This is a genomic window from Burkholderia sp. BCC1985 (genome assembly GCF_905339915.1).
Taxonomy (GTDB): Bacteria; Pseudomonadota; Gammaproteobacteria; order Burkholderiales; family Burkholderiaceae; genus Burkholderia.
In genome coordinates, this window is sequence record NZ_CAJPGY010000005.1 from 228983 (window position 1) to 280501 (window position 51519).

At 69.6% G+C, this 51519-nt stretch carries 49 protein-coding genes and 1 pseudogene (1 of these 50 running past the window's edge); 24 read left to right on the top strand and 26 right to left on the bottom strand.

The genetic code is table 11. The features are described from left to right. Window positions 1-360, top strand: the 3' portion of a protein-coding gene (locus U4Z31_RS07175; protein ID WP_321809835.1) for an ABC transporter substrate-binding protein. Its footprint begins 1302 nt before the window's first position; 360 of the gene's 1662 nt are visible here — the last part of the coding sequence; the start codon falls outside the window, past its left edge; the stop codon is at window positions 358-360. A 42-nt stretch (window positions 361-402) separates the two neighbouring features. Here U4Z31_RS07175 and U4Z31_RS07180 read toward each other — a convergent pair whose 3' ends face one another. From U4Z31_RS07180 to U4Z31_RS07205, 6 genes are all read right to left on the bottom strand, one after another. Further along, a complete protein-coding gene (locus tag U4Z31_RS07180) occupies window positions 403-1350 on the bottom strand; it encodes a TauD/TfdA dioxygenase family protein (protein WP_044843860.1) in 948 nt (315 codons plus the stop codon). A 169-nt stretch (window positions 1351-1519) separates the two neighbouring features. Next, entirely contained in the window at window positions 1520-2476 is a 957-nt protein-coding gene (locus tag U4Z31_RS07185; protein WP_044843861.1) for a TauD/TfdA dioxygenase family protein, read from the bottom strand. Window positions 2477-2646: 170 nt separating this feature from the next. Further along, complete coding sequence (locus U4Z31_RS07190) at window positions 2647-3498, bottom strand: ABC transporter ATP-binding protein (RefSeq protein ID WP_321809836.1); 852 nt, start codon at window positions 3496-3498, stop codon at window positions 2647-2649. Window positions 3499-3533: 35 nt separating this feature from the next. Continuing rightward, window positions 3534-4358: an ABC transporter permease gene (locus U4Z31_RS07195; protein WP_124521166.1), complete on the bottom strand. Its 825-nt coding sequence runs from the start codon at window positions 4356-4358 to the stop codon at window positions 3534-3536. Between the two features lie 24 nt (window positions 4359-4382). Beyond that, on the bottom strand, window positions 4383-5222 hold the full coding sequence (locus tag U4Z31_RS07200) for an ABC transporter permease (protein WP_321809837.1): 840 nt from the start codon (window positions 5220-5222) through the stop codon (window positions 4383-4385). 15 nt (window positions 5223-5237) lie between these two features. After that, window positions 5238-6320 carry an ABC transporter substrate-binding protein gene (locus U4Z31_RS07205; RefSeq protein WP_124488394.1) on the bottom strand — a complete coding sequence of 361 codons (1083 nt, stop codon included), beginning with the start codon at window positions 6318-6320 and terminating at the stop codon, window positions 5238-5240. 810 nt (window positions 6321-7130) lie between these two features. Between U4Z31_RS07205 and U4Z31_RS07210 the strand changes: the two genes are divergently transcribed. The 12 genes from U4Z31_RS07210 to U4Z31_RS07265 all read left to right on the top strand — a co-directional run bounded on the left by U4Z31_RS07210 (window position 7131) and on the right by U4Z31_RS07265 (window position 17642). Next, window positions 7131-7313, top strand: a complete 183-nt coding sequence (locus U4Z31_RS07210; protein WP_044843866.1) for a Flp family type IVb pilin — start codon at window positions 7131-7133, stop codon at window positions 7311-7313. Window positions 7314-7401: 88 nt separating this feature from the next. Further along, a complete protein-coding gene (locus U4Z31_RS07215) occupies window positions 7402-7881 on the top strand; it encodes a prepilin peptidase (protein WP_124488396.1) in 480 nt (159 codons plus the stop codon). A 19-nt stretch (window positions 7882-7900) separates the two neighbouring features. Then, window positions 7901-8929, top strand: a complete 1029-nt coding sequence (gene cpaB, locus U4Z31_RS07220; RefSeq protein WP_321809838.1) for a Flp pilus assembly protein CpaB — start codon at window positions 7901-7903, stop codon at window positions 8927-8929. Between the two features lie 53 nt (window positions 8930-8982). Beyond that, a complete protein-coding gene (locus U4Z31_RS07225; RefSeq protein WP_321809839.1) occupies window positions 8983-10362 on the top strand; it encodes a type II and III secretion system protein family protein in 1380 nt (459 codons plus the stop codon). 14 nt (window positions 10363-10376) lie between these two features. After that, window positions 10377-10760 carry a CpaD family pilus assembly lipoprotein gene (locus U4Z31_RS07230; protein WP_321809840.1) on the top strand — a complete coding sequence of 128 codons (384 nt, stop codon included), beginning with the start codon at window positions 10377-10379 and terminating at the stop codon, window positions 10758-10760. 22 nt (window positions 10761-10782) lie between these two features. Further along, complete coding sequence (locus tag U4Z31_RS07235) at window positions 10783-12006, top strand: AAA family ATPase (RefSeq protein ID WP_321809841.1); 1224 nt, start codon at window positions 10783-10785, stop codon at window positions 12004-12006. Then, window positions 12003-13415, top strand: a complete 1413-nt coding sequence (locus U4Z31_RS07240) for a CpaF family protein (RefSeq protein WP_321809842.1) — start codon at window positions 12003-12005, stop codon at window positions 13413-13415. The genes U4Z31_RS07235 and U4Z31_RS07240 overlap by 4 nt, the downstream gene beginning before the upstream one ends. After that, window positions 13412-14389 carry a type II secretion system F family protein gene (locus U4Z31_RS07245; protein ID WP_044843872.1) on the top strand — a complete coding sequence of 326 codons (978 nt, stop codon included), beginning with the start codon at window positions 13412-13414 and terminating at the stop codon, window positions 14387-14389. The genes U4Z31_RS07240 and U4Z31_RS07245 overlap by 4 nt, the downstream gene beginning before the upstream one ends. Then, entirely contained in the window at window positions 14386-15330 is a 945-nt protein-coding gene (locus U4Z31_RS07250; RefSeq protein WP_124488402.1) for a type II secretion system F family protein, read from the top strand. Before U4Z31_RS07245 ends, U4Z31_RS07250 begins: the two co-directional genes overlap by 4 nt. Continuing rightward, window positions 15327-16184, top strand: a complete 858-nt coding sequence (locus U4Z31_RS07255) for a tetratricopeptide repeat protein (RefSeq protein WP_321809843.1) — start codon at window positions 15327-15329, stop codon at window positions 16182-16184. Before U4Z31_RS07250 ends, U4Z31_RS07255 begins: the two co-directional genes overlap by 4 nt. Next, window positions 16181-16609: a TadE/TadG family type IV pilus assembly protein gene (locus U4Z31_RS07260; protein WP_044843875.1), complete on the top strand. Its 429-nt coding sequence runs from the start codon at window positions 16181-16183 to the stop codon at window positions 16607-16609. Before U4Z31_RS07255 ends, U4Z31_RS07260 begins: the two co-directional genes overlap by 4 nt. Continuing rightward, window positions 16602-17642 (top strand): TadG family pilus assembly protein, encoded by a 1041-nt coding sequence (locus U4Z31_RS07265; protein WP_124668360.1) that lies wholly within the window; start codon window positions 16602-16604, stop codon window positions 17640-17642. Before U4Z31_RS07260 ends, U4Z31_RS07265 begins: the two co-directional genes overlap by 8 nt. On the opposite strand, the gene U4Z31_RS07270 is transcribed toward U4Z31_RS07265, so the two are convergent. After that, window positions 17606-18868: a glycosyltransferase family 87 protein gene (locus U4Z31_RS07270; RefSeq protein WP_321809844.1), complete on the bottom strand. Its 1263-nt coding sequence runs from the start codon at window positions 18866-18868 to the stop codon at window positions 17606-17608. The two genes, U4Z31_RS07265 and U4Z31_RS07270, sit on opposite strands and share 37 nt — an antisense overlap. A gap of 16 nt (window positions 18869-18884) precedes the next feature. Beyond that, entirely contained in the window at window positions 18885-19961 is a 1077-nt protein-coding gene (locus U4Z31_RS07275) for a glycosyltransferase family 2 protein (RefSeq protein ID WP_321809845.1), read from the bottom strand. Window positions 19962-20250: 289 nt separating this feature from the next. On the opposite strand from U4Z31_RS07275, the gene U4Z31_RS07280 reads away from it, so the two are divergent. Further along, window positions 20251-20625, top strand: coding sequence for a phage protein NinX family protein (locus U4Z31_RS07280; RefSeq protein ID WP_321809846.1), 375 nt, complete (start codon window positions 20251-20253; stop codon window positions 20623-20625). A 30-nt stretch (window positions 20626-20655) separates the two neighbouring features. Here the strand turns inward: U4Z31_RS07280 and U4Z31_RS07285 are convergent, their stop codons facing one another. Both U4Z31_RS07285 and U4Z31_RS07290 read right to left on the bottom strand, forming a co-directional pair. After that, a complete protein-coding gene (locus U4Z31_RS07285) occupies window positions 20656-21645 on the bottom strand; it encodes an ABC transporter substrate-binding protein (protein ID WP_321809847.1) in 990 nt (329 codons plus the stop codon). Window positions 21646-21776: 131 nt separating this feature from the next. Then, a complete protein-coding gene (locus tag U4Z31_RS07290; protein WP_321809848.1) occupies window positions 21777-22655 on the bottom strand; it encodes a LysR family transcriptional regulator in 879 nt (292 codons plus the stop codon). 100 nt (window positions 22656-22755) lie between these two features. Here U4Z31_RS07290 and U4Z31_RS07295 point away from each other — a divergent pair, with 100 nt between their 5' ends. Continuing rightward, on the top strand, window positions 22756-24324 hold the full coding sequence (locus U4Z31_RS07295; protein ID WP_321809849.1) for an MFS transporter: 1569 nt from the start codon (window positions 22756-22758) through the stop codon (window positions 24322-24324). A gap of 90 nt (window positions 24325-24414) precedes the next feature. On the opposite strand, the gene U4Z31_RS07300 is transcribed toward U4Z31_RS07295, so the two are convergent. Genes U4Z31_RS07300 through U4Z31_RS07310 form a run of 3 tightly spaced genes read right to left on the bottom strand, consistent with a single transcriptional unit; the run spans window position 24415 to window position 27895 of the window. Then, entirely contained in the window at window positions 24415-25587 is a 1173-nt protein-coding gene (locus U4Z31_RS07300; RefSeq protein ID WP_321809850.1) for a LysR family transcriptional regulator, read from the bottom strand. 24 nt (window positions 25588-25611) lie between these two features. After that, window positions 25612-26340, bottom strand: a complete 729-nt coding sequence (locus U4Z31_RS07305) for an aspartate/glutamate racemase family protein (RefSeq protein WP_044843884.1) — start codon at window positions 26338-26340, stop codon at window positions 25612-25614. Between the two features lie 22 nt (window positions 26341-26362). Beyond that, window positions 26363-27895, bottom strand: a complete 1533-nt coding sequence (locus tag U4Z31_RS07310) for an NCS1 family nucleobase:cation symporter-1 (protein ID WP_321809851.1) — start codon at window positions 27893-27895, stop codon at window positions 26363-26365. 256 nt (window positions 27896-28151) lie between these two features. Between U4Z31_RS07310 and U4Z31_RS07315 the strand changes: the two genes are divergently transcribed. After that, window positions 28152-28424: a hypothetical protein gene (locus U4Z31_RS07315; RefSeq protein WP_124551202.1), complete on the top strand. Its 273-nt coding sequence runs from the start codon at window positions 28152-28154 to the stop codon at window positions 28422-28424. A 193-nt stretch (window positions 28425-28617) separates the two neighbouring features. Further along, entirely contained in the window at window positions 28618-29184 is a 567-nt protein-coding gene (locus U4Z31_RS07320) for a DUF3005 domain-containing protein (protein WP_321809852.1), read from the top strand. Between the two features lie 60 nt (window positions 29185-29244). Here U4Z31_RS07320 and U4Z31_RS07325 read toward each other — a convergent pair whose 3' ends face one another. Then, on the bottom strand, window positions 29245-30009 hold the full coding sequence (locus U4Z31_RS07325; RefSeq protein ID WP_044843886.1) for a DUF4397 domain-containing protein: 765 nt from the start codon (window positions 30007-30009) through the stop codon (window positions 29245-29247). Between the two features lie 454 nt (window positions 30010-30463). Continuing rightward, a complete protein-coding gene (locus U4Z31_RS07330; RefSeq protein WP_321809853.1) occupies window positions 30464-31771 on the bottom strand; it encodes an MFS transporter in 1308 nt (435 codons plus the stop codon). 536 nt (window positions 31772-32307) lie between these two features. Between U4Z31_RS07330 and U4Z31_RS07335 the strand changes: the two genes are divergently transcribed. Continuing rightward, window positions 32308-32754, top strand: coding sequence for a MarR family winged helix-turn-helix transcriptional regulator (locus tag U4Z31_RS07335; RefSeq protein WP_044843888.1), 447 nt, complete (start codon window positions 32308-32310; stop codon window positions 32752-32754). Window positions 32755-32790: 36 nt separating this feature from the next. Here the strand turns inward: U4Z31_RS07335 and U4Z31_RS07340 are convergent, their stop codons facing one another. The 5 genes from U4Z31_RS07340 to U4Z31_RS07360 all read right to left on the bottom strand — a co-directional run bounded on the left by U4Z31_RS07340 (window position 32791) and on the right by U4Z31_RS07360 (window position 38657). Further along, window positions 32791-35073, bottom strand: coding sequence for a xanthine dehydrogenase family protein molybdopterin-binding subunit (locus U4Z31_RS07340; RefSeq protein WP_321809854.1), 2283 nt, complete (start codon window positions 35071-35073; stop codon window positions 32791-32793). A gap of 224 nt (window positions 35074-35297) precedes the next feature. Then, window positions 35298-35945, bottom strand: a complete 648-nt coding sequence (locus U4Z31_RS07345; protein WP_044843890.1) for an isochorismatase family protein — start codon at window positions 35943-35945, stop codon at window positions 35298-35300. 19 nt (window positions 35946-35964) lie between these two features. Then, the gene (locus U4Z31_RS07350; RefSeq protein ID WP_321809855.1) at window positions 35965-37005 is read right to left on the bottom strand and encodes a 2,5-dihydroxypyridine 5,6-dioxygenase; all 1041 of its coding nucleotides are present in this window, start codon (window positions 37003-37005) and stop codon (window positions 35965-35967) included. 42 nt (window positions 37006-37047) lie between these two features. Next, entirely contained in the window at window positions 37048-37878 is an 831-nt protein-coding gene (locus tag U4Z31_RS07355; protein ID WP_321809856.1) for an alpha/beta hydrolase, read from the bottom strand. 26 nt (window positions 37879-37904) lie between these two features. Continuing rightward, a complete protein-coding gene (locus U4Z31_RS07360; protein ID WP_044843893.1) occupies window positions 37905-38657 on the bottom strand; it encodes an Asp/Glu racemase in 753 nt (250 codons plus the stop codon). Window positions 38658-38954: 297 nt separating this feature from the next. Here U4Z31_RS07360 and U4Z31_RS07365 point away from each other — a divergent pair, with 297 nt between their 5' ends. The 4 genes from U4Z31_RS07365 to U4Z31_RS07380 all read left to right on the top strand — a co-directional run bounded on the left by U4Z31_RS07365 (window position 38955) and on the right by U4Z31_RS07380 (window position 43853). Beyond that, a complete protein-coding gene (locus tag U4Z31_RS07365) occupies window positions 38955-40118 on the top strand; it encodes an FAD-dependent monooxygenase (protein ID WP_321809857.1) in 1164 nt (387 codons plus the stop codon). 185 nt (window positions 40119-40303) lie between these two features. Next, window positions 40304-40810, top strand: coding sequence for a (2Fe-2S)-binding protein (locus U4Z31_RS07370; protein WP_044843895.1), 507 nt, complete (start codon window positions 40304-40306; stop codon window positions 40808-40810). Next, entirely contained in the window at window positions 40800-43280 is a 2481-nt protein-coding gene (locus U4Z31_RS07375; protein WP_415750273.1) for a c-type cytochrome, read from the top strand. Before U4Z31_RS07370 ends, U4Z31_RS07375 begins: the two co-directional genes overlap by 11 nt. A 240-nt stretch (window positions 43281-43520) precedes the next feature. After that, a complete protein-coding gene (locus tag U4Z31_RS07380; protein WP_044843897.1) occupies window positions 43521-43853 on the top strand; it encodes a hypothetical protein in 333 nt (110 codons plus the stop codon). A gap of 106 nt (window positions 43854-43959) precedes the next feature. On the opposite strand, the gene mmsB is transcribed toward U4Z31_RS07380, so the two are convergent. The 3 genes from mmsB to U4Z31_RS07395 form a co-directional block, all read right to left on the bottom strand. After that, window positions 43960-44850: a 3-hydroxyisobutyrate dehydrogenase gene (gene mmsB, locus U4Z31_RS07385; protein ID WP_321809858.1), complete on the bottom strand. Its 891-nt coding sequence runs from the start codon at window positions 44848-44850 to the stop codon at window positions 43960-43962. A gap of 16 nt (window positions 44851-44866) precedes the next feature. Next, complete coding sequence (locus U4Z31_RS07390) at window positions 44867-46393, bottom strand: CoA-acylating methylmalonate-semialdehyde dehydrogenase (RefSeq protein WP_321809859.1); 1527 nt, start codon at window positions 46391-46393, stop codon at window positions 44867-44869. A 122-nt stretch (window positions 46394-46515) separates the two neighbouring features. Beyond that, window positions 46516-47835 (bottom strand): MFS transporter, encoded by a 1320-nt coding sequence (locus U4Z31_RS07395; protein WP_044843900.1) that lies wholly within the window; start codon window positions 47833-47835, stop codon window positions 46516-46518. Between the two features lie 157 nt (window positions 47836-47992). On the opposite strand from U4Z31_RS07395, the gene U4Z31_RS07400 reads away from it, so the two are divergent. Further along, entirely contained in the window at window positions 47993-48952 is a 960-nt protein-coding gene (locus tag U4Z31_RS07400; protein ID WP_124521113.1) for a LysR family transcriptional regulator, read from the top strand. 146 nt (window positions 48953-49098) lie between these two features. Here the strand turns inward: U4Z31_RS07400 and U4Z31_RS07405 are convergent, their stop codons facing one another. Together U4Z31_RS07405 and U4Z31_RS07410 are read right to left on the bottom strand one after the other, a co-directional pair. After that, the gene (locus tag U4Z31_RS07405) at window positions 49099-50007 is read right to left on the bottom strand and encodes a hypothetical protein (protein WP_257774963.1); all 909 of its coding nucleotides are present in this window, start codon (window positions 50005-50007) and stop codon (window positions 49099-49101) included. A 47-nt stretch (window positions 50008-50054) separates the two neighbouring features. Then, on the bottom strand, window positions 50055-50777 hold the full coding sequence (locus U4Z31_RS07410; protein WP_044843903.1) for a haloacid dehalogenase type II: 723 nt from the start codon (window positions 50775-50777) through the stop codon (window positions 50055-50057). Window positions 50778-51089: 312 nt separating this feature from the next. Between U4Z31_RS07410 and U4Z31_RS07415 the strand changes: the two genes are divergently transcribed. Then, window positions 51090-51317 (top strand): hypothetical protein, encoded by a 228-nt coding sequence (locus U4Z31_RS07415; protein WP_321802325.1) that lies wholly within the window; start codon window positions 51090-51092, stop codon window positions 51315-51317. Between the two features lie 123 nt (window positions 51318-51440). Here U4Z31_RS07415 and U4Z31_RS07420 read toward each other — a convergent pair. Further along, window positions 51441-51519, bottom strand: a pseudogene (locus tag U4Z31_RS07420) (hydrolase); the annotation flags it as partial.

The following is a 51519-nucleotide window of genomic DNA, read 5'->3' on the forward strand; positions in this document are numbered from 1 at the left end:
TACAATCGCCGCGCGAAACGCGACGGGCAGCACGACGCGATCCTGTACGGCTGGTCGGGCGACAACGGCGACCCCGACAACTGGCTCGGCACGCTGCTCGGCTGCGAGGCGGTGCACGGCAGCAATCTCGCGAAATGGTGCAACGCGGATTTCGAGCGGCTCGTCAGCGCGGCGCGCACGAACTCGGACGTCGCGAAACGCACGTCGCTCTACGAGCAGGCACAGGTCGTCTTCAAGGATCAGGTGCCGTTCACGCCGATCGCGACGTCGATCGTGTCGCTGCCGATCTCGAAGCGCGTGCACGGGCTGACGTTCTCGCCGCTCGGCGGGCACCGGTTCGACGGCGTGTGGCTGGATTGAGGCAGGAAGCCGGCGCGGGTGCGCCGGCTGTCGACACGGCGGTCAGTTCAGTGCGACCGCGGCCGCTGCCTCGACCGGCGAGCCCTCGAGCGCGACGGACGCCCGGCCGTCGGGGCCGACCGGCACGTCGCCGATGAGCGTCGTGCGGTAGAGCTGGCGATCGAAGTCGAGATCGAAGATGTCGACCGGCGCGAGATGCGCGGTCGCGCGGTTGTCCCAGAACGCGATGCTGCGCGGCTCCCACTTGAAGCGGATCGTGAATTCCGGCCGCGTCACGTGTTCCCACAGCAGTTCGAGCAGGGCCTGGCTCTCGCGCGGCGTCAGCCCGACGATCGACTTCAGGAAACTCGGGCTCACGTACAGCGCGCGTTCGCCGGTCTCCGGATGCACGCGCACCAGCGGATGCTCGGTCACGAGCGGGCGGCGCTCGACGGCTTCGTCGAATGCGCCGGTCGCGCGCGCACCGGGCGGCGGCGTGAAGCGATGGATGCCGCGCAAGCCGTCGACGAAGTCGCGCAGCGGTGCGGACAGCGTTTCATAGGCGCGCACGAGGTTGGTCCAGTGCGTGTCGCCGCCGTACGGCGGAATCGTCACGCCGCGCAGGATCGACGCCCACGGCGGATTGACGGCGGCCGTCACGTCGGTGTGCCAGCCCGTCCACGGCCGGCGTACCGGCTCGCCTTCGAAGCGCGTCGCCTTGCGATGCTTCGCGATCGAATAGACGGCCGGATGACCGTCGACGTGGCCGAACACCGGGTGGCCGACGGTCGGCTCGCCGAACTGCGCGGAGAACGCGACGTGCTGCTCGTGCGTGAGGAACTGCTCGCGGAAGAAGATCACGCGCCATTTCAGCAGCGCGGCGCGAATCGCGGCGATCTGCGGCGTGGTCAACGGCTGGGTGAGGTCGATGCCGCGGATCTCGGCGCCGATGTGGGCGGACAGCGGGATCACGTCGACCGGCTCGGCGGCGGGTACGGGTAGGGCGCTCATGCGACGCTCCTGGCGGAAGTGAACGGGGCGGACGGACGGCGACATCGTTGCGCATGCAAGCGTCGGCCCGGTGGCGGGAAGGTCATGGTCGGATCCTCCGGTCGGGAAGGCGGGAATGCAGGGTGGCGCCGGCACGGTGGCGACCGAAGCCGCCACCGTGCGGCGAACGTCATTGCAGCGTCGCGCCCGGCCCCTTCAGCACGACGCTGCGGCGGCCGTCGATGCCGACCGGCACGTCGCCGTGAACGGTCGCGCGACGCACGACGCGGCGCGCATCGCCGTAGTCGTTGATCGCGTAGTGCTGCGTCGCGCGGTTGTCCCAGATCGCGACGTCGCCTTGCTGCCAGTTCCAGCGCACGGTGTTCTCGAGGCGCGTCACGTGTTCGTGCAGCACCTGCAGCAGATGGGCGGAATCCTGCGACGACAGCCCCTTGATCTTCTGCACGAAGTGTCCGAGCACGAGCGTGCGCTCGCCGGTCTCCGGATGCACGCGCACGACCGGATGTTCGGTTTCGTAGACGGTCGACGTGAATACTTCGCGGTAGCGCTTCAGTTGCGTGTCGTCGGCATGCACGTGCGTCGACGCGTAGTCGTACGCGTTCGTGTGCACCGCCCACAGCGTGTCGGCGAGCGCGCGCAGCGACTCGGGAAGATGCGTGTATGCGGCCGCCGTGTTGGCCCACACGGTGTCGCCGCCGAACGGCGGAATCACGACCGCGCGCAGGATCGACACCTTCGGGTACGCGTCGACGAACGTCACGTCGGTGTGCCACGAATTGGCGCGCGCACCGTGCGCGGAATCGAGTTCGAGCAAGTGCGCGCTGCCGTCGACGGAGGGCACGGTCGGGTGGGCGACCGTCTCGCCGAAGCGGCGCGCGAAGGCTTCCTGCGCGGTGTCGTCGAGATGGCCCTGGTTGCGGAAGAACAGCACCTTGTGGCGCAGCAGCGCGGCCTGGATCGCGTCGAACGTCGCGTCGTCGAGCGTGCCGGACAGCCGGACTCCGGCGATTTCGGCGCCGATCCGGCCGGCGACCTGGCGAAGCTGAAGCGGGACAGCGGCCGTGCGCGGCGCGGCGGCGTGCGAAGCATGCGATGACGGGTGAGCGGCGTGCTGGACTTCGGACATCGGGAGTCTCCTGGGTCGGGTCGATCGAGTCTCCATTCAAGCAGGGACCGCGCGGAACCGGAACCGATGAATCGTCACAACCTTAGTGCGCGCCGTGATGATCGATATGTGTCGGCATGCTGAGCGTTTCGGGCACGGCATCGGGCCCGCCGCGTGAGCGCGTGAGCGCATCACCACGCGAGCCGCCATGCGCCGATCCGGTGCGCATCGAGCGCCTCGTCACGGTTTGCCCGGCTGCCGCTGCCGCCGTTGCCGGGCGGTTCGAGATCGTCGAAATCGGCGAGCACCGCGTCGCGCAGCCGCGCGAATTCCGGCGAGTCGCGCCGGCGCGGCCGCGGCAACGCGACGTCGAGGATGCGCTCGATGCGCCCGGGGCGCGGCGCCATCGTGACGACGCGATCGCCGAGATACACGGCTTCGTCGACGTCGTGCGTGACCAGCACCATCGTGATGCGTTCCTGTTCCCAGATGCGCAGCAGTTCGTTCTGCATCCGCGCGCGCGTCTGTGCATCGAGTGCGCCGAACGGTTCGTCGAGCAGCAGCACGCGCGGGCGATTCACGAGGCCGCGCGCGATCGCGACGCGTTGCGCCATGCCGCCCGACAGCTGGTTCGGGTACGCATGCTCGAAGCCGTTCAGCCCGACGAGCGCGATGTGCTCGGCTACCGCGCGCCGTTTGGCCGGTGCGTCGAGCGGCGCATTGCGCAGTGCTGCCTCGATGTTCTGAGCAACCGTCAGCCACGGGAACAGCCGGTGATCCTGGAACACGATCCCGCGCTGCAGCGACGTGTCGCGCACCGTTTCGTCGCCGGCGCGGATTTCGCCCGCGTAGTCGGTATCGAGCCCGGCGATCAGGCGCAGCAAAGTCGACTTGCCGCAGCCGCTCGCGCCGACGATCGTGACGAACTCGCCGGCACGCACGTGCAGCGACACGTCGTCGAGCACGGCGAGCGATGCGCCGCGTTGCGCATAGCGTTTGCTCACGTGGAGGATATCGAGCGAATCGGAAGCGAGAGTCGTCATGGCGGAAAGGGAAGCAACGGGAAGGAAGAGGGCGATCAGCGGCGCAGCTCGCCGCGCCGGGCCAGCACCTTGCGCTCGATCGCGCGCGCGACCGCGTTCAGCGCCCAGCCGGTCACGCCGACGACGATGATCCCGAACAGCACGAGATCCATCCGGAACTGCTCGCTGCCGTCGATCAGCGTGTTGCCGATCCCGGCGCCCGCGACGAGCAGGTACTCGGCGCCGAGCGTCGCGAGCCACGAGTAGATGAGGCCGAGATACAGCCCGGTGAAGATCGACGGCAGCGCGGCGGGCAGGATCACGTGGCGCACCAGCTGAAGCCGCGAATAACGCAGCGCGCGGGCCACGTCGACGTACGTGCGCGGTACCGCATGAATGCCGTCGCACGTATGCGCGGCGACCGGCAGCAGCGCGGCGAGCGACAGGAACACGACCTTGGCGACGTCGCCGAGGCCGAACCAGACGGAAATCAGCGGAATCCACGCGAACAGCGAGATCTGCTTGAACGTGTCGAAGCTCGGGCCGACCATGCGCGCGGCGACGCGCGACAGCCCGAGCGCGGTGCCGAGCAGCAGGCCGCCGGTCGCGCCGATCGCGAAGCCGCACGCTTCGCGCGCGAGCGATGCCGACAACGCACGCGCCAGCGCGCCGCTGGTTGTCTGGGTCCACGCGGTGTGCAGCACGTCGGCCGGGCCGACCAGCAACCCGCTCTTGACGAGGTGCGCGGACGAGACGGCCCACCAGAGCGCGAGCGTGGCAAGCGGCAGGACGAAACCGCGCCAGTCGGGCACGGGAAAGCGACGGGCGATCCTGACGGCGGGCGATGGGGCGTCCGATGCGGACGTGGCGTCAAGCGGCATGGGAGGAGAATCCTTGAATCGGGTTCAACCGCGGAATGCGGACGGCACGCCGCGGCGCAGCCGTGCTTCGAGCGCGTCGAGCAGCCGGTTGATCGCGAGGCCGACCGCGCCGACCACGATCACCGCCGCCATCACGAGATCGAGCTGGAACAGCTGGCGCCCGTACACGATCAGGTAGCCGAGCCCTTCCGACGACGCGACGAGTTCGACGACGACGAGCGCGAGCCACGATTTCGTGAATGCGAGCCGCACGCCGGTCGCGAGCGTCGGAATCGCGGCCGGCAGCACGACGTGGACGATGCGCTGGCGGCGCGTATAGCCGAACACGCGCGCGGCTTCATCGAGCGCGGGCGGCGCCTGGCGGAACCCCTGCAGCGTGCTCATCGTCACGGGGACGAGCGCCGCATGCGCGATCAGCAGGTACTTCAGCGGCTCGCCGACGCCGACGAGCAGCAGCAGGAACGGCAGCCAGCCGAGCACGGGAATCTGCACGAGCGCGTTGAAGCCGGGCAGCACGTAGGCTTCGAGTGTGCGCGACAGGCCGAGCGCCGCGCCGGTCGCGAAACCGAGCAGCGTGCCGGCCGCGAAGCCGACCAGCACGCGCTGCAGGCTGATCAGCGTGTGGCGCGCGAGATCGCCGCTGGCCGCGAGTTCGGCGAGCGAGTCGGCGACGTGCGCGGGCGGCGGCAGGATCTGCGGTGCGATCCAGCCGCGCGCGCTGCCGACGGTCCACAACACGAACAGCAGCGCGGGCAGCGCCCACGGCGCGAGCAGCCACGCCACGCGTTTCGCGGCCGCCGCGCGGGACGGCGCGGCGTGTGCGCGCGGGTCGGACGACGGAATCGGGATCGCGGTGTCGCTCATCGGGGCGGGTCCGGGTCAGGAGAGGGGCTTGCCGGCCGCGTCGTAGCGCGGCCAGTAGTGCTCGAGGTGCTGCGCGCGCAACGCGTTGTCGAGATACTTCGGCTCGAACCAGCCGTCGACGTCGACCGGCTGGCGGATCAGTTTCAGCTTCAGCGCGTCCTGCGCGACGGCCTTGTAGCGCGCGACGAGGAACGGATCGATCAGCGGCGACAGGCGGTCCTTCAGGCGCTGGTTCGCGTAGTCGGCCTGCCACGACGCATACGGCACGCCGCTTTTTTCCCACAGCCTGAACAGCGCATCGCGGTTCGCTTCGTCGGACGACCATTGCGCACCCTTGACCAGCGCGTTGACGACGCGTTGCACGATGTCCGGATGCGCGTGCTCGAAGTCGTCGAGCACGAGCAGGTGGGTCTGCCGCGTGTATTGCGGGCCGTCGTTCTGCGATTCGTAGATGATTTTCGCGAGGCCCGCGTCGCGCAGTTTGTACAACTGATAGTCGCCCACCGACGCGTCGATGCCCTTCGACGCGAGCGCGGCGAGCGAACTCGCGGAGTCGAGGTTGATCACGCGCAGGTCGCGTTCGCCGAGGCCGTTCTTCGCGAGCGCGTTGTCGGCGACGAGCTGCAGGTTCGTGCCGCGGAAGATCGACACGCGGCGGTCCTTCAGATCGGTGATCGAACGGATACCGGAGTCGGGCGGCACCGCGATCTTCACGCCCGAGCGTACGCTCGCGGCGAGCAGCAGGCGCGTCCTGATGCCGTTCGAGCGCGCGAGCACGGCCGGCAGGTCGCCCTGGTAGGCGAAGTCGAGCGCCTTGTTGGCGATCGCCTCGTTGACCGCCGGGCCCGCGCCCTTGAAGAACAGCCACTGCACCTTGATGCCGTCGGCCGCGAATTCCTTTTCGACGAGTTGCTGCAACTGCGCGGTGGCCGCGCTCGACCCGCCGAAGGTCGGCGGATCGCCGGTGCCCTGCTGGGCGACGCCGATGCGGATCGTGGCGGGCTTGTCGGCGTGCGCGGCGGCAGCGGGCAACGCGACGAGGGACGCGATCAGCAGCGATCGCAGCAGGCGCAGTGGAGACGGGAATCGGTCGATCATGGTGCGTCGGATGGTGAGGAGTCGAAATCGGGCCGGAGGGTGTCGAACCATTCTGGAGGACGCCTCGGGCGCGGGACAAGCAACGATTTGAACTATGCTTATCGCCGCGTTTCGGGTTGGCAAATCACGCGTGGCGCCGATTGGAAATGGCGAGACGGGGGAGCGCGGCGTGCGGATTGCGCACGCCGATCGGCGGCGAATCGAGCGTCGGTGACAGCGGCGCCAATCCGGATCGGGCAATGCGATCGGGTGCGCAAAATTTTCCGGATCATGCCGGCGCGCACGAAAAAGATGCCGGGAAACGCACGCGCGAGTTCGTTTCAAGGTCGGGCAGGTAAATCACGCGGCATATCGGAAAACTGAATAAAAATCATCGAATTGCAACGGCGTCGGCAACGATGCATCCCGGTATTAACATTCTTACTGCACGCCGCGCCGGGCTTGTTGCATCATGCTGAAAAGCGGCAAATGGCATGCGCGAATTTCATCGCTGAAGGGCGCCGCCCATAAATGCACTCTGACGCTAAATAATTTGAAATCGCCGAAAAAATTGTCTATACCCTAGACGAATCAGTGTGAATTGCATTGTGCCAATGCAGTTATGCAACAAGCGCGCGCATGTCGCGGCGGATTCCATTGCCGACCATCGCGCGTTGCAGCGATCGAATGGATTCCGGGGGATGCGCATGGCCCGACGACAGGGCTGCCGCATGAGTCATGAATGGGCGAAAACGCCGTGCGTGCCACCGAAGCAGCGCCGCTTCTTTTCACTCAACGGTCGATCACCGACCCCGTCACACGGAGGTTGTCATGCTGCAATACGTCAAGACCTTGCTGCGCGATGAACGCGGCGTCAGCTCGCTCGAGTACGCGGTTCTGGCCGGCATCGTCGTGGTCGCACTGGCGGCGGTCGGGGTGATCCTCAGCAGTACATCCGGCGGCTTGCCGGCCGTGTTCACCGCGCTGATCAACAAGGTCACGGCGCTGATCTGATCTCCTGAACCCGCGCGCCGCCGACGAACACACGGATCCGCAGCGGTACGACGTATCCAGCCGGGGCGCGCCGACGGACGGCTCTCCGATGCTCTTTCTCGTACAGTCGGCGGCGACGCTCGTGCTGGTGTCGCTCGCGACGCAGGATGTGCGCGCGCGGCACCTGTCCAATCGCGCGGTGCTGGCGTTCGCGATGCTGTATTTCGTTGCGGCGGCACTCGCGCGCGAAGGGCTCGCGCACGTCGCCGGTCACGTGGCGACCGCCGCGGCGATGCTGCTGCTGTTCGCCGGCCTGCGTCACGCGGGCTGGATCGCCGGCGGCGACGTGAAGCTCGCGGCGGCGGTATTCCTGTGGGCCGGCCCGGCGCTCGCGTTCCCGGTGTTGACGATCGTCGGTGCGAGCGGCGCCGCGTGCGGCGTCGCCGCGCTCGCGGCCGTCGCATGGCAGCGTCGCGCCGCGCCGGCGCGTACGATTGCGACGCGCGGCGTGCCGTACGGAATCGCGCTCGCGCTCGGCGGGGCGCTGGCCGTCTGGGCGCCGTTCCCTCACGCGGTTTCGCTTGCCTAGACCGGGGACGCACGCCGCCATGCCCAAACCCCTGAGAATGACCGTGCTGATCATCGCTGCCGCGATCGGCGCGTTCATCCTGCGCCAGCTGTATGTCGCCGCGTCGACGCCGCCGGTGCCCGGCGAAGCGGCCGAGGTGCGCGTGCGCGTCGCGGCGGCGGACCTGCCCGAAGGGCTGCTGCTGCGCGACAACGATCTCGCATGGAAGCGCATGCCGCGCACGCAGGTGCCGGCCGGTGCGTTCGTCGAGTCGCAACCGGGCGCGGACCTGAAAGGCGCGCTGCTGCGCAACCGTGTCGACGCCGGCGCGCCGATCCGTGCGGACAACGTGATTCCGGGCGCCGCGCCGGATTTTCTCGCGGCCGCGCTGCAGCCCGGCATGCGCGCGATCTCGGTGCCGGTCGACGATGTGTCGGGCAACGCGGGGCTGATCCAGCCGGGCGACTTCGTCGACGTGGTGCTCACGCAGGAGATCGGCGGCTCCGCGACGACGCCCGGCACGTTCGAAGCGGAGACGGTCGTGCGGCGCGCGCGCGTGCTCGCGGTCGGCTCGGAATTCCAGCGTGCGAAGACGCCTGCGAGTGCGCCGGACGTGCCGGCCCGCGCGCGCACGGTCACGCTCGAGGTCGCGCCGCGCACCGCGCAGGTCGTGCTGGTCGCGACGCGCCTCGGCTCGCTGTCGCTGTCGCTGCGCAGCTTCGCGACGAGCGATCGCCGGCAGGCGGCGGGCGGCGACGAAGCGGAGCCCGATACGCCGCCGGTGTGGGCCGGCGACGTGTCGCGCGCGGCGCGCCGCGCGCAGCTGGCGCCGCCCGCGAGAACGGACGCCGGCACGCGGCCGGCGCCGCAGGGCAATACGGTCGTGATCTATCGCGGCTCGTCGGTCGACGACGGGTCGCACGGCAGCGGCAGCGGCACCGGCACGCCGGGCCTGCCGCCGCTGCCGTCCGGCTGGTTGGGCACGCTGGTTGCGCCGGCGGCGCCCCCGGGCGGCAATGTCGCCGCGGATGCGACGGCGCAGGCGCCACGGATCGCGGCGCCGCAGTGAGCAGTGACGATTCGGGCCGGCCGCCCGGCGGCCGGCATTTGACGGGAACACGCATGGTGCGCATGGTTCGTTGGATGGCTTTCTGGTGCCTGGCCTGCATCGTCGCGCCGGGCGTCGCGCTCGCGCAGCGCGCGGGCGCGACGGACGCCGGCGCGGCGTTGTCGATCGCGACCGGCAAGGGCGAGATGCTGTCGCTGTCCGAACCCGCGACCGCGATGTTCGTCGCGGACCCGACCATCGCGGACATCCAGGTGCCGTCGCCGCGCACCGTGTTCGTGTTCGGCAAGAAGGCCGGCACCACCACGCTGATCGCGCTCGGCGCGAACCATCGGCCGATCCTGCGCCGCACGGTGATCGTGCAGGTCGACACCGCGTCGCTGCAGGCGGTGCTCGACAGCCGCTTTCCGCAATTGAAGCTGTCGGTGTCCGGCGCGCCGGGCTCGCTGATGGTGGCGGGCAAGGTGCCGAGCGCGGCCGACGCGGACGCCGTGATGCAGTCGCTCGCGCCTTACGTCAACGACAAGGAAAAGATCGTCAACCGGCTCACGCTGTCGCGCCCGATCCAGGTGAACCTGCGCGTGCGCGTGACCGAGGTGAGCCGCAACGTCACGCAGCAGCTCGGCATCAACTGGAGCTCGCTCGGCTCGGCCGGCAACTTCTTCGGCGGCTTGCTCAGCGGCCGCACGCTGTTCGATCCGACGACCAAGGTGTTCAACCTGTCGCCGACCGGTGCGTATTCGGTGCTCGGCGGTTTCCGCGCGGGGCGCTGGTCGATCGACGTCGTGCTCGACGCGCTCGATCAGGAAGGCCTGATCACGATGCTCGCGGAGCCGAATCTCACCGCGATGTCCGGCCAGACCGCGAGCTTTCTCGCGGGCGGCGAAATTCCGATCCCGGTCGCGCAGGCCGGCAACACCGGCGCGATCACAGTCGAGTTCAAGCCGTTCGGCGTGTCGCTCGACTTCACGCCGACCGTGCTCGCCGACAACCGGATCAGCCTGAAGGTGCGCCCGGAGGTGAGCGAGGTCGATTCGAACAACAGCGTGACGACCGGCAGCGTCAGGGTGCCGGGACTCTCGGTGCGGCGCGTCGAGACGACGGTCGAGCTGTCGAGCGGGCAGAGCTTCGCGATCGGCGGGCTGCTGCAGAGCCAGACGGCGGATACCGTGGCGCAGGTGCCGGGGCTCGGCCGGCTGCCGATCATCGGCCGGCTGTTTTCGTCGAAGAACTTCCAGGACAACAAGACCGAGGTCGTCGTGATCGTGACGCCGTACATCGTGCAGCCGACCGGCCCCGGCCAGCTCGAGCAGGCGCTCGACACCGTCGCGCGGCCGAGCAGCGATCTCGAGTTCGCGATCCAGCGCAATCTCGGGCTCGACCTGCTGACGGGCGACACGCCGCGCCTCGTCGGCGCCGCGGGCTTCGTGTACTGACCGGAGGAGCGCGCATGCGAGTTCGAACCATCGTCGCCGCCTTGCCGCCACTGGTGCTTGCGGGCTGCTTCTCGGCGCCGCCGCCGCTCAACCTGCCCGATGCGCGCGCGATCGGCTTCGACGGCGTGCACGCGGTGCCGCCCGACTGCGCGAAGCTGATGCAGCCGTCGCATCTCGTCGATGCGGGGTTCGGACGGCCCGGCGTGCCGTTCGGCTGCGCGACCTACACGAATCTCGCGACGATGCTCGCGCGGCCGGAAGACCTGGTCGCGCCCGTGCCGTACGGCGGCGCCGATGCGCAAGTCGCCGCCGACGCGGTGCGCCGCTACGTCGAGGATCGCGTGAAGCAGCCGGCTCCGGACAAGACGCTGACGACGACCGGCTCGTCCGGCCACTGACCCGCTCCCGATGCCCATCGCGATGCCGCCCATGAACGTCCTCGATCGCCAGAATGCCAAGCGCGCCGCCGCAGCCGGTGCGGCGGATCTCATCGCGGTCGTGTCCGATGCCGGCAGCGAAGACGTGATCCGCCGCGTCGCCCAGGACCTGTCGATCACGCGCGCCCACGTGCAGCCGGGCAACTGCGACGACGCGATCCGGCTGCTGCAGCAGCACGAGCGCTCGCCGCGCCAGCTGATCGTCGACGTGTCGGATTCGGTGCTGCCGGTGTCCGACCTGATGCGGCTCGCCGACGTGTGCGATCCGTCCGTGAGGGTGGTTGCGATCGGCACGCAGAACGACGTCGGGCTGTTCCGCAACCTGCTCGGCATCGGTGTGCAGGACTACATCGTGAAGCCGCTGACCGTCGAGTTGATGCGGCGCGCGTTGACCGCGACGGAATCGGTCGTGCAGGTGCGCACCGGCAAGATCGTCAGCTTCGTCGGCGCGCGCGGCGGCGTCGGCACGACGACGGTCGCGGTGAGTCTCGCGCGCTGCCTGGCGGGCGAGAAGCGCCGCCGCGTGGCATACGTCGACCTGAACCTGCACGGCGGCGGCGCGAACTCGCGGCTCGGGCTATCGAGCAACAACGGGCTGATCGAACTGCTGAACATGGAACAGCGTCCCGACGACGCGTTGTTCGACCGCATGTTCGTCACGAAGGGCGACCGCCTGCACGTGCTGTCGGCCGAACTGGCGTACGGCGACGACGCGCCGCTGCGCGACGATGCGATCGCGTCGCTCGTCGAGATGCTGAAGGACCGCTTCCATTACGTGCTGTTCGACGTGGGCAACCGCGCCGGCAAACTGTTCGAGGATGCGCTGACGGTGTCCGATCTCGTCTATATCGTCGCCGACCGCTCGGTGCATGCCGCGTACGAAGCCGCCCGGCTTGCGCGCTTCGTGAGGGAGCTGCCCGGCGAGCGGCTGCTGTCGATGATGCTGAACAACCCGCTCGAGCCGGTCAAGGGGCGCGTCGCGCAGGCCGACTTCGAGGACGCATTCGGCGGCGTGCGGCTGCGCGAGCTGCCGCACGAGCCGCAGACGCTCGCGGTCGCCGAGAACCTCGGCGAGCCGATCGAAGGCACGAAACGCCGCGGCTTCCTGGACGAGATCCGGCTGCTCGCGAACGGCATCACCGGCGAATCGATGGCCGTCGCGCAGCCGTGGTACGCGCGCTTCGTGAAATGGAGGAAAGGATCGTGACGTTCGGTACCCGCAAACGGCCGACGCCTGCGCCCGGGCCTGCGGCTACTCCTGCCGCGCCGCGCGACGACGCGACGGCACCGGTCCCGACAGCGAGCCAGGCGCCCGCGTCCGCGCGCGGGCTTGCGGTGGCCGATACCCACGAGGCGCTGATTCGTTCCGGCAAGTTCGACGCGATTCGCACCGCGGTGTTCTCGTCGATGAACATGTCGGCGGCGCTGATGAAGACGCGCGACGAAGTGCGCGCGGGCATCGAGCAGGTGGCCGCGCACACGGTCGAGCGCGAGCGCCTGAAGATCACGGCGGGCGAGCAGGTGCTGATCGTCGACGCGATCCTGAACGACATGTTCGGCGTCGGGCCGATCGAGCCGCTGCTCGCCGACGACACCGTCTCCGACATCCTCGTGAACGGCCCCGACCAGGTGTACGTCGAGCGCGCGGGCCGGCTCGAACTCACGCCGCTGAAGTTTCGCGACAACGCGCACGTGACGAGCGTCGCGCAGCGGATCGCGGCGGCGGTCGGGCGCCGCGTCGACGAGAGCAGCCCGATGGTCGACGCGCGGCTTGCCGACGGCAGCCGCGTGAACGTGGTCCTGCCGCCGATCGCGATGCGCGGCGCGTCGATCTCGATCCGCAAGTTCGCGAAGCGCGACATCACGCTCGCGCGGATGGCGCATCAGGGCAACATCTCGCACGGGATGCTGCAGGTGCTGAAGATCGCGTGCGCGTGCCGGCTGAACATCGTGATCTCGGGCGGCACCGGGTCGGGCAAGACGACGCTGCTCAACGCGCTGTCGCAACACATCGAGGAGCACGAACGGATCGTGACGATCGAGGATGCGGCCGAGCTGCAACTGCTGCAGCCGCACGTCGTCAGTCTCGAGACGCGGCCGGAGAATACGGAAGGGCTCGGCGGGATCTCGCAGCGCGACCTCGTGCGCAACGCGCTGCGGATGCGGCCCGACCGCATCATCCTCGGCGAAATCCGCGGCGCGGAAGCGTTCGACGTGCTGCAGGCGATGAATACCGGGCACGACGGCTCGATGACGACGATCCATGCGAACTCGCCGCGCGACGCGATCAGCCGGCTCGAAAGCATGGTGATGATGGCGAACGCGAACCTGCAGCTGCTGTCGATCCGGCGCCAGATCGCGAGCGCCGTGCACCTGTTCGTGCAGGTCGAGCGGATGCGCGACGGCGTGCGCCGCGTGACCCGGATCACCGAGATCGTCGGAATGGAAGGCGAGGTGGTGATCACGCAGGACCTGTTCGCGTTCCGCCAGGAGGGCGATACGACGCGGGACGTGGTGAAAGGCGTGTTCGAGGCGTCGTCGCTGCGGCCGGCGTTCGCGCCGCGCGCCGCGTACTACGGCGTCGAGGATGCGCTCTCCGAGGTCTTCCGGCAATGAGCGCCGCGGATCTGCTCGGGCTCGGCGCATTCGTCGTGATCCTCGCGGCGGGCCTCGCGCTGTCCGCGTGGCTGGACCGTGCGCGCCACACGCCGGAGCAGCGCATTCGCGAGCGGATGCGGCACCTTGCGCCGTCGCTGGCGGGTCGGGAAGCCGGTGCGGCCGCCGCACCCGGCATCGCGCTGTTCAACCTGCCGCGGCGGCAAAGCCGCGCGCGCGCGTGGCTGCAGCGCTACGTGACGCGCGTGCGCGCGGTTGGCGGCGAACGCGGGATGCGGATCGTCGTCGCCGGCACGATCGCCGGCGCGATTGCCGCGATCGTGGTGGTGCAACTCGTCGCGTTGCCGCACGCGCTCCATCCGCTGATCTACGTCGGGCTGCCACTGGTGGCGATGCGCGCCAGCTATCGCGCGCTGGTCGAGCGGTTCCGGCTGCGTTTTCTCGAAGCGTTCCCGGACGCGATCGACCTGATCGTGCGGGCGGTGCGCGCGGGCATTCCGGTCACGCAGGCGATCAGCACGGTGGGCGACAGCGCGGCGGAGCCGGTGCGCTCGACCTTTCGCTCGATGGGTGACAGCCTGCGCGTCGGCGCGGATCTGAAGGACGTGCTGACGCACGCGGCAGACCGGCTGATGATCGCGGATTTCTCGTTCTTCACCGTCTACCTGCTGCTGCAGCGCGAGACCGGCGGCAGCCTCGGCGAGACGCTCGACGAGCTGTCGAGCATCATCCGCACGCGCCGCGACATCCGCCTGAAAACGCGCGCGCTGACCGCCGAGGGGCGGATCACGACGAAGATCATTTCGGCGGTGCCGTTCGTGATGATCGGCGCGCTGTTCCTCGTGAACCGCGCGTACGTGATGCTGCTGTTCGACACGCATGCCGGACGCGTGATGCTGACGATCGCCGCGGTGCTGCTGACGATCGGACTGCTGACGATTCACAAGATCTCGAAACTGGATACCGCGCGATGACGATGTCGATGCTGGCCGCCCGCGGCCTCGAACTGTTGCTACTGCTCGCGTGCGTCGCGGCGGCGCTCGCGACGCCCGGCGGCGGCACGCGCCGGCGGATCGCGGAGCGCGTGCAGCAGGCGGCCGGGCAACGTCCGCTGTCGCTGGTGGCGGGGCGGCTGCAGCCGGGCGAGGTACGTCAGGACCTGACGCGGCGGCTCGCGCAACTCGGCGAGCGGTTGCCCGTGCTCGACCCGATGCAGCGTGTGAAGCTCGGGCTGCAGCTGACGCGCGCGGGCTTTCGCGAGCGGCGTGCGGTGTCCTCGATGATCGGCATCAAGCTGAGCTGCGGCGTGCTGCTCGCGGGCGTCGCGATCGTGTTCAGCCCGTACATTCCGCGCTTCGGCGAATACGTCGTGATCCGGGCGCTGGCGATGGTCGCCGCGTTCGTGATCGGCGTGATCGTGCCGGAATACGTGCTCGGCGCAATGATCCGGCGGCGTCGGCGGATCATCGCCGCGTGCTTTCCGGACGCCCTCGACCTGCTGGTGATCTGCACGATGGCCGGCAACAGCCTCGTATCGGGCGTGCGGCGCGTCGCGCGCGAACTCGAGCGCATCTGCCCGCCGCTCGCCGACGAGCTGACGGTATGCGCGGACGAGCTGACGCTGAGCGGCAACGTATCCGAAGCGCTCACGCATTTCGCGACGCGCGTCGACTTTGCGTCGGCGCGCTCGCTTGCCACGACGCTCACGCAATCGCAGCGCTTCGGCACGCCGATCACGCAGGCGTTGCGGACGCTGTCGCGCAGCGAGCGCACCGAGCAGATCGTCGCGCTCGAGGAGCAGGCCGCGAAGCTCGCGCCGAAGATCACGCTGCCGATGATGCTGTTCATCCTGCCGACGGTCGGCCTGATCGCGGCGGGCCCGGCGGCGATTCGCCTGCTCGAGGTGTTCAAATGACACGATCCGTGATCAGTGCGTTCGCATTCGCGGCGGTGTTGCCGGTGCTGGCCGGCGGCTGCGCGCCGGGCATCCAGACGCGGCCGGCGCTGTCGCACAAGAGCGACGACCCGCAGGCCGAACTGCGCATTGCCGACAGCGCGCTCGCCGGCGGCAACGTCGATCTCGCGTCGACGCTGTACGAGAAGGTGCTCGCCCGGCATCCCGATTCGCTCCCGGCGCGCCTCGGGTTGGGCGACGTCAGCTACCGCGCGGGCGATCTGGAGCGCGCGCGGATTCTCTACGAGCAGGCACGACAGCAGGCACCCGCGGAACCCGGGCCGCAGGTCGGGCTCGCGCGCGTCGCGTTGCGGCAGCGCCGGCTCGACGAGGCCGCCCAGCGCTACCGCGAGCTGCTGGCCGCGCAGCCGAGCCTGCCGCTCGCGGCGGAAGGTCTCGGTACGGTGCTCGACCTGCAGGGCCGCCATGAAGACGCGCAGGCCGTATACCGCGATGCGCTGCGCGTGCATCCGGATGCGCAGGGCTTGCGCGTCGACCTCGGGCTGTCGCTCGTGCTGAGCAACCGGCCGCGCGAAGGCGTGAACGTGCTGCTCGACGTGGCCGGGTTACCTGATGCGCCGTGGCAGGCGCGCCAGAACCTCGCGTTCGCGTATGGCGTGCTCGGCAACACCGATTCGGCGAAGAAGCTGTTGTCGGCGGATCTGCCCGCATCGGCGGTGGCCGACAATCTGCGCGTCTACGAGGCAGTGCGCGCGCAGCTTGCGGCGCGCCCGGCGCCCGCCGCCGCACGACCGTCGACGGGGGCCGCGCTCGACCCGCACGCGCTGCCGCCCGCCGCGGGGGCGGCAAGATGACACGCCAGGCGATGGGCGTCCGTCACGCGCGCGGCGTCGTATCCCTCGAGTTCGTGCTGATGCTGCCGTTCCTGCTGATGGTGCTGATCGGCATCATCGACACGAGCCTGCTGCTGTGCGACAAGGCCGTCATCACGAACGCGAGCCGCGAGGCCGCGCGCGCGGGCGTCGTGCTGCGCGTGCCGATGCTGACCCCGACACAGATCGCCAACGTCGCGTCGACCTACACGCAGAACAGCCTCATCACCGGCGGCACCGCGACGACGCCGACCATCACCGTGACGCAGGCGAACGGCACGACGGCCGGCACCGCGCTGACGGTCACGGTGACCTACACGTATTCGGGGCTGGTGCTGGGGTCGGCATTCAGCGCGCTGACCGGCCCGGTGACGATCTCGGCCAGCTCGGTGATGCTCTATGAATGACGCAGCCGGCACGCCATGCATCGGCGCCACGCGCGAGCGCGGCTCCGTCGCGCTGTTCTTCCTGCTGTTCCTGATTCCGCTGCTGTCGTTCGGCGCGCTGGCGATCGACATCGCGTGGGTGGCCACGGTGCGCAACCAGTTGCAGAACGCCGCCGACGCGGCCGCGCTCGCGGCGGCCGACGCGATGATGTCGCCCACGGGCGGCGCGCTGAACTGGTCGCAGGCCGCGCCGGCGGCGAACGGCGTGATCGCGCAGAATGCGGCGGCAGGCGCGCCGCTCGCGACCGGCACGGTGACGACCGGCTACTGGAACGTGACGCGCAACCCGGCATCGATGCAGCCGACGACCATCACGCCCGGCCAATACGACGTGCCGGCGGTTCAGGTGACCGTGTCGCGCGCGCCGGGCGTGAACGGCGGCTCGATTCCGCTGCTGCTCGGCGGGCTGCTCGGCATTCCGGGCGCGTCCGGCAGCGCGACCGCGATCGCGGTGCTCGCCGCGCCGGGCGGGGTGGCGGCGGGCGGGCTCTTTCCGGTCGCGATCGACCAGTGCGTGTACAACCAATACTGGAACACGCTGACCAACCAGCCGCTGATCAATCCGCTGACCAACCTGCCGTACGAATTCTCGATCACGAACGGCCAGACCTACGGCACGCTGTGCATGGGCGGCCAGTGGACGTCGTTCCAGTCGACCGCGAGCGACACGACGACGATGGGCGGCCTGATGGTGACCGGCAACCCGACGACGCTCAATATCGGCGACAGCATCTATCTCGCGACCGGCGTGAAGGCGACGCTCTACACGTCGGTGCCGGTCGGCACGACGGTCGTGCTGCCGGTCGTCACGCAGACGGCAAGCAGCACCTACGTGCCGATCGTCGCGTTCGCGGCGTTCCGTATCGACGTGTCGCTCGGCGGCACGTACAAGTACATCCAGGGGCACTTCGTCGCCGGCGTGAAGATGACCGGCGTCGCGACGGGCGTCGGGCCGTACTACGGGCTGTACGTGCCGCCGCGGCTCGCGTTGTGAGCGTCGTGCCGCGCGCGGCGCAGCAGCACGAGCAGCGCGAAGAGCGTCACGACCGGGCCGATCTGCGGCAGCAGCAGCCACGGGTTCAGGTATTCGGCGACCGGCAGCGCCCACATCAGCGCGATCGCGGCCTGTTCGCCGCGCAGCCAGCCGTCGCGCCAGCCGATCGACAGCATGCAGGCGATCGCGATGGCGAGCCACGCAAGTTCGTAGTGCCACACGTACGGGTTCGCCACGAGCGTCGCGACCGCCAGCACGGCGGCGCGCACGCGGGTATCGCGCGATTGCGTCCATGCGATGCACGCGGCGGCGATCGCGATTGCCGCAATACACGCTTGCGCGGCATAGGCGGCGCCGAGCGGCACGCCCGCAAGCCGGAACGCCGCGAACGGCGTCGGCGACGCGAGCCAGAACACGACACCGTGTTCGAGGACGATCGATCGCGCGAGTCCGGTGCTCGCGACGAACAGGCGCAGCGACTCGGTGCCGCAAATCAGGACGCTCAGCGCGACGAACGTGCCGGTGGCGAGCGCGGCCCATGCGATCGTGCGCCATGCGCGCACGGCGACCAGCACGAACGGGAACAGCAGCGCCATCTGCGGCTTGACCGACAGCAGGCCGATGCAGAGGCCCGCCCAGATCGGCCGCCGTTCGGCCCAGTGGACGGCCAGCGCCGCGCACGATGCGGTCAGGAACGCGTTTTGCCCGAGCGTCGCGGTGACGAACACGCAAGGCGCGGCGGCCAGCGCGAGTGGACCGACGCGCGATGCGCCCGGAATCGTGCCGAGACGCGAAACGCGCCACGCGACGAGGCCGAGCACGACGACGCCGATCGTGACGAACACCGGGTAACCGAGCGCGAAGGGCAGTAACGCCAGCGGTGTCACGAGCAGCAGATAGGTGGGCGGGTACAGCCACGGGGCGAAGACGTCGCGGCGAAGGTGCGTGAACAGCCCGGTCGTCAGCCGCGAGAAGGTTGAGAAGTCGTACGCCTGCGCCGGCGAGCCGTGCAGCATCACGTACGAGGCCGACCAGAACACCGAGAAGTCGGCACCGGGGCGTGCCCCGATGCTTCCGGATCCGTGACGAACGACGGTCGTCCAGATCGCGATGAACAGTGCGTCGAGCACGAGCATCAACACGCTGTACACGACGACGCGCCGCAGCGTGAGCCACGCGCGCACGGGCCGCTCCGCCGAGCGCATCGATTCGCGGGGAATGTCCAATTGCGGCGGTCCGGTTCTACTTGAACGACGCTTTGCGGGCGGCGACGCCGGCGACCGCCGGCATCGCTGCCCTGCGGCGGGCCGCGGGCGTGCGCTTCAGCGGAAACTGCAGCAGCTTCGATGCCGGCTGGGCGGCGGCATCGCGCTCGGCACGGTAGCGCCGCCTCACGAGATAGACGGGCCGCTGCTTGGACTCGTGATAGATCCGCCCGAGGTATTCGCCGATCACGCCGATGCCGATCAGCTGGATGCCGCCGACGAACAGCACGACGGAGATCAGCGACGGGTAGCCGTGCACCGGATTGCCGTACAGCAGCGTGCGCACCACGATGAAGGCGCCATACGCGAGCGACAGCATCGCGAACGTGAGACCGACGTAGGTCCACACGCGCAGCGGCACGGTGCTGAAGCTCGTGATGCCCTCGAGCGCGAAGTTCCAGCGTCGCCATCCGGAGAACTTCGAGCGGCCGCCGCTGCGCGGCGCACGCGTGTATTCGACGATCGCGGTGCGAAAGCCGACCCACGCGAACAGCCCCTTCATGAACCGCCGCCGCTCCGGCAACGCGCGCAGCGCTTCGACGACCTCGCGATCCATCAGGCGGAAATCGCCGACGTTTTCCGGCATTTCGACTTCGGACAGCGCATTGTGCACGCGATAGTAGAGCGCCGCCGCCGCGCGCTGCAGGTATGGGTCGCACATGCGGTCGGTGCGTTTCGCGGCGACGACCTCGGCACCGGCGCGCCAGTGTTCGATCATCGCGGGAATCAGGGCGGGAGGGTCCTGCAGGTCGGCGTCGATCAGGATCACCGCGGCGCCGGCGGCCTCGTCGAGGCCCGCGGTGAGCGCGGCTTCCTTGCCGAAGCGGCGTGTGAGATCCACGACGTGTACGCGCGCGTCGCGGGCGGCGATCGCGAGCAGCCGGTCGAGCGTGCGATCGCGGCTGCCGTCGTTGATGCAGACGATCTCGAAGCGGACCCCGGCGACCGACTCGAGAACGGGCAGCGTTTCGGCAAAGAACGCGTCGATCGTGTCTTCTTCGTCATGAAACGGCACGACGAGCGATATCAGCGGTTTCCTGGCGTGCGTGGACATGCTGCGGTCTCCCGAGAGATCCGGCCTGCGCTGCACCGTATGGTTCCGGTTGTCGTCCGCCGAACGGGCCCGGCCCGGTTCGGCGTGAATGCGGTTCCGGGATGCGTGCCCACCGCCGCCCGGACGATACGTGTTGCGTTCATTGTACGCAGGAATCGCCGATTCGTAACACGTATCGGCGGTTTCGCACGACGGGCGCGCTTGCCGGGCAACGCACCGGTCGCGGCGTGGCCGGCGCATCGCGCGCGGCAGCGCTAGGATGGCGTTTTCACGACCGCGGGAGGGCGCGATGCAGGTTCACGATCTGGTCGGTGCGCCGCTCGATTTCTGGGTGGCGATGGCGGAAGCACTCGGCGCGCCGCGCGTCGACGCCGCGGGATGCACGGTCCTGCGCGAACCGGGCGGCACGCCGGTGCCGTACGTGCCGTCGTCGTCGTGGGTAGACGGCGGGCCGCTCGTCGAGCGTTTGCCGTTCGGCGCGTTCGAGCGCGACGGCGGGCACGGTGCGTGGCGCGCGGTGCTGCATCGGGCAGTGCCGGCGGCCGGCGAGCGCTGCACGTTCAACCAGTCGGGCCCGACGCTGCTGGTCGCCGCGATGCGCACGCTGGTTGCGTCGACGTTCGGCGACGACGTGCCGGATCTCGACATGGCGAAGGCGCGTTGAACGCCCGCACAGGCGACGACGTGCAGCCGGTTACGCGGCCGGCAGGTTGCGCACCGCGATCGACGCGACGTCGACGCGCTTCGGCAGGATCGCGTCCGCGGCCGCGCGATCGGCGACGCGCTGCAGCACGTCGATGTCCGCGCCGGTGACGCCGCGCTGCGCGAGCGCCGCCCGGCGCGCGATGTCGGCGGCCGCCTCGCGCGGCAGGCGCGTGAGCGACGCATAGACGGTCGCGTAATCGGCGGGATGCCCGAGCGCCCACTGGCCGGCTCGGGTGAGCCGCGCGAGCACGTCCGACAGCGCCGCGCGCTTCGCGCGATCGTCGAGCGTGTCGACCGGCGACGTGAGGAACGCGAGCCCGGAATTGATCCCGCTGCCGTCGCGCACGATGCGCGCACCGCGCCGGACCACGTTGCCGTAATACGGATCGAAGGTCGCCCAGATACCGATCTGCTTCGCCTCAAATGCGGCGAACGCGTCGATCGGCAGCACGAAGCGCACGTCGACGTCGCCCGGCGCGAGGCCGTGTTCGCGCAGCGCGCCGTAGAGCTGGTATTGCGAGATGCTGCCGCGCGCCGACGACACGACGACGGTGCGCCCCTTCAGGTCGGCGACGGTGCGCACCGGCGAATCGGGCTGCACGACGATGCCGAGCGACGTCGGCGAGCCGACGCGCGTGGCCACGATCCGCAGCGCCGGATCGCCGAGCGCGGCCGTCAACACCGGCAGGTCGCCGGCCGGCGCGAGGTCGATCGCACCCGCGCGCTGTGCTTCGAACAGCGGCGCGGCGCCCTGGAAATTCGCCCAGCGAAACCGGTACGGCACGCCGTCGAGCACGCGCGCGGCTTCGGCCAGCGCGCGCAGGCCGCCGGCCTGGTCGCCGAGCACCAGCGTCACGTTGGACAGGTCGGGGCCGGCCGCGCGGACGGGCCGTGCGGCGGCGCCGGCAAGCGGTGCGGCGGCCAGGGCGGCCACGCGCAGCAGTGTGCGGCGGCGGGCCGGGGCGGAGGGCGAAGTCATCGGCGGCAGGTCCTCGGTGATCCGCGCGAGAGGCCGCGCGGCTGCCGGGCAGATTACGGAATCGGTTTCGCGCCGGCAAACATCGAATCGCGAAATGCTTATTCGCGCGTCCGTTATCGGCGGGACAGGCGCTAGCCCGCGGCAGGGACGGCGCGCAGGAACGCGCGTACCGCGGGTGCCTTCTCGAAGCGCCGGTGCGCGAGCGCGAGTTCGGACATGATCGGCTTGCCGGCGATCGGCCGGTACACGACGCCCGGCAACGACACGCAGTCGGCGAGCGCGTCCGGGATCACGGCGACCCAGCCGTTTACCGATACGCACGCGAGCACCGCGAGCAACCCGCCCGGCCGCGCGGCGATCACCGGCGCGAAGCGGCCGCGGCGCGCGACTTCGAGCGTGCCGCGCTCCTGTTCCGGCACGGCGAAGCGCGCGTCGGCGAGATCGGCGGCACGCACGGTGGTCATCGCCGCGTAACGCGAATCGGCCGGCACAGCCGCGACGAATACGTCGCGCTGCAGCGTGACGATCCGCAGCCCGCCCGGCAGCGGCAAAGGCGGGCGCACGTACGCGAGGTCGAGTCGGCCCGCGTCGAGCTGTTTCGCGACGTCGTCCATCGGCACCTCGCGCAGGTTCAACTCGATGCGCGGATGCGCGGCGCGGAACGCGCCGACCGTGCGCTGCAGCGTGCCCGAATAGACGGCCGACGACACGTAGCCGATCTCGATCCGGCCGAGTTCGCCGCGCTCGGCGAGCGTCGCGAGTTCGCGGCCGCGCTGCAGATGCTCGACCGCCGCGCGCGCCTCGGCGAGAAACGCAATGCCTGCCGCCGTCAGCGAAACCTCCCGGCGCGAGCGCTGGAACAGCCGCACGCCGAGCAGCCGCTCGGCTTCCTGGATCTGCCGCGTGAGCGCGGGCGGCGCCATGTTGAGCGCGTCGGCCGCGCGCGCGAAATGCAGGTGCTGCGCAACGCTCAGGAACGCGCGCACGTGACGGAATTCGAGCGGATTCATGATTGCAATTTTCGTTAATGAAACTGCATCGGTATGTCAATGACGGGTAATAGCGGGCAAGCCTAGCATACGGCTCGTTCCTCTCGTTCCGGAGCCGTCGATGTCCCAGTCTTCTCCCGCCCCGCGCGCAGGCGCGCCTGCCGTCGCGCGCACGGGCACCCGCCTGCCGGCCGCCGCGACGCTCGCGGTCGCGTCGGCGACATGCTCGTTGATCGTCCTCGACACGAACGTCGTCGCCGTGTCGCTGCCGAGCATCGCGCGCAGCTTCCATGCGAGTTTCGCCGACATCGAATGGGTCGTGAGCGCCTACATGACCGCGTTCGCCGCATGCCTGCTGCCGGCCGGCGGGCTGGCCGACCGCTTCGGGCGCAAGCGCATGCTCGGCGCGGGGCTCGCGCTTTTTTCGCTCGCGTCGCTCGGGTGCGGGATCGCGCCGTCGGCCGGCTGGCTGATCGCCGCGCGCGCGGCAAAGGGCGGCGGGGCCGCGCTGTTGCTGACGGCCGCGCTCGCGGTGATCGCGAACCGCTTTCCGGACGGACGCGAACGGGCGCGTGCATGGGCGATCTGGGGGATGTGCATGGGGATCGCGACGGCCGTCGCGCCGCTGGTCGGCGGCGCGATCACGCAGTGGATCGGCTGGCGCTGGGTGTTCCTGCTGAACCTGCCGGTGTGCGCGCTGCTCGCGGCCGGCGCGCGCGTCGCGATCGACGAGTCGCGCGATCCGCACGCGAAACGGGTGGATGCCGCCGGCAGCCTGCTGTTCGGCGCGGCGCTCGCCGGTGCGATCGCGGCGCTGATCGGCGCGCCGTCGCATGGCTGGCTGTCGACCGCGACGCTCGGCCGGTTCGCGCTGGCCGCCGCGCTGCTGGCCGCGTTCATCGGTGCGGAGCGCTGGCAGGCGCGGCCCATGATCGATCTGGCGTTGTTCCGCCAGCCGCGCTTCGTCGGCGCCGTGCTCGCGATGTTCGGCTATGCGGCGTGCGCGCAGGTGATGATGACGTTCCTGCCGCTGTACCTGCAGAACGCGTTCGGGATGTCCGCGATCGACGCGGGGCTCGGGATGCTGCCGTTCGCGTTCGCGATGATCGCCGGGCCCTCGCTCGGCGGCCTGCTCGCCGCGCGCGTATCGTCCGGCGGCGTGCTGGCGGGCGGGCTCGCACTGATCGGCGCGGGCAATCTCGCGACCGCGGCGCTGACGGCCGGCGGCGACTACCGGCTCGTCGCGCTCGGCATGTTCGTGACGGGCTGCGGCGCCGGCATCATGAACGGCGACACGCAGAAGGCGATCATGGCGTGCGTGCCGCCGGGCCGTACCGGGATGGCGTCGGGCATCAGCACGACCACGCGCTTCTCGGCGATCGTGACGGCCGTCGGCGTGCTCGGCGCGGTGCTGGCCGCCAGCACGCACGCGCACCTCGACCGGCTGCTGTCTGTCGCACCGGGCGTGCGCGCATTCGTCGACGCGCCGTTCATGTCGAGCCTGCTGGCCGGCGATCTCGCGCAGGCGCTCGCGCACGTGCCGCCGTCGGCCGCGCGCACGCTTGCCGATGCGGCACCCGCGGCCTTCGCGAGCGGATTCGCCGCGGCGCTGACGGTCAGCGGCGTGCTCGCGCTTGCCGTCGCCGTCATCGCATACAAGTTGCTTGCGCAACCGATGCGCGACGCGTGATGCGTGCGGCGGGCGTTCATGCCTCGCTCGTTGCACGCGACGATACGGAGCCGCCGGGCTTGCGCGTTCAGGTTGTCGTCGGCGATCGATTCAGCGCGACTTCGTCGTGACGCGATGAACGCGCGCCGCACGCGCGACACGCGGCCGTTGCGATGCACCGCAATGCGTCGCCTGCCGGCGGCGCGTGCGTCGGGTCGGTTCCGGCGCGGCTTCGGCGATCGGCACGTTCGCCCGCGCATCTGCATTCGCATTCGCGGCAACCGCCGCGACAGCCGGCCGCGTGGCCTCCGCGTCGAGCCAGCCGCGCGTCGCCTCCGCGATCAGCCCGCGCAGCCAGCGAACACCGTCGACGCAGGCGCCCGACTCATTCCACGTCATCCGGTACACGATCGCGGGCGGCTCGGCCGGCAGCGCCACCGCGCCGAGCGGCAGCAGCTTCGCGTAGTGGCGCGCGAGCCGGTACGTGGTGGTGAGGATCAGGTCGGAGCGCACGAGCGCATGCGCGGCGAGTTCGAAGTGCGGCAGCGTGACGACGATCCGCCGCTGCAGGCCGACGCGTTCGAGCTGCCGGTCGATCGCGCCGGACGCTTCGAGCCACGACGGTGTCGGGCACAGCTGCGCGGCTCGAGCGAATTCGGCGGCCGTCATCGCGCCGCGCCGTGCGAGCGGATGCGTGGCGCGCATCAGGCACACGACGCGATCGTCGAACAGGTCGTCCTGCCGGAACCGCGACAGGCGGGCAGGGCGGTTGTCGATCACGACGTCGAGCTCGCCGTCGGCGAGCGCGCGTTCGTCGTCGTAGCCGTCGCCGAGCGGATGGAACACGAGTTGCGCGTTCGGCGCGCGTTCGCGGAACAACGCGACGAGCTTCGGCACGAACAGCACGTTCAGGTAGTCGGGGCAACCGATCCGGTAGGTGCGCACCGACGTGCGCGCGTCGAAGGTCGGCTGCTGGATGCGGATGAAGTCGATCACGCGCAGCGCGTTGCGCAGCGGCTCGATCAGCCGCGCGCCGAACTCGGTCGGCACCATCCCGTAGCGGCTGCGCACCAGCAGCGGATCGCCGAGCAGCGTGCGCAGCCGCTTGAGCGCGGCGCTCGTCGCCGGTTGCGACATGTTCAGCCGCACGGCCGCGCGCGACACGGTGCGCTCGGTGAGCAGCACGAGCAGGATGCGCATCAGGCGCGCGTCCAGACCGTCGAGCGCACTCCTTGCGTCGGACGCATCGAGGGACAGGCCGTTCGGCGCCGGTGCGTCCCGCATGTCGCTACGCGTTCCCGCGGCCCGTCATTTGACGAAGGTGCCCGGCCAGCCGACGATCCGCTTCGGGCGCGGCGGCGCATAGGTGCGGACCTTCGACGTCTTCAGCTTCAGGCGCACCAGCGATTCCGCGAGCGCGACCGCGGCCGACACGCCGTCGACGACGGGCACGCCGGTGCATTCCTCGATCTGCCGGTCGAGGCCGGCCATCCCGCCGCAGCCGAGGCAGATCACTTCCGCGCGATCGTCCTTCACCGCGCGCGCGGCCTGGTCGACGATCGACTCGATCGCGCGGGCCGGGTTTTCCTCGAGCTCGAGCACCGCGAGACCGCTCGCGCGCACCGACGCGCAGCGCGCGTCGAGCCCGGCGAGCTTCAGGCGATCCTCGATCAGCGGCACCGTGCGGTCGAGCGTCGTGACGACCGAGTAGCGGTGGCCGAGCAGCATCGCGACGCTCGCGGCCGCTTCGGTGATGTCGACGACCGGCACCGTCAGCAGTTCCTGCAGCCCTTCGCGGCCGTGTTCGCCGTAGCCGGCCTGGATCACCGCGTCGTATGGCTCGTCGTAGCTCAACACGCGGTCCATCACGGCGATCGCCGCGAGGTAGCTCTCGAAATTGCCTTCGACCGATTCCGCGCCGAAGTGCGGCGTCAGCCCGACGATCTCCGTGCCCGGCGACGCGGCGGCCCGCGCCTGCGCGGCGATGGCGTCGGTGATCGACGCGGTCGTGTTGACGTTGACTACCAGGATTCTCATCGGTGCACTCCGTATGCTGCGTTCAGTGTCGGGCGCAGGCGACCGCGATGGGTTCGCCCGAGCGCTCGTCGTATTGCCGTTTGCGATCGGCCGTCAGCCAGTACACGCTGCCTGCGATGGCCGCGCCGAGCAGCCAGGAGAACGGCGTCATCGCGCTGAAGGCCGGCACGACGGCGAGCGTGATCGAGATCAGCGCGGACGGCACGAGCGCCGCGAGCGCCTTGCGGTTCACGCCGCGCGTGTAGAAATAGGCGCCGGTCGGTGCTTCGGTGTACAGATCGGGCACGTTCACGCGCTGCTTGCGCACGAGCCAGTAGTCGACCGTGATGATCCCGTACAGCGGGCCGAGCAGCGCGCCGAGGCCGGACAGGAAGTAGACGATCACGATCGGGCTGTTGTACAGGTTCCACGGCAGGATCAGCACCGCGACCGTCGCGCTGATCAGGCCCGCGCGGCGGAACGTCAGGCGGTGGGGCGCGAGGCTCGTCAGCACGAAGGCCGGCGCGACGAAATTCGCCATGATGTTCACCGCGACCGTCACGATCAGGAATGCGAGGCAACCGAGCACGAGGAACAGCTTGTTCGGCACCGTCGCGATGATTTCCGTCGGGCTGTGGATGATCTGGCCGTTCAGCTTGAACTGCGCGCCCGCGAGCACGAAGCTGATCGTCGCGAACACCAGGATGTTCACCGGCAGGCCCCAGAAGTTGCCGACCCGCACCGTCTTCGCGCTCGGCGACGCGCGCGCGAAATCGCAGAAGTTGAGCACCAGCGTGCCGTAGATCGCAAGCCACAGCGCGCCGCCCGCGAACACTTCGGTCCACATCTTCAGGCCGGTCATCGGCTTGCCGATCGACATCGCGAGATGGCCGCCGGTGCGGCTGAACATCCACGCGGCGAGCGACAGCGTCGTGATGAGGATGATCGGGCCGGCGAGCCCTTCGTACTTGCGGACCATCTCCATCCCGTAGGTGAGGATGCCGATCTGCACCAGCCAGATCGCGACGAACGTGACCCAGCCGAGCGTCGACAGCCCGCAGATCGCGTTCTGGTCGAACGCGGCGAGGCCCGGCCAGATCGCGGTGAGCAGCACGCGCAGCACGACCGACGCGAGATAGGTCTGGATTCCGAACCATGCGATCGCGATCACCGCGCGGATCATCGCGGGCAACAGCGCGCCGTAGATGCCGAAGCTCATCCGGCTGATCACCGGGAACGGCACGCCGGTCTTCTGGCCCATGTAGCCGGTGAGGTTCATGAAGCCGTACACCAGCGCCGCGCCGATCGCGAGCGACGCGAGCATCTGCCAGCCCGACAGGCCGAGCGCGAACAGCCCGATCGCGAACGAGTAGTTCGCGATGTTGTGCACGTCGTTGGTCCACAGCGCGAAGATGCTGTACCGGCCCCAGGTGCGGCCCTCCGCCTTGGTCGGCGCGAGGTCGGGGTTGTGCAGCCGGGGGCTCAGCGCGGGGTCGCGCGCGGCGGTACCGGTTCGATGCAATGCGTCGTCCGCGCCGAGCACGATGCCCGCGCGGTGGGTGGCTTCCAGTTGCACGCGTTGTCTCCTTCCATGTGCGGGGCGCGAACCGGCAGCGTGTGCACGCAGCGCAGGCCCGGCCGCCGTGGACGTGATGTCTCGGATTTGTTCGCGAGTATGGGTGGCCGTCGCGGCGATGGGAAATTAAATATTCGGCTGGGGGGCATTTGAAAAATGAATGGGGCTGGGTCGCCGGCGGTGGCGATGGAGGAGATTGACGGCACGCGCATTGCTCGCCACAGGTCTCCATCCAGTCGACATCAGCGGAGGTGTCATGCAGCGATATTCCATTCGTCACGTATCGCGGGTCGTCTTCGCCGGCATCCTGATTGCCGGCCTGGCGGTGGGTGCGGGTTGCCAGAAGAAGAGCGAAAGCGACACCACTACCGGCGGGAGCTCAACTGGCTCCACCAGCAGTATGGCGCCGGCGCCGTCCACCGCACCGTCGGGCATGCCGGGCAGCGGCACGGCCGGCAGCGGCATGACCGGCGGTCCGGCGAGCATGCCGGGCGCGGCGTCCGCGCCCGCGGGCGCAAGCGGCGGCTGACCGTCGGCGCGGGCGGCATGCGCGGGCCCGTCGCCCGCGTGCCGCCGGGACGGCTGTCGGCGCGGCACGCGTGTCGCAGGGCACGCGTGGGCGGCGCCGTGCGCGTGAAAGATTTGCAACGACCGTTGTAGCGATTCCCGGACCGGCGCCGGCTGCATCCCGCCGGCGCACGCCGTCCGGAACAGGAGGTGCGATGCACAACGCGGAATCGAACCCAACCCCGAAACAGCAGCGCGAACAGATCGCGAAGAGCCCGGTGCAGACGCCGGCGGCCGGCGACATGCCCGATGCGGCGACCCAGGCCGCCGAGGTCGCCGAAGCCGCCGAGGTCACGAAGCGGGCGCTGACCCCTGAGGCCGTCGCGGCGAAGACGCCGACCGGCCTGCCGCCGATCGATGTCGGCGCGCATGCGGTCGACAGCGGCGATCCGGTGCGTCGCGCCAGCGGCAGGATCGTGACGCTCGACAACGCGAACATGGCGATGACCGACAACACGGTCGACGTCGACGGCAAGGGCATGGAGGCGCGCAGCGGCGCGACCGAGTGGCACGACAACGTGGTCTATTCGAATGCGTCGCTCGACGACGCGGTCGAGACGCCCGACGAAGGGCTCGGTGGCATCGACAGCCGGCCGGGCGGCAACGTGCCGCAGATTGCGACGCGGCCGGGCTGGCGCGTCCGGCATGTCGGCGATGTCGATGTCGAGCACGGCGACGGTACGCGGGTCGAGCACGTGATCCGTCTCGAGCGGACCGACTGACGACGTAGCGAGGGCTGCCGGGCGGACCGCCGGCCGGCGGTCCGCCGAAGCCGTTATCCGTTATTGCGGGCCGAGTTCCTGTGCGGACGTGTCCGCATCGTTGCCCTGCGCGACGAGCACGTGAATGTCGTTCGGCGTCACGTCGCCGATGCCGCCCGCCGGAATCGTCACCAGCAGCCAGTCGGCGTTGTTGTTGATCGCGACCGGCGCGGTCTTCAGGATCGGCGCCTTGCTGCCGGCCGTCGTGACGATCACCTGGTAGGTTCCGCCGTTCAGGTAGATGGAATCCTGTGTGGATGCCGGCACGGCGTTCTGATACGCGGCGCCCGCCAGCGTCGGGCTTTGCGTGTTGATGTCGGTGCCCGGCGGCACGACGTACACGTCGACGTTCTGCGTGTTCGGCGACGCGTTGAAGCTGCGTACGCGCGCCTTGTCGGACAGCAGCTTCTTGTCGAACGGATCGTCGATCAGCGAAATCGCCGACGAGGTGCTCGGCAACGCGATGGTCGTGTAGTGGTGACCGTTCGCCGCGCCGAACGATTGCGACGCGACGGTCGTGGTCGTTCCCGATACGTCGTAACTGGCGGTCTGCGTGCCCGAATCGATGTCGTGATAACGGGTCACGCCCTTGTACGCGACACCCGACGCATCGAGCTTCGCGTTCAGGTAGTAGTCGAGATTCGGGCCGGCCGGCACCGCGTTGATGAAGCGCGCCTGCGGCTTCGAGATGCCGAGCACGGTGCCGACGTCGTTGCTGTCTCCGCCGCACGCCGTGAGTACGGAAATGACCGAGCACAGGGCCACTATCGTTCGTATGGATTTCATGTCGTCCTCTCGTTCAGGGGGAACCCTGCTTGCGATGCGGAATCGCCGCGCGAGGACTCGCGCGGTGTGCAGCGCCGGGTTGAAGGAAGGATTGCCGTCCGCCCCGGGGGGCGGGCGCGTTGATCTCGCAAACGACGTGCCTGCACGGCGGGACACGCGTACGCGCCGGTGTGGCGCGAAGCTGCGCGGGGAGGCAGTGGCATGCCGTGCGCGAACACGCGCGCGAGGTGACGTGTTTGTAAAAAGGCAGTGCGGCACGTCGCGAGGCGACCTGTGCGCGAGTGCGGCGCCCAGGAAAGCTGTTCAAGCCGTCAGCCGGGGGCGCTGCGACGAATACGGAAGGGCGAGAGGGGGCTTGCGCGCATATCGTTGGGCACGCATCGATACGCGGGGAGTCGTGCGAATTGTACGAATCGCGCGCGACGACCTCGGGTCGCCGCGCGCATGGAGCGCATCAGCGGTTCACGAGCTTTGCAGGATACGCGAGCGCGAGCGCGCATCCGACCAGCATGCATGCGGCGAAGCCGTACAGCCCCGCGCTTTGCGAATGGAACGTGTCGCGCAGCCAGCCGATGAAGTAGGTGCTGCCGAAGCCGCCGAGGTTCGCGATCGAGCACGCGAACGCGATCCCGCCGGCGGCGGCCGAGCCCTTCAGGAACGTGGACGGCAGCGCCCAGACGACCGGCATCGCGGCGGCCGCGCCCGCGTTGATCAGCGAGAACAGCAGCACGGTCGCGAGCGTGCCGTGCGACGACGCGGCGGCGAATGCGAGCGCGACGGCCGACACCAGGAACGGCACGACGATATGCCAGCGGCGCTCGCGAGCACGGTCGGAGCTCGCGCCGCAATACAGCGTCGCGAGCACGGCCGCGGCATTCGGGATCACCATCAGCCAGCCGATGTGATACGCGTCCTTCACGCCGGTGTCGCGCAGGATCGTCGGCAGCCAGAAGCTCACCGCATACAGCCCGAGCAGCACGCACAGGTCGATGAGGCCGAGTGCCCACACCTTCGGATCGGAGAACGCGCGGCCGAGCGCGTGGCTCTTGTTGCCGGACGGATCGGCATCGAGGTTCGCGCGCAGCGTGCGCTGCTCGTCCGCGTTCAGCCAGCGCGCGGTCTCGATGCTGTTGGGCAGCCAGCGCAGCACCGCGAAGCCGAGCAGCACCGACGGCAATGCCTCGAGCAGGAACAGCCACTGCCAGCCGCCGAGCCCGTGGGCGCCGTCGAATGCGCGCATGATCCAGCCGGAGATCGGGCTGCCGATCATGCTCGACAGCGGCAGCCCGACCATGAACAGCGCGACGATGTGTGCGCGGCGCGCATCGGGATACCACTGGGTCAGGTACAGCAGCACGCCGGGCAGGAAGCCGGCTTCGGCGGCACCGAGCAGGAAGCGCACGACGTAGAACTGCATCGGCGTATGCACGAACATCGTCGCGCCCGACAGCAGGCCCCACGTGATCATGATCCGTGCGATCCACAGCTTCGCGCCGACGCGCTGCAGCACCAGATTGCTCGGGACTTCGAACAGGATGTAGCCGGCGAAGAACAGGCCGGCGCCGAGCCCGTACACGGTGTCGCTGAACTTCAGCGCGTCGAGCATCTGCAGCTTCGCGAGCCCGATGTTGATGCGGTCGAGATAGGCCGCGAAATAGCACAGGCAGAACAGCGTGATCAGGCGCAGCGTGACCTTGCGGTAGAGCGCGCCGTGCAGCGTGTCGTCGGCGGAGACGGCGGCGCTCGGGTGTGCGGTAGACATGGGATTGCCCCTGTTCGAATGTGACGGATGAAGTGGGTGGCCGTTCGACGCGAGCGAAGGTTCGCCGCGCGCTGGAGTCTGTATAGCACGCCAATTACATAGCGTACACACTAGAAAATACGGAATCGCGCAGGCATGGAAATGAACGCATCGGGATAGATCGATAAGCCGGATAAGCCCCAAATTGTTCGGGGATTTATACGGGAATATGCACATACCAGCATGGTTTTTGCCCAGCCTATGGTATGCACGAAATTCGTGCGTATACGCTCAAAAGTGGAGTGTGTGCACGCCAGTGATTCGGCGTTCGGAGCGCGCGCGTCCGGCAGCCCGCCGGATCGCGCGAGCCGCGGGCGTTGCAGCGGCGATGTCCGCGAGCAGGCCGACATGGTCGAGCGCTTGTCGGGCGCGACGCGGGTCGGGCGCCACGAACCCTGACGCACCGCAACGAAGCAGCGGCCGCGTGACCGGATGCACCGATTTGAGGGTGTACACTGCTTGCCTTTCCCATTCATGCCGCGCGAGCCTTCATCTTCATGGCGTCTTCCAAGGATTCCTACGACTTTCACGACCAGGTCGGGCACCTGCTGCGCCGTGCCTATCAGCGGCACGTCGCGATCTTCCAGGAAGCGATCCCCGATTCGGACCTGACGGCCGCGCAGTTCGTCGCGCTGTGCGCGGTCAAGGAAAAGCAGGCGTGTTCGCTGAACGACATCGTGAAGGCGACCGCGATCGACCAGGCGACCATTCGCGGCGTCGTCGAGCGCTTGAAGACGCGCGCGCTGGTCGAGGTGCTGCCCGACCCGAACGACGGCCGCAAGCTGATCGTGCGCGCGACCGCGGCGGGCCTCGCGCTGATCGACCGCACGGTGCCGTTCGCGCGGCAGGTGACCGAGCGCACGTACGGGCCGCTCAATCCGGGCGAACGCGTCGCATTGCAGTATCTGCTGCGCAAGATGATGGAGGCCGACGGCGACGCGTGACGCGCGGCGCCGTCCGGCCCTCGATGCAAACCGGCCTCATGCGGCGCTTGCCGCGACACTCGCTTCGGTAGGCGGAAGCCGGCCAGCCTCGCGCAGCGCGGCGCGCACCGTCTCGGGCGTGAACGGCGGCGCGTAGAAGCGCACGCCGGTCGCATCGAACAGCGCATTCGCGACGGCGGCGGGCCCCGGCACCGACGCCGATTCGCCCGCGCCGAGCGGCGGTTCGCCTTGCCGCGGCATCAGCACCACGTCGACGTCCGGCACTTCGTCGAAAGTCAGGATCGGATAACTCGCCCATTCGCGCGACGCGACCTTGCCGTCGGCAAACCGCACGCGCTCCTTCAGCGTGCGGCTCAGTACCTGGATCACGTTGCCGTGGATCTGGTGGCGCACGCCGTCGGGGTTGATCATCGTGCCGGTGTCCTGGCCGACCGTCACGCGTTCGATGCGGATCTCGCCCGATACGCGATCGACGCTCAGGTCGACGATCCATGCGGACCAGGCCGCGCCGAAACCGGGGAAGCGGCTGTGGACGTAGCGTGCGTATGCGATACCGCGTCCGCGGACGACGCGCGCTGCTTGCGCTTCATTGCTGCGGTCCGCGTGCCGCGGCGTCCAGCCCGCGCGATCGGCGACGGCCTGCAGCAGTTCGGTCGCGCGCGTGTCCTTGAGATGGCGCAGCCGGAACGCGAGCGGATCGATGCCGGCCAGCGCCGCGCATTCGTCGACGAACGCGTCGTGCGCGAACGAGTTTGGCAATGCCGACACGCCGCGCAGCCACGAGGCGCGCACGAGCGGCGCGAGATCCTCGCAGACGAAGCGGCGGTTCGGGCTTTCATACGGCGACACGGCGGTGCGGTCGCCCATTTCGAACACGCGCGGTTCGGGCGCGATCGCGCCGGTCAGGAGCGTCGCGAGCAGCGGCGCGTCGTTCGACGGATAGCGCGTCGTGAAGTCGTAGCCGAGCAGGCGGCCGTCGCGCGTCACGGTGCCCGTCACCTGCATCAGCTGCCCGGCGCCCTTCGGTTCCCACAGATGCTCGTCCGCGCGCGACAGCTGCACGCGCACCGGGCGGCCGACCGCGCGCGACAGCAGCAGCGCGTCGCCGCAGACGTCGTCCGCGCCGTTGCGGCCGTAGCAGCCGGCCGCTTCCATCCGCACGATGTCGATATCGGCTTCGTCGCGCGCCACGAGCGTCGCGAGGTCGTAGCGCAGCGATACGGGGTTCTGGGTGCCGGACCATACGGTGATCCGGCCGTCGCCGGGTGCGCGATAGTCGGCGAGCGCGCACGACGGGCCGATCGAGCCGTGCATCTGGAACGGCCACGCATAGGTGCGCGACAGCGTGATCGTGCCGGGTTGCGCGCGTGCCGCGTCGACGTCGCCTTCGTCGAGCAGCAACCGGCGTTGCGCGGGCGCGGCGGCGATCGCGGCCGCGGGCGTGTCGAGCGGCGGCAGCGCGGGATGCGGGCGCCACGCGACGCGCAGCTGGCGTGCCGCGCGGATCGCGTGTTCCTCGCGTTCGGCGACGATGCCGACGAAGTCGCCGAGCGCGACGACCGCCACGAGCCCGGGCACGTCGGCGACCGACGCGCGATCGACGTCGACCAGCGACGTGCCGACGAACGCGCCGCTGTCGTGGCCCGCGTACGGCGGCCGCACGACGCGGCCGTGCAGCATGCCCGGCACGCGCATGTCGTGCACGAACGTGAGCTGGCCGGTGGCCTTCGCAGGCAGGTCGACGCGCGGCGACGACCGGCCGACGATCCGGTAGCGGGCGGGATCCTTGGTGCGGGCGTTCAGGTCGAGCGTGAGCGCGATGCGGCGCGCCGCGACGAGCGCGGCGAACGTTGCGGTGTGCCCGCCGGCGGGCGCGGCGATCGTCCCGTCGTCGATGCTCAGTTGCGCGGGGTCGACACCGAAGCGCTCGGCGGCCAGCGCCAGCAGCGCGTGGCGTGCCTGCGCGGCCGCGCAGCGCAGCGGCGTCGCGGAAATCTGGATCGTCGCGCTCGCGATGGTCGGACCCTGGTTCGGCGTCGCGGCCGTATCGCCGAGCACCATCGTCACGCGCGCGGCCGGCACGTCGAGCTCCTCCGCCACGATCTGCGCGAGCGACGTGCGGATGCCGGTGCCGAGGTCGACGTGGCCGTTGAACGCGAGGATGCGTCCGTCGTCGAGGATCGCGACGAACACCTCGGGCAGCGCCGGCACGTACGACGACAGGCTGCCCGGCTGGCCGGGCGCCGGCTTGGGCGGCGGCGCGGGCGGCCGGATCACGGTCAGGCCGCCGTCGCGCGCAAGCAGTTCGGAGCGGTTCACGGTTCAGGTGTCCTGTCGGGGAGGGCGCGACCGGCGGCCGGTCGCAGCGCCTGCGCCTGCGGCGCTGCTGCCGCGTGCCGCGCACGGGGCGACGGCCCGGGCGTGCGCGATGGCGCACGCGGTCAATCTAGGCCGCCAAAAGCGCAGCGTCAATCGCGCGCCGGCGCGGGCACGGCTGCCGTTCGTACCACCCGTGCCGCACCGCCCGCGATCGGCGCGGCGGCTCAGCGCGCGTGCACGGCATCGATCGCCGCGATCGCATCGTCGAGCGGCATCACGGCCGCGTATTTCTGCTGCATGTCGAACAGGTTCGCGTCGTGCGGCGCGATCGCGCGATCGCCGACGCAATCGGCGAGCACGAGCGGGCGGAACCCGTGCGACATCGCGTCGACCACGCTCGCGCGCACGCAGCCGCTCGTCACCGCGCCCGCGACGAGCAGCGTCTGCACCGCGCGCTGCGCGAGCCACGGCGCGAGCTGCGTGCCGAAGAACGCCGACGGCACGGTCTTGCGCACGACGAGTTCGCCGGCGGCGGGCGTGAGTTCGGGCACGATCGCGCTGTTCGGATGGTGCTCGGTCAGCGTCGCCATGCCGGGCACCTTCAGCGAGAACACGTTGTCGTCGCTGCCGTCGTCCGCGTACACGATGCGACTGTGCGCGACCGGCCAGCCGCGTGCGCGCGCGAGCGCGAGCGCCCGCGTCGTGCGCGCGATCGCCGGCGCGATGTTGCCGCCGCCGAACGTCGCGGGATCGGCGAAGCCGACCACGAAGTCGACGATCAGCAGTCCGATGTTGCCGTGCGGCGGCAGCGGCGTGCCGAAACCCTGCTGGCGGTAGACGTTGGCTTCGGCGTGGCGGGAAAGATCGGTCATGGTGTCGGGCACTCGTCGGTCAGGCGGGTTGGTCGGTCACGCGGCCTTCGCGCACGACGGTCTCGCCGTCGAGCTCGACCGTGCAGCGGCGCAGCGGGATGTCGATGTGGCAGGTGGTCGTGCGGGTGCCGCCGCCTTCGTTGTTCGGGCCGAGCGAGAACAGGAAGTTGCCTTCGAACGCTCGCGCATCCATCCCGATCGTCGCCTCGCGGTCGTACAGGCCGAGCGTCGACCAGCGCGCGCGCGGCTGCAGCCCCCAGCCGATGTGCGAGATCGCATAGCCTTCCGGGTCCGCGAAGGTTTCCATGTAGTCGCTCAGCAGGTCGGCATCGACGCCGCCTTCGATGCGCGTCGCATAGCCGCCTTCGACGGTCAGCGCGATCGGCTCGCTCACGTAATGTTTCTGCGGCAGCAGGATGTCGCCGCGATCGATCACGATCGTGCCGCGTGCGGTGCGGTCGTTCGGGAAGGTCAGCGCGAATCCGCTCGGCCAGTGGTCCCAGCGGCCCGGCGCGTCGACGAAGCCGTATTCGGCGGTCGGCGGGAAATCGCCGAGCGGGCACACGAGCGCCGTGCCGGCTGCGGAGGTCACGCGCATCTCGCGCGCGGCGGCGATTTTCTTCGCGGCGCCGAGCACGCGCGTGCGGTCGGCCAGTGTCGGCACCATCCGCACCAGCACTTCGGGCGGCTCGACCGCGAGCAGGATCTTCGTGCCGGATTTCAGGATGTCGTGCTGCTCGGGCGAGAACAGCAGCGTCATCAGGTCGAGCACGAGGTCGCTCTCGCGCAATGCGGCGATCGCGGCGCGGTTGCCGGTGAGCGGCGTCGTGCCGAGATACGCGAGCGGGTCGCGGCTGAACGCCTTCTCGCCGTTCACCGGCGGCAGGTCGAGCCGGTTGACGATCGCGCCCATCGATTGCGTCGCGATCAGCGCGCACGACAGCGTCTGCGGATGAGTGGCCGCGCTCGTCAGGATCGTGACGGTCTGGCCCGGTTCGAGGCGCGACAGCGTGAGCACCTGCTTCCACGCGTCGATCAGTTGATAGTCGCTGACTGGCATCGTCGGCTCCGGTAATGGCGTGAAGGGAAAGGGGGGGCGAAATCAGGCCGCGAGCGGCGCGCCGAGGAAGTTGCCGAACGCCGCGTAGAAGCCCGCCGCGTTGTCCCACGGGATCATGTGGCCGGCATCGGGCACGCGCACGTGCTGCATCGACGGCGTCGCACGCTGCAGTTCGGCGACGTCGTCGTCGCGCACCACGTCGCCGCGCTCGGCCGTGATCAGCAGTGACGGCACGGCCAGTTGCGCGGCATCCGCGTGGAAGTCGTCGGTGTGGAAGCCTTCGTACGACGTGCGCACCGCGCGCTCGTCGCAGGTATGCAGCCACTCGGCGCGCAGTTGCAGCTCGGCATCGGTCCAGGTCGGGCAGAACGCGCGCATCCCTTCGGCGTCGGTGCCGGCGCGCGCGAGCGCCATCGAGTCGATGTACCACGGCAGCTTGCCCGGGTAGTCGCGGCGGTTCGGGCCGGACACCGGCGGATCGACGAGCACGACCGATTCGAGCCCGCGGACGCCGCGCCGTGCCGCGCGCGCGGCGATCCGCGCGCCCATCGAATGGCCGACCAGGCTCGTGCGCGGCAGGCCGAGCGCGGCGACGAACGTCGCGATGTCGTCGGCTTGCGCATCGAGGCCGTAGTCGAGCGACGGCGACGCGTCGGACAGCCCGCGGCCGCGCACGTCGAGCACATAGGTGTCGAACGTCGCGCCGAACACCTCGCCGACGAAGCCCCACGTGATCGCGGGGCTCGTGATGCCGGGAATCAGCACGATCGCGGGGCGCGACGCGCGCGCGCCCGTGGCGCCGCCGTAGCGCAGGTAGTGCTGGCGGATGCCGTTGGCGCGGACGTTCGCGCCGTACAGGAAAGTCGAGGACATGGCGATGCTCCGAAGTAGCGGGGCGCTCAATACGCGCCGGACAGCAGCGCGCCGGCGCCGGGCACGATCGGTTCGAGATCGAGTTCGCGCAGCATCGCGTAGGTCGTCGCGATCGCGGCCGTGATCACGGGCTTGCCCGTCATCGCCTCGACCTTCGCGACGGCCGGCAGCGACGGCATCTGCACGCACGCGGACAGCACGATCGCATCGGCGTCCTGGTACGGCAGCGTCTTCACGATGTCGGGCAGGCGCGCCGGGTCGTGGCGGCCGACGTCGAGGTTGTCGGGGATCTCGAGCGCGCGATACGCGATCACGTCGTAGCCTTCGTTGCGGATGTAGTCGACCACGAGCTCGGTCAGCGGCAGCATGTACGGCGCGACCACCACGATGCGCTTCGCGCCGATCACCTTCAGCGCATCGACGAGCGCGCCCGCGCTCGTCAGCACCGGCGCCTGCGCGCCGTTGTCGGCCGTGTGCTTCGTGAGGCGCGCCTGCGACACGCGGTGATAGCCGTGGCCCATCGCCATGATCGCGACGAGGCACGCGTAGCCGAGCACGTCGACGCGCGCATCGCTCAGTTCCACCGCGCAGCGGTCGGACTCGGCGTCCATCGCCGCGAGTTCTTCCTTGACGACCTTCTTCATCCGCATCCGGCTCGAGTGATACGTGAAGCGCTCGGGCCGGATCGCCTCGCGCAACCGCAGCATCGCGGGAATCTCGGTTTCCATCGTCGTGTTGGAACTCGGCACGATCTGGCCGATGCGGTAGGTCTTGCTCATGACGGGAGGCTCCGTGTCGGTAAGGGTGGGGCGGCCCGCTGGCGCGGGATCGCCTGGTTTCGAGGAAAGTCTAGTGTGTACATTTGAAAATGACAATGGGTCAAAATGATTCCTTTCAGGCGTAGATCGTTTATTTTCGGATATATATGAGGTTTTATTGGTGTTTTCCCGGATGGGGTGGCCACCGGAAATAACCCCTTGTCTTGAGTAAATTGAGTGTGTACGCTACATAAACGCCATTCAATCCGCCCGTTCTCGTGCCGCGTCCGGCGCCGGGCTCACGATCAGGAGATCCGCATGAGCAAACCCCGTATCGCAATCATCGGCGCCGGTCTCGGCGGCACGGCCGCCGCGGCGCTGCTGCAGCGCGGCGGCTACGACGTCGCGCTGTACGAGCAGGCGCCGGCGTTCTCGCGCCTCGGCGCGGGCATCCATCTCGGCCCGAACGTGATGAAGATCATGCGGCGCATCGGCTGCGAGGACGCGCTGGAGACGATGGGTTCGCATCCGGATTGCTGGTACAGCCGCGACTGGCAGACGGCCGACGTACTGTCGCGGATTCCGCTCGGCGACTACGCGCGCAGGACCTACGGCGCGAGCTACCTGACCGTGCATCGCGGCGATTTCCACGCGCTGATGACGCAGGCGGTGACGCCCGGCACGATCCGCTTCGGCAAGCGGCTCGCGGCGGTGGAGGACACGGGTGACGCGGTGCGCCTGACGTTTGCCGACGGCAGCGTCGAGACGGCCGACATCGTGATCGGCGCGGACGGCGTGAACTCGCGGATCCGCGAGCATCTGCTCGGCGCGGAGCCGCCGCGCTATACGGGCTACGTCGCGCATCGCGCGGTGTTCCCGGCCTCGCTGCTCGGCAACAAGCCGTACGACATGTGCGTGAAATGGTGGTCGGAGGATCGCCACATGATGGTCTACTACGTGACGGAGAAGCGCGACGAGTACTACTACGTGACCGGCGTGCCGCAGGCCGAGTGGCCGGAAGGCGTGTCGATGGTCGACAGCAGCCGCGATGAAATGCGCGAGGCGTTCGCCGGCTTCCACGCCGACATCCAGCACCTGATCGACGTGTCGCCGTCGATCACGAAGTGGCCGCTGCTCGAGCGCGACCCGCTGCCGTTGTGGAGCCGCGGCCGTCTTGTGCTGCTCGGCGACGCATGCCATCCGATGAAGCCGCACATGGCGCAGGGCGCTGCGATGGCGATCGAGGATGCGGCGATGCTCGCGCGCTGCCTCGACGAAGTCGGCATCGGCGATTACGCGAGTGCGTTCGCGCTGTACGAGGCGAACCGCGCGGCACGCGCGTCGAAGGTGCAGCTCGTGTCGCACAACAACACGTGGCTGCGCACCAACGAGGATCCGTCGTGGGTGTTCGGCTACGACGTGTTCGACGTGCCGCTGGTGTCGCCGTCGCCGTCGCGCGGCAACGTGGCGGCCGTCGCCTGACGCGCATGCGGTGTCCGCGCCGGATGCCGCGCCGCCGTATCGGTGATCGATGCGGCGGTACGCATTTCGGCGTGTTATACGTGAGCGCTGCGCGCGACGCCGGCCCGTCGCGAGCCGGCGGCCGTGCCCGCTGCCGGCCCCAAGTCACGGCCTGCCGGCCCGCGCCCCGCATTCCGGATCCCTTCATGTCCCATCCCGCTTCCCCGTCGCGGCCGCTCGCGTTTCGCGTGAACGGCACGCCGCACACGTTCGACGCTGCCGCGCCCGACGCGCCGCTGCTGCTGGTCCTGCGCAACGACTGCGCGCTCAACGGCCCGAAGTATGGCTGCGGATTCGGGCAGTGCGGCGCGTGTACGGTGCTGGTCGATGCTCAGGCGACGCGCGCGTGCGTCGTGCCGGCCGCCGCCGCGCACGGGCGCGACGTGACGACGCTCGAAGGGCTCGGCTCGCGCGACGCGCCGCATCCGATCCAGCGCGCGTTCATCGACGAGCAGGCCGCGCAGTGCGGCTATTGCCTGAACGGAATGATCATGAGCACGAAGGCGCTGCTCGACCGTAATCCGTCGCCGGACGATGCGGCGATCCGAGACGCGCTGCGCTTCAATCTTTGTCGCTGCGGCACGCATCTGGAGATCATCCGCGCGGTGCATCGGGCCGCGCGCTATCTGCGGGACGACGGCGATGAAGCATGACCTGAGCGTGCCCGCGCAGCCCGAAGCCGATGCGAGCGATGTGCGGCGCGATGAAGCGGCGGCCGGTTCGGCGCGGCGTGCGGACGACGCGGCGCGCATGCACCGCGCGCGCTACGAATGGCCGATCGGCGATGCGCGTGCGCACGCGTCGTTCGAGCTCGAAACGCGGACCGCCGCCGATGGGCGGATGACGACGTGGCGCTATCGCGCGCGGGCCGGCACGACACCGGATGCGCGGCGCGCGGCGGCGCAGGGCGGGGCATCGGCTCGGTCGTCGCCGTTCGTCTATCGACATGCGCAGACGTCGATCGAAATGGCCGACGTCCACCACGCGATTCCCGGCCACGCGCACGCATTCGCGCGCGAGTCGTTCGTCGACGAACTGGCCGGTGCGCTGCGGCGCGATCCGGTCGCATTGCGCCTGCAGCATCTCGATGCGTCGCGCGATGCCGGGCCGCGCGAGATCATCCGGATGGTCAGCGAACGCGCGGCGTGGGGCGAACCGGCCACGGGCCGTGCCCATACAGCGGCGCAGGACCGCCTCAGTGGGCGCGGCTTTGCATTCGACGGTGCGGGCGTGCTCGAGGCGCCGTCCGCAGGCGAAAACCCGCACGCGGACGCGGGCCGCGACAACGACCGCGACAACCGTCGCGACAACAACCCGCACTGGTCCGCCTGGGTCGTCGATCTCGACGTCGATCGCGCGACGGGCGACGTCGCGGTGCGTCGCGTCGTCGCCGGGCAGGGCGCGGGCGAGCCCGGGCAGGCTTCGATGGCGGGCTTGCCCGCGTGGCAGATCGAGGCGGCGATTTCGCGCGTGATGGGCGCGCGGCTGTCCGCACGGCCGGCGCATGACGAGACCGGCGGCGATGTCGCGCCGGATGCGATCGCGCATGAACTCGTCGCGTTCGACGACGCAGAGCCGGGCGCCGGTCGCGCCCGGTCGCTGTCGGCATACGACGCGCAACGGATCGAACAGGCGGCCGCGCCGGCAGCGGCCGCGATCGCGAACGCGCTGTATGACGCGACGGGCGTGCGTTTTCGCGCGCCGCCGTTCGACGCCGCACGCATTCGCGACGCGCTGGCCCGGCCGGAGCCGGCCGATGTCGGCGAGCGCAGTTCCGGCGCGCCGCGCCGCGCGTCATCGTTATCGTCATCGCGCTGGCGCCGCTGGCTGGCCGGTGGCGGCGCGGGCGGGGTCGTCGGCGGGCTGATCGGGCTGGCCTGCGCGATCCTGCCGGGCCCGGCGCCGATCGCCCCGGTCGCACCCGGCGGCGCGGACGGCGCGATGTGGAGCGCGGCGACGCTCGAACGCGGCCGCCTGATCGCGCACGCCGGCGATTGCGCGGTCTGCCATACCGCGCCGGGCGGCGCGGTCAATGCGGGCGGTCTCGCGCTCGACACGCCGTTCGGCACGATCTACACGACCAACATCACGCCCGATCCGGAAACCGGCATCGGCGCATGGTCGTATCCGGCGTTCGCGCGCGCGATGCGCGAAGGCATCGCGCGCGACGGCTCGCATCTGTATCCGGCGTTTCCGTACACCGCGTTCGCGAAGCTGAGCGAGCCCGACCTGCTCGCGCTGTATGCATACCTGATGTCGCAGCCGCCGGTGAAGCATGCGCCGCCGAAGACGAAGCTGCCGTTCCCGCTCGACCAGCGGCGCCTCGTCGCCGGATGGAACTGGCTGTTTCACGACGCGCGGCCGTTCGTGCCGGATCCGGCGCACTCCGCGTCGTGGAATCGCGGCAAGTATCTGGTCGACGGCGCCGGGCACTGCGGCGCGTGCCATACGCCGCGCAACGCGCTCGGCGCGGAACGGGGCGGGCGCGCTTATCTGGCCGGCGGCGAGGCCGAGGGGTGGGTCGCGCCGCCGCTCGTCGCGTCGCCGGCGTCGCCGGTGCCGTGGACCGAAGGCGCGCTGTTCGACTACCTGCGCACGGGCTTCTCTGCGCAGCACGGCGTCGCGGCCGGGCCGATGGCGCCGGTCGTCGCGGGGCTCGCGGCGCTGCCCGAATCGGACGTCCGGGCGATCGCGCATTATCTGGCGTCGCTGTCGCCGCCCGTCGATGCCGCGGTGGCCGTCGACGCGGCGACCCGCCATGCACGCGGTGCGGAAGCGGTCGCGACGCTCGGCCTCGAGAGCGGCCGGCGCGCGTTCGATGCCGCGTGCGCGGTCTGTCACGCGGAGACGGGCGGGGTCGGGCATTTCGGCGTGCGTCCGCTGATGGGGCTCAACACGAGCGTCAGCCAGGCGGCGCCCGACAACCTGCTGCGCGTGCTGCACGACGGGATCGACCATCCGGCCACCGACGGGCTCGGCTACATGCCGGGCTTCCGCGACGCGTTCGACGACCGGCAGATGGCCGAGCTCGCCGCATACATCCGCGCGCGCTATGCGCCCGGCCAGCCGGCGTGGCGAAGCCTGGAGGAGGCCTCGGCGAGAATCCGGGCGCGTGCGCACTGACCGGCGCGCCGGCCGATGCCGGTCGCCGGGCAGAAACCGTGTGTCGGCCGGGAAGCCGGGAAAAGCGACACGCTGCGCAACGACGGGCGTGACGCGGGCCGTAAATCCTGCCGGCAGCGCCCATCGTTTAACCATTCGAAACAATGTGTTCACTGAAAAGGGCATGATCTCCGGCGATCGGGCAGGCATACTGTCGCCTATGTTGCTCAATGCCGTCGAATCGACGCGCGCTTGCCCCCCATGTCCATTGCTCTATCTTTTCGATCCCTGCGAGGGTTGACCATCGCGGCCGTTGCATGCTTGCTCGCCGCATGTTCGACCGCTTCCGACGTGACCACGACGTCGAATCCGAACGTCTTCACCGTGACGACGCGCACGCTCGGCGTGTCGACGACGTGGGCCGACGCCCATGCGAAAGCTGTCGACGAAGCGACCAACTACTGCACGCAGCGCGGCATGCGCGCGAGCCTGAAGCAGGAGTCGGTGACCGGCGGCCGCCGCGTCGACGCGCGCTCCGAACTCGCGTTCGAGTGCCATCCGACCTTCGAGACCGCGTCGAATCCGCGCGGATAAGCGCCGCGCCGCCCGCGCGGCCGTAACCTCCGCACCGCTCCGGATGTGAACCGACCCGCGATGCCGTTGACGGGCAGCGCGGGCCGTCGCACGTCCGCCGGCCGCGTTACGCGGGCTGCGCCTCGTACAGCTTCACGCACGCGGAGAAGTCGAGCGTGCCGAGCCCGTGCTGGCTCATCGACTGATAGAGCTGCTGCGCGAGCGCGCCCATCCACACCGGCTGCCGCGCGCTGCGCGCGGCTTCGGTCGCCAGCCCGAGATCCTTCAGCATCAGGTTCGCGGCGAAACCGCCCGAGTAGCCGCGCGCGGCGGGTGCCGCGTCGTTCACTCCCGGATACGGGTTGTAGCTGTCCGAGCTCCAGCAGCGGCCGGTCGACGTGTTGATGATGCCGGCCAGCACGGCCGGATCGATGCCGAGCGCGGCGCCGAGCGCCATCGCTTCGGCCACGCCCATCATCGAGATGCCGAGCAGCAGGTTGTTGCAGATCTTCGCGATCTGCCCGGTGCCCGTGCCGCCGCAGTGCACGACGTTCTTCCCCATGTCGAGCAGCACCGGGCGGATGCGCTCGAACAGCGCGCCTTGCGCGCCGACCATGAAGGTCAGCGTGCCGGCCTGCGCGCCGCCGGTGCCGCCCGACACCGGCGCGTCGGCGAGCGGGAAGTCGCGCTGTGCGGCGGCGTCGGCCACCGCGCGCACGGTGCCCGGATCGATCGTGCTGCAGTCGACGAGCGTTGCGCCGGCACGCGCGCCGGCCAGCACGCCGTCGTCGCCGAGGTAGACCGCGCGTACGTGCTGCGCGGCCGGCAGCATCGTGATCACCAGCGACGCGCGGGCGGCCGCGTCACGCGGCGACGCGGCCGCCGTCGCGCCCGCGCGCACCGCCGCGTCGACCGCGTTCGCGTCGAGGTCGAACACCGTCAGCGCGTGGCCGGCCTTGAGCAGGTTGGCGGCCATCGGGCCGCCCATGTTGCCGAGTCCGATGAATGCGATTTCCATGTGCGGGCTTCCTTGATCAGCGCAGCGCGATCGTCGTGTTCACGCCGCCGGCCGTCGCGTCGTCGTCGAACCAGCGCGCGGTGACCGTCTTCGTCTGCGTATAGAACTGCACGACCTGCTTGCCGTACGGGCCGAGATCGCCGAGCTTCGAGCCGCGCGAGCCGGTGAAGCTGAAGTAGGGGACCGGCACCGGGATCGGGATGTTGATGCCGACCTGGCCGATGTCGATCTCGCTCTGGAACTTGCGCGCGGCCGCGCCGCTCTGCGTGAACAGGCCGACGCCGTTGCCCATCGGGTTGTGGTTGACCAGCGCGATCGCGTCGTCGAGCGTGTCGGCTTCGAGCACGACCACCACCGGCCCGAAGATTTCTTCCTGATAGATCGACATGTCGGTCGTCACGTTCGAGAAGATCGTCGGGCCGACGAAGTTGCCCTGCTCGTAGCCGGGCACCTTCACGTCGCGGCCGTCGAGCAGCAGCGTCGCGCCTTCCTTCACGCCCGCATCGATCAGCGACAGGATGCGGGCCTTCGCCGCCTTCGACACGACCGGGCCGACGTCCGTGCCGGCTTCGGCGCCGGCGTTGACCTTCAGCGCCTTCGCCTTCTCGACCAGCTCGGGCAGCCAGTCGCGCGCCTGGCCGACCAGCACGACGACCGACGTCGCCATGCAGCGCTGGCCGGCCGCGCCGAAGCCTGCGCCGACGAGAGCGTTGATCGACTGCTCGCGGTGCGCATCGGGCAGCACGACCGCGTGGTTCTTCGCGCCCATCATCGACTGCACGCGCTTGCCGTGCTGGCTGCCGAGGTTGTACACGTGCGTGCCGACGCGCGTCGAGCCGACGAACGAGATCGCCTTGATGTCCGGATGCGTGCACAGACGGTCGACCACGGTCTTGCCGCCGTGCACGACGTTCAGCACGCCCTGCGGCACGCCGGCCTCGATCGCGAGTTCGACGAGCTGCATCGTCGACAGCGGATCCTGTTCGGACGGCTTCAGCACGAACGTGTTGCCGCACACGATCGCCATCGGGAACATCCACAGCGGGATCATGCCGGGGAAGTTGAACGGCGTGATGCCCGCGCACACGCCGATCGGCTGGCGCAGCGTGTAGGTGTCGACGCCGCCCGCGACGTTCTCCGCGAATTCGCCTTGCTGCAGCGTGCCGATCGAGCACGCATGCTCGACCACTTCGAGGCCGCGGAAGATGTCGCCCTGCGCGTCGGGCAGCGTCTTGCCCTGCTCGGCGGTCAGCGTGTGCGCGATCCGTTCGAGATTGCGGCGCACGAGGTCCTGGAACTTCAGCATGATGCGCAGCCGCGCGCCGATCGGCGTCGTCTTCCAGTTCTGGAACGCGCGCTGCGCGGACGCGATCGCGGCATCGACCTCGTCGAGCGTCGCGTACGGCACGCGGCCGATCACTTCCTGCGTCGCGGGGTTGACGATGTCGCCCCATTCGGCGCTTTGCGATTCGACGAACGCGCCGTCGATCAGCAGCTTGGCGGTGGGCAGGGCGAGGGTGGTCTGGGGAACTGCGGCGTTCATGGAACTCTCCGGGAAACGGTGATGCGAAGAAAAAACGTGGGCTGCGTCCGTCGCGCGTGCGGCCACGGCGGACGGCAGGTCGAACTGAAATCGGGGCGATGCGGATCGATGCAGGCCGATGCTTACGCACGCGCCGGACGCATCAACGCGGTACACGCGAGCGCGAACACGCCGAAGCCGACGAGGTACGCGATCACGTAGTGCGGCTGGCCGCCGCCGGCCTTGAGCAGCGACGTCGCGATCATCGGCGCGAAGCCGCCGCCGATCACGCCGGCGAGCTGCACCGACAGCGAGATGCCGCTGTAGCGGATTTCCGCCGGGAACTGCTGCGCGAACAGCAGCGACTCCGGCGCATACAGGATCGGGAACACGATGCCGAGGCCGAGCACGATCGCCCACCATGCGGTCGACGTCTGCTGCGTGCCGAGCATCAGGAAGAACGGCGCCGCGAACAGGCACATCAGCACGAGGCCGATCGCGAACATCCGGCGCTGGCCGATGCGGTCGCTGAGATGCCCGCACAGCGGCATCGTGACGAGCGACAACGCCGCGCCGGCCGTGATCGCGTGCAGCATCTCGGCCTTCGGCAGATGCAGCTGCTGCGTCGCATACGCGAGCGCGAACGTGACGACCATGTAGAACCAGGTGTTTTCCGCGGCGCGTGCGCCGACGATCGTCAGCACCTCGCGCGGATGGCGGCGCAGCGCGGCCGTCACCGGCGACTTCTCGGCCTTGCCCTGGCGCTGCATCTTCTCGAAGTCCGGCGACTCGGGCACCTTCGCGCGGATGAACCAGCCGAGGCCGACCAGCGCGATGCTCGCGAGGAACGGCACGCGCCAGCCCCACGACAGCATGTCGGCTTCCGGCAGCGCGGCTACCGCGGCCATCGCGACCGACGACAGGATCAGCCCGAGCCCGACGCCCGTCTGCGGCAGGCTGCCGAACAGCCCCTTGCGGCCCTTCGGCGCGTGTTCGACGGCCATCAGCACCGCGCCGCCCCATTCGCCGCCGACCGCCATCCCCTGCAGGAAGCGCATCGCGATCAGCAGCGCGGCGGCCCAGTAGCCGATGCGGTCGTACGACGGGATCAGCCCGATGATCATGCTCGGCACGCCCATCAGCAGCAGCGTGATCATCAGCATCGACTTGCGGCCGATGCGGTCGCCGAAGTGGCCGAACACGATGCCGCCCATCGGCCGGCCGATGAAGCCCACCGCGAACGTGCCGAACGCGGCGAGCGTGCCGACGACGGGGTCCAGCGACGGGAAGAAGATGCGGTTGAACACGAGCGCGGCCGCCGTGCCGTAGAGGAAGAAGTCGTACCACTCGATCGTGGTGCCGGCCATGCTGGCCCAGCCGGCCAGCAGGTAGTGCCGCGCGGTGCGGGCGGGCGCCGGCGTCGCGATGGCTGCATGCTCATCGAGGGTGGATCGCGTCTGCATGGTGTCTCCGTATTTATTGCCCGCGGCTCATGGTCCGCAGGTCACGGTCGAGTATAGTTATGCGCGGATCCATGATGTACCGACAAGAAAACCGGTTGGATGTGCATTTATGCATATCGGAACCCGGCCCCGAGACACCTGCCCTTTTTTCCCGCCGATGCGACACGCCACCGAGCCGGTTTCCGGCAACCTGAACTGGGACGACCTGCGCTTCTTCCTCGAAGTCGCCCGCACGCAGCGCGCGAGCGGGGCCGCGAAGCGGCTCGGGGTCGACTACACGACCGTCGCGCGGCGCATTCGCGCACTCGAGGCCGCGATGGGTACGCTTTTGTTCGACAAGTCTCGCTCGGGCGGCTTCACGCTGACCGCCGAGGGGCAGCGGCTCGTCGCGTATGCGGACGCGATGGAGACGACCGTGCAGTCCGCATGCGACCAGGTCGCGAACACTGGCGAGGCGCTGTCGGGCCACGTGCGGATCGGGTCGACCGAAGGGTTCGGCTGCTTTTTCCTCGCGCCGCAGCTCGCGCGGTTTCGCGTCGCGCACCCGCATGTGACGGTCGACCTGCTGCCGGTCCCGCATTTCGTCAACTTGCCGAAACGCGAGGCCGACCTCGCGATCACGCTCGAGCGGCCCGAACGCGGGCCTTACGTGGTCACGAAGCTGTGCGACTACCAGCTGCGGCTCTACGCGACGCGCGACTATCTGGCGAGTCATCCGCCGATCGCCTGCACCGACGATCTCGCGCGGCATGCGTTCATCAGTTACGTCGACGATCTCGCGTTCAGCAGCGAACTGCTGTACCTGGAGCGCGCGGTGCCCGGCGCGACGGCCGGGCTACGCACGACGAGCGTGATCGCGCAGGTGTTCGCGGCGCTGCAGGGCGGCGCGCTCGCGATCCTGCCGTGCTTCATGGCGGCCACGCAGCCGGCGCTGGTGCCGGTGCTGCCGGACGACGTGGTGGTCACACGGTGCTTCTGGCTGACGTGTCGCGAGGATCTGCGCAAGCTGCGGCGCGTGACGGCGCTGTGGGATTACCTGCGCGCGGCGGCGGACGCGAACCGGGCGTTGTTGATGGGGGAGTCGGAGCGGCTCCGGTTCGTCGGGGATCCGGAATAGCGGGGCTGGAGGCGGCGGTGATTTGCGCAGCGGGCGGGTCGGGGTTCACGCGCTTCCAGGTGCACCGCGTTGCGGCACACCCGCGGCGGCGTCACGCGAGCGCGGCGAAGGGGCCCGCCGCCAGGCAGCCGGCCGCCTGGGCGTGCCTAGGCGTAATAGATTCGCCCGACATCCGTGTCGCGTAATCGTCCGGTGCGTTCGGCGTTGTCGAGCGCATCGCCGAAATCGCGCGCGCACAGGTCCGGTCGGCCCAATGCAGTGAGGATGCGCGACACGCGCCACGCGGGCAGCCAGTCCGACCATGCAAGGCGCACGCCGATGAGCAGTGCCAGCATGACGCCCAATGCGAACGGTCCGCCGAGCAGCGTGAGAACGACGAGCGTCGGATCGGAAAATCCGCTGTCGCTGGTCCAGATGCCCAGTAGCATGAGCGGGATCAGGAAACAGGTCATGCCGATGAACATCCATTTCCACGCGAGCCAGAGCGTGTGCGTCAGCCCGGCCAACCCGGTGTCGCCGCACGTGTAATCCATGACCATGTGGCGCCGGTCCGGAGACGACAGCGCAAGCAGGCGGCCTCGGCGATCGACCACGGCAACAACGTCGTCGCCGGCGTCGAAGCACTGTCCGCCGAGGAAGCCGCGGTACGTGTTTCCGCCGATTTCGATTTCGACCGGGAGCTTCGCGAACAGGATCCTGCCGTTTTTCCCGACGGTGACGTAGGCGTTTTCCGATGCGAAGGTCTTGCTGCCGCGGATATTCGCATACGACCACGTCGCCGGATGCTCGACCTTGTCGGCCGCGGCGTTCAAGCTGGCCAGGGCGAGGTCTTCGTCGGCTTGCTGAAACACCAGCGCATTGGCGGCGGCACCGTTGCCGGTGAGCGCCGCGGCAATCGGCACCACATAGTGCGTGAACCGGTAGCCGAGCGATTTCTTCCGGGCTTCGGGATCGACGGGCGGCACCTGATGGCGCGCGGCGTCCTCCCGATCGGGACGCTCCAGAAAGCGCATCGCGGTGAGCTTGCCTGCTACCAGACGCAGGGATGACGACATAGGCCGGGGCTGAATGTGGTCGGAGTGCGGAGTCTAGCAGCCGGCACTCAACCCGGACAACCGAGCCGATCCGCGAGTTCGTTCAGGTCCTTGACGTCGAAGTCCCACGCGTCGTCGGCTTTCAGGTCGGTCGTCTGGTTCGGCCCGTGTTCGGTCGGCCGCAGCACGAACGCGGTCGCGAGCCCGAGTCGCCGCGCGGCGGCCAGATCGCCGTTGTGCGCGGCAACCAGGCACAGCTCGGCCGGCTCGAGACCGAGAATCTCGACCGCTTCGGTATAGACCCTCGGCGACGGCTTGTACGCGTGCGCGACTTCGGCGCCGAGGATCGCGTCCCACGGCAGGCCGCCGTGCTTCGCGACGTCGACCATCAGCCGGATATTGCCGTTCGACAGCGGCGCGATCACGTAGCGCCGCTTCAGCCGCTGCAGCGCCGAGACGGAGTCGGGCCACGGATCGAGCCGGTGCCACGCGAGGTTGAGCGCGTCGATCTCCGCGTCGGGCACGCCGTCGATCCCGTAGCGGTCGAGCGTGCGCACCAGGTTCTCGCGGTGCAGCACGTCGAGCCGCACGTAGCGCCTGCGCCCGCTGCGGATTTCCTCCATCGACGGCGCATATTCGCGGCGCCACGTATCGGCGAATTCGAACGGATCGCGATCCGGCGCATGGCGCGCCAGGAACGTGGCGGCTTCGCGCGCGACGCCGTTTCTCCAGTCGACGATCGTTCCGAACACGTCGAAAACGAGCGCCTTGATGTCGGCAGGGTTCGTCATGGGATTTTCGTGAAGGTCGGTCGAGGGGGGACGCGACGCGCGCCGAGGCGGCAGCGCGCGACGCCGGTTCGAATGACATTGAATCACGTATCCGCGAAGACGGCTGGCGGCGTCGCGGCGATGGCGGCGCGCGGTGCGGCATCGAGGGTGCATGAGGGCGAGGCGGAGCGGGGAAAACCGGTATCGCACCGCCCGTCACGGGCCTTCGGCCATGACCTTCGGCACATTCCTGCCCGCGTGCGCGGCGCCTACGCTGGGCAGGTCGCCGGTGCGTGCTGGCGGCGTTCCCCAACCAACCGACAAGGACATGCCATGCCGACCATTTCAGTCTACGGGTTCAATCCGGACGGCGGCCCGAGCGCGTTGAGCGCGCAAGCCACGCGCGACAACCTCAACGAGGACCATCCGACGTGGGCCGTGACGCTGGCCTACACCGCGAGCACCACGACGGCCGTCTTCACGTCGGCCACGGCGTCCGACGCGGATCTCAGGGCCGCGCTGGAGACGGCGTATCCGCCGGCAAGCTACCACGTGGTTTAGGTATCGCGGGCGCCCGCCCGGGCCGGCCCGGGCGGGGGTAGTTCATGTGGCGCAACGCGCGCCGGCGGCTGCGACGCGGGCCGGGTTCGCGCCGCAAGCGCGGCGCGTGCGGACGTGCGGCAATCAGCTCTTGTCGTACGAGAACTGGATGCCCGCGGTGCCGCCGGTTTCGATGAACAGGTTGATGAACGCGGGGACGGTC

Excerpts from the sequence above, each read along its gene's own strand:
- U4Z31_RS07285 (WP_321809847.1), bottom strand. The coding sequence starts at position 21,645 with ATGACTTCGCCCTCCGCCCCGGCCCGCCGCCGCACACTGCTGCGCGTG.
- U4Z31_RS07405 (WP_257774963.1), bottom strand. The coding sequence starts at position 50,007 with ATGTCGTCATCCCTGCGTCTGGTAGCAGGCAAGCTCACCGCGATGCGC.
- U4Z31_RS07315 (WP_124551202.1), top strand. The coding sequence starts at position 28,152 with ATGCAGCGATATTCCATTCGTCACGTATCGCGGGTCGTCTTCGCCGGC.
- U4Z31_RS07300 (WP_321809850.1), bottom strand. The coding sequence starts at position 25,587 with ATGCGGGACGCACCGGCGCCGAACGGCCTGTCCCTCGATGCGTCCGAC.
- mmsB (WP_321809858.1), bottom strand. The coding sequence starts at position 44,850 with ATGGAAATCGCATTCATCGGACTCGGCAACATGGGCGGCCCGATGGCC.
- U4Z31_RS07265 (WP_124668360.1), top strand. The coding sequence starts at position 16,602 with ATGAATGACGCAGCCGGCACGCCATGCATCGGCGCCACGCGCGAGCGC.
- U4Z31_RS07235 (WP_321809841.1), top strand. The coding sequence starts at position 10,783 with ATGCCGCCCATGAACGTCCTCGATCGCCAGAATGCCAAGCGCGCCGCC.
- U4Z31_RS07195 (WP_124521166.1), bottom strand. The coding sequence starts at position 4,358 with ATGCCGCTTGACGCCACGTCCGCATCGGACGCCCCATCGCCCGCCGTC.
- U4Z31_RS07185 (WP_044843861.1), bottom strand. The coding sequence starts at position 2,476 with ATGTCCGAAGTCCAGCACGCCGCTCACCCGTCATCGCATGCTTCGCAC.
- U4Z31_RS07350 (WP_321809855.1), bottom strand. The coding sequence starts at position 37,005 with ATGCCAGTCAGCGACTATCAACTGATCGACGCGTGGAAGCAGGTGCTC.
- U4Z31_RS07335 (WP_044843888.1), top strand. The coding sequence starts at position 32,308 with ATGGCGTCTTCCAAGGATTCCTACGACTTTCACGACCAGGTCGGGCAC.
- U4Z31_RS07365 (WP_321809857.1), top strand. The coding sequence starts at position 38,955 with ATGAGCAAACCCCGTATCGCAATCATCGGCGCCGGTCTCGGCGGCACG.
- U4Z31_RS07295 (WP_321809849.1), top strand. The coding sequence starts at position 22,756 with ATGTCCCAGTCTTCTCCCGCCCCGCGCGCAGGCGCGCCTGCCGTCGCG.
- U4Z31_RS07325 (WP_044843886.1), bottom strand. The coding sequence starts at position 30,009 with ATGAAATCCATACGAACGATAGTGGCCCTGTGCTCGGTCATTTCCGTA.
- U4Z31_RS07320 (WP_321809852.1), top strand. The coding sequence starts at position 28,618 with ATGCACAACGCGGAATCGAACCCAACCCCGAAACAGCAGCGCGAACAG.
- U4Z31_RS07280 (WP_321809846.1), top strand. The coding sequence starts at position 20,251 with ATGCAGGTTCACGATCTGGTCGGTGCGCCGCTCGATTTCTGGGTGGCG.
- U4Z31_RS07415 (WP_321802325.1), top strand. The coding sequence starts at position 51,090 with ATGCCGACCATTTCAGTCTACGGGTTCAATCCGGACGGCGGCCCGAGC.
- U4Z31_RS07225 (WP_321809839.1), top strand. The coding sequence starts at position 8,983 with ATGGTGCGCATGGTTCGTTGGATGGCTTTCTGGTGCCTGGCCTGCATC.
- U4Z31_RS07290 (WP_321809848.1), bottom strand. The coding sequence starts at position 22,655 with ATGAATCCGCTCGAATTCCGTCACGTGCGCGCGTTCCTGAGCGTTGCG.
- U4Z31_RS07245 (WP_044843872.1), top strand. The coding sequence starts at position 13,412 with ATGAGCGCCGCGGATCTGCTCGGGCTCGGCGCATTCGTCGTGATCCTC.
- U4Z31_RS07360 (WP_044843893.1), bottom strand. The coding sequence starts at position 38,657 with ATGAGCAAGACCTACCGCATCGGCCAGATCGTGCCGAGTTCCAACACG.
- U4Z31_RS07410 (WP_044843903.1), bottom strand. The coding sequence starts at position 50,777 with ATGACGAACCCTGCCGACATCAAGGCGCTCGTTTTCGACGTGTTCGGA.
- U4Z31_RS07210 (WP_044843866.1), top strand. The coding sequence starts at position 7,131 with ATGCTGCAATACGTCAAGACCTTGCTGCGCGATGAACGCGGCGTCAGC.
- U4Z31_RS07205 (WP_124488394.1), bottom strand. The coding sequence starts at position 6,320 with ATGATCGACCGATTCCCGTCTCCACTGCGCCTGCTGCGATCGCTGCTG.
- U4Z31_RS07180 (WP_044843860.1), bottom strand. The coding sequence starts at position 1,350 with ATGAGCGCCCTACCCGTACCCGCCGCCGAGCCGGTCGACGTGATCCCG.
- U4Z31_RS07255 (WP_321809843.1), top strand. The coding sequence starts at position 15,327 with ATGACACGATCCGTGATCAGTGCGTTCGCATTCGCGGCGGTGTTGCCG.
- U4Z31_RS07250 (WP_124488402.1), top strand. The coding sequence starts at position 14,386 with ATGACGATGTCGATGCTGGCCGCCCGCGGCCTCGAACTGTTGCTACTG.
- U4Z31_RS07370 (WP_044843895.1), top strand. The coding sequence starts at position 40,304 with ATGTCCCATCCCGCTTCCCCGTCGCGGCCGCTCGCGTTTCGCGTGAAC.
- U4Z31_RS07395 (WP_044843900.1), bottom strand. The coding sequence starts at position 47,835 with ATGCAGACGCGATCCACCCTCGATGAGCATGCAGCCATCGCGACGCCG.
- U4Z31_RS07400 (WP_124521113.1), top strand. The coding sequence starts at position 47,993 with ATGCGACACGCCACCGAGCCGGTTTCCGGCAACCTGAACTGGGACGAC.
- U4Z31_RS07380 (WP_044843897.1), top strand. The coding sequence starts at position 43,521 with ATGTCCATTGCTCTATCTTTTCGATCCCTGCGAGGGTTGACCATCGCG.
- U4Z31_RS07215 (WP_124488396.1), top strand. The coding sequence starts at position 7,402 with ATGCTCTTTCTCGTACAGTCGGCGGCGACGCTCGTGCTGGTGTCGCTC.
- U4Z31_RS07355 (WP_321809856.1), bottom strand. The coding sequence starts at position 37,878 with ATGTCCTCGACTTTCCTGTACGGCGCGAACGTCCGCGCCAACGGCATC.
- U4Z31_RS07305 (WP_044843884.1), bottom strand. The coding sequence starts at position 26,340 with ATGAGAATCCTGGTAGTCAACGTCAACACGACCGCGTCGATCACCGAC.
- U4Z31_RS07375 (WP_415750273.1), top strand. The coding sequence starts at position 40,800 with ATGAAGCATGACCTGAGCGTGCCCGCGCAGCCCGAAGCCGATGCGAGC.
- U4Z31_RS07330 (WP_321809853.1), bottom strand. The coding sequence starts at position 31,771 with ATGTCTACCGCACACCCGAGCGCCGCCGTCTCCGCCGACGACACGCTG.
- U4Z31_RS07200 (WP_321809837.1), bottom strand. The coding sequence starts at position 5,222 with ATGAGCGACACCGCGATCCCGATTCCGTCGTCCGACCCGCGCGCACAC.
- U4Z31_RS07260 (WP_044843875.1), top strand. The coding sequence starts at position 16,181 with ATGACACGCCAGGCGATGGGCGTCCGTCACGCGCGCGGCGTCGTATCC.
- U4Z31_RS07190 (WP_321809836.1), bottom strand. The coding sequence starts at position 3,498 with ATGACGACTCTCGCTTCCGATTCGCTCGATATCCTCCACGTGAGCAAA.
- U4Z31_RS07390 (WP_321809859.1), bottom strand. The coding sequence starts at position 46,393 with ATGAACGCCGCAGTTCCCCAGACCACCCTCGCCCTGCCCACCGCCAAG.
- U4Z31_RS07345 (WP_044843890.1), bottom strand. The coding sequence starts at position 35,945 with ATGACCGATCTTTCCCGCCACGCCGAAGCCAACGTCTACCGCCAGCAG.
- U4Z31_RS07230 (WP_321809840.1), top strand. The coding sequence starts at position 10,377 with ATGCGAGTTCGAACCATCGTCGCCGCCTTGCCGCCACTGGTGCTTGCG.
- cpaB (WP_321809838.1), top strand. The coding sequence starts at position 7,901 with ATGCCCAAACCCCTGAGAATGACCGTGCTGATCATCGCTGCCGCGATC.
- U4Z31_RS07275 (WP_321809845.1), bottom strand. The coding sequence starts at position 19,961 with ATGTCCACGCACGCCAGGAAACCGCTGATATCGCTCGTCGTGCCGTTT.